At 61.8% G+C, this 55,846-nt stretch carries 57 protein-coding genes and 1 pseudogene (1 of these 58 cut by a window edge); 26 read left to right on the forward strand and 32 right to left on the reverse strand.

The features are described from left to right. Nucleotides 1-209: 209 nt before the first annotated feature. From ACYQ6W_RS19455 to ACYQ6W_RS19500, 10 genes are all read right to left on the reverse strand, one after another. On the reverse strand, nt 210-1,649 hold the full coding sequence (locus ACYQ6W_RS19455) for an APC family permease (protein WP_459677660.1): 1,440 nt from the start codon (nt 1,647-1,649) through the stop codon (nt 210-212). A gap of 93 nt (nt 1,650-1,742) precedes the next feature. Next, nucleotides 1,743-2,579 (reverse strand): MoaF C-terminal domain-containing protein, encoded by an 837-nt coding sequence (locus ACYQ6W_RS19460; RefSeq protein ID WP_459677661.1) that lies wholly within the window; start codon nt 2,577-2,579, stop codon nt 1,743-1,745. Nucleotides 2,580-2,682: 103 nt separating this feature from the next. After that, a complete protein-coding gene (locus ACYQ6W_RS19465; RefSeq protein ID WP_459677662.1) occupies nt 2,683-3,636 on the reverse strand; it encodes an MBL fold metallo-hydrolase in 954 nt (317 codons plus the stop codon). 5 nt (nt 3,637-3,641) lie between these two features. Beyond that, the gene (maiA, locus tag ACYQ6W_RS19470; protein WP_459677664.1) at nt 3,642-4,292 is read right to left on the reverse strand and encodes a maleylacetoacetate isomerase; all 651 of its coding nucleotides are present in this window, start codon (nt 4,290-4,292) and stop codon (nt 3,642-3,644) included. Further along, entirely contained in the window at nt 4,285-5,565 is a 1,281-nt protein-coding gene (gene fahA, locus ACYQ6W_RS19475) for a fumarylacetoacetase (RefSeq protein WP_459677665.1), read from the reverse strand. The genes maiA and fahA overlap by 8 nt, the downstream gene beginning before the upstream one ends. Next, a complete protein-coding gene (gene hmgA, locus ACYQ6W_RS19480) occupies nt 5,565-6,872 on the reverse strand; it encodes a homogentisate 1,2-dioxygenase (RefSeq protein ID WP_459677666.1) in 1,308 nt (435 codons plus the stop codon). Before hmgA ends, fahA begins: the two co-directional genes overlap by 1 nt. A 33-nt stretch (nt 6,873-6,905) precedes the next feature. After that, nucleotides 6,906-7,094, reverse strand: a complete 189-nt coding sequence (locus ACYQ6W_RS19485) for a DUF2783 domain-containing protein (RefSeq protein ID WP_459677667.1) — start codon at nt 7,092-7,094, stop codon at nt 6,906-6,908. Then, a complete protein-coding gene (locus ACYQ6W_RS19490) occupies nt 7,091-8,719 on the reverse strand; it encodes an FAD-dependent oxidoreductase (RefSeq protein ID WP_459677669.1) in 1,629 nt (542 codons plus the stop codon). The genes ACYQ6W_RS19485 and ACYQ6W_RS19490 overlap by 4 nt, the downstream gene beginning before the upstream one ends. Before the next feature lie 45 nt (nt 8,720-8,764). Beyond that, entirely contained in the window at nt 8,765-10,171 is a 1,407-nt protein-coding gene (locus tag ACYQ6W_RS19495; RefSeq protein ID WP_459677670.1) for an aldehyde dehydrogenase family protein, read from the reverse strand. Between the two features lie 111 nt (nt 10,172-10,282). Then, the gene (locus ACYQ6W_RS19500; RefSeq protein WP_459677671.1) at nt 10,283-11,236 is read right to left on the reverse strand and encodes a helix-turn-helix domain-containing protein; all 954 of its coding nucleotides are present in this window, start codon (nt 11,234-11,236) and stop codon (nt 10,283-10,285) included. Nucleotides 11,237-11,359: 123 nt separating this feature from the next. On the opposite strand from ACYQ6W_RS19500, the gene ACYQ6W_RS19505 reads away from it, so the two are divergent. Next, nucleotides 11,360-12,049 (forward strand): IS6 family transposase, encoded by a 690-nt coding sequence (locus ACYQ6W_RS19505; protein WP_459677672.1) that lies wholly within the window; start codon nt 11,360-11,362, stop codon nt 12,047-12,049. A 36-nt stretch (nt 12,050-12,085) separates the two neighbouring features. Here ACYQ6W_RS19505 and ACYQ6W_RS19510 read toward each other — a convergent pair. Then, nucleotides 12,086-12,316 (reverse strand): annotated as a pseudogene (locus ACYQ6W_RS19510) (DUF2867 domain-containing protein); the annotation flags it as partial. Between the two features lie 8 nt (nt 12,317-12,324). Here ACYQ6W_RS19510 and ACYQ6W_RS19515 point away from each other — a divergent pair. From ACYQ6W_RS19515 to ACYQ6W_RS19525, 3 genes are all read left to right on the forward strand, one after another. Then, entirely contained in the window at nt 12,325-12,540 is a 216-nt protein-coding gene (locus ACYQ6W_RS19515; protein WP_459677673.1) for a hypothetical protein, read from the forward strand. Continuing rightward, complete coding sequence (locus ACYQ6W_RS19520; protein WP_459677674.1) at nt 12,540-12,965, forward strand: hypothetical protein; 426 nt, start codon at nt 12,540-12,542, stop codon at nt 12,963-12,965. The genes ACYQ6W_RS19515 and ACYQ6W_RS19520 overlap by 1 nt, the downstream gene beginning before the upstream one ends. A gap of 407 nt (nt 12,966-13,372) precedes the next feature. After that, nucleotides 13,373-13,576: a hypothetical protein gene (locus tag ACYQ6W_RS19525; protein WP_459677675.1), complete on the forward strand. Its 204-nt coding sequence runs from the start codon at nt 13,373-13,375 to the stop codon at nt 13,574-13,576. Between the two features lie 506 nt (nt 13,577-14,082). Here the strand turns inward: ACYQ6W_RS19525 and ACYQ6W_RS19530 are convergent. Next, entirely contained in the window at nt 14,083-14,469 is a 387-nt protein-coding gene (locus tag ACYQ6W_RS19530; RefSeq protein WP_459677676.1) for a nuclear transport factor 2 family protein, read from the reverse strand. 28 nt (nt 14,470-14,497) lie between these two features. Between ACYQ6W_RS19530 and ACYQ6W_RS19535 the strand changes: the two genes are divergently transcribed. The 4 genes from ACYQ6W_RS19535 (at nt 14,498) to ACYQ6W_RS19550 (ending at nt 17,912) form a co-directional block, all read left to right on the forward strand. Then, on the forward strand, nt 14,498-15,211 hold the full coding sequence (locus ACYQ6W_RS19535; RefSeq protein ID WP_459677677.1) for a TetR/AcrR family transcriptional regulator: 714 nt from the start codon (nt 14,498-14,500) through the stop codon (nt 15,209-15,211). A 193-nt stretch (nt 15,212-15,404) separates the two neighbouring features. Further along, nucleotides 15,405-16,463 (forward strand): PDDEXK nuclease domain-containing protein, encoded by a 1,059-nt coding sequence (locus tag ACYQ6W_RS19540; protein WP_459677678.1) that lies wholly within the window; start codon nt 15,405-15,407, stop codon nt 16,461-16,463. A 42-nt stretch (nt 16,464-16,505) separates the two neighbouring features. Continuing rightward, entirely contained in the window at nt 16,506-17,108 is a 603-nt protein-coding gene (locus ACYQ6W_RS19545; RefSeq protein WP_459677680.1) for a DUF7713 domain-containing protein, read from the forward strand. 306 nt (nt 17,109-17,414) lie between these two features. Further along, complete coding sequence (locus ACYQ6W_RS19550) at nt 17,415-17,912, forward strand: Ros/MucR family transcriptional regulator (protein ID WP_459677681.1); 498 nt, start codon at nt 17,415-17,417, stop codon at nt 17,910-17,912. A gap of 129 nt (nt 17,913-18,041) precedes the next feature. Here the strand turns inward: ACYQ6W_RS19550 and recD2 are convergent, their stop codons facing one another. Together recD2 and ACYQ6W_RS19560 are read right to left on the reverse strand one after the other, a co-directional pair. After that, nucleotides 18,042-20,231, reverse strand: coding sequence for an SF1B family DNA helicase RecD2 (gene recD2 / locus ACYQ6W_RS19555; RefSeq protein WP_459677682.1), 2,190 nt, complete (start codon nt 20,229-20,231; stop codon nt 18,042-18,044). Nucleotides 20,232-20,399: 168 nt separating this feature from the next. Continuing rightward, nucleotides 20,400-21,095: an SOS response-associated peptidase gene (locus tag ACYQ6W_RS19560; RefSeq protein ID WP_459677684.1), complete on the reverse strand. Its 696-nt coding sequence runs from the start codon at nt 21,093-21,095 to the stop codon at nt 20,400-20,402. A gap of 245 nt (nt 21,096-21,340) precedes the next feature. Between ACYQ6W_RS19560 and ACYQ6W_RS19565 the strand changes: the two genes are divergently transcribed. The 5 genes from ACYQ6W_RS19565 to ACYQ6W_RS19585 all read left to right on the forward strand — a co-directional run bounded on the left by ACYQ6W_RS19565 (nt 21,341) and on the right by ACYQ6W_RS19585 (nt 27,800). Continuing rightward, nucleotides 21,341-21,574, forward strand: coding sequence for a hypothetical protein (locus ACYQ6W_RS19565; protein WP_459677685.1), 234 nt, complete (start codon nt 21,341-21,343; stop codon nt 21,572-21,574). An 11-nt stretch (nt 21,575-21,585) separates the two neighbouring features. Then, entirely contained in the window at nt 21,586-22,245 is a 660-nt protein-coding gene (locus tag ACYQ6W_RS19570) for an ImuA family protein (RefSeq protein WP_459677687.1), read from the forward strand. Further along, nucleotides 22,242-23,744 (forward strand): Y-family DNA polymerase, encoded by a 1,503-nt coding sequence (locus tag ACYQ6W_RS19575; RefSeq protein ID WP_459677688.1) that lies wholly within the window; start codon nt 22,242-22,244, stop codon nt 23,742-23,744. Before ACYQ6W_RS19570 ends, ACYQ6W_RS19575 begins: the two co-directional genes overlap by 4 nt. Continuing rightward, nucleotides 23,741-27,001 (forward strand): error-prone DNA polymerase, encoded by a 3,261-nt coding sequence (locus ACYQ6W_RS19580; protein WP_459677690.1) that lies wholly within the window; start codon nt 23,741-23,743, stop codon nt 26,999-27,001. Before ACYQ6W_RS19575 ends, ACYQ6W_RS19580 begins: the two co-directional genes overlap by 4 nt. Before the next feature lie 259 nt (nt 27,002-27,260). Further along, nucleotides 27,261-27,800: a GNAT family N-acetyltransferase gene (locus ACYQ6W_RS19585; RefSeq protein ID WP_459677691.1), complete on the forward strand. Its 540-nt coding sequence runs from the start codon at nt 27,261-27,263 to the stop codon at nt 27,798-27,800. Nucleotides 27,801-28,289: 489 nt separating this feature from the next. Here the strand turns inward: ACYQ6W_RS19585 and ACYQ6W_RS19590 are convergent, their stop codons facing one another. From ACYQ6W_RS19590 to ACYQ6W_RS19625, 8 genes are all read right to left on the reverse strand, one after another. Then, nucleotides 28,290-30,368, reverse strand: coding sequence for an ATP-dependent helicase (locus ACYQ6W_RS19590; protein ID WP_459677692.1), 2,079 nt, complete (start codon nt 30,366-30,368; stop codon nt 28,290-28,292). A gap of 122 nt (nt 30,369-30,490) precedes the next feature. Beyond that, entirely contained in the window at nt 30,491-31,264 is a 774-nt protein-coding gene (locus ACYQ6W_RS19595; RefSeq protein ID WP_459677693.1) for a DNA/RNA non-specific endonuclease, read from the reverse strand. 79 nt (nt 31,265-31,343) lie between these two features. Beyond that, a complete protein-coding gene (locus ACYQ6W_RS19600) occupies nt 31,344-31,727 on the reverse strand; it encodes a hypothetical protein (protein ID WP_459677694.1) in 384 nt (127 codons plus the stop codon). Continuing rightward, nucleotides 31,724-33,685 (reverse strand): hybrid sensor histidine kinase/response regulator, encoded by a 1,962-nt coding sequence (locus ACYQ6W_RS19605; protein WP_459677696.1) that lies wholly within the window; start codon nt 33,683-33,685, stop codon nt 31,724-31,726. Before ACYQ6W_RS19605 ends, ACYQ6W_RS19600 begins: the two co-directional genes overlap by 4 nt. A 199-nt stretch (nt 33,686-33,884) precedes the next feature. Continuing rightward, a complete protein-coding gene (locus ACYQ6W_RS19610) occupies nt 33,885-34,394 on the reverse strand; it encodes a putative pterin-binding protein (RefSeq protein ID WP_459677697.1) in 510 nt (169 codons plus the stop codon). A gap of 4 nt (nt 34,395-34,398) precedes the next feature. Next, on the reverse strand, nt 34,399-35,160 hold the full coding sequence (locus tag ACYQ6W_RS19615; protein ID WP_459677698.1) for a methyltransferase domain-containing protein: 762 nt from the start codon (nt 35,158-35,160) through the stop codon (nt 34,399-34,401). Continuing rightward, nucleotides 35,126-35,644 carry a helix-turn-helix domain-containing protein gene (locus ACYQ6W_RS19620; RefSeq protein ID WP_459677700.1) on the reverse strand — a complete coding sequence of 173 codons (519 nt, stop codon included), beginning with the start codon at nt 35,642-35,644 and terminating at the stop codon, nt 35,126-35,128. Before ACYQ6W_RS19620 ends, ACYQ6W_RS19615 begins: the two co-directional genes overlap by 35 nt. A 10-nt stretch (nt 35,645-35,654) precedes the next feature. Next, nucleotides 35,655-36,413: a response regulator gene (locus tag ACYQ6W_RS19625; RefSeq protein ID WP_459677702.1), complete on the reverse strand. Its 759-nt coding sequence runs from the start codon at nt 36,411-36,413 to the stop codon at nt 35,655-35,657. A 400-nt stretch (nt 36,414-36,813) separates the two neighbouring features. Between ACYQ6W_RS19625 and ACYQ6W_RS19630 the strand changes: the two genes are divergently transcribed. The 4 genes from ACYQ6W_RS19630 (at nt 36,814) to ACYQ6W_RS19645 (ending at nt 39,476) form a co-directional block, all read left to right on the forward strand. Beyond that, nucleotides 36,814-37,284, forward strand: a complete 471-nt coding sequence (locus tag ACYQ6W_RS19630; RefSeq protein ID WP_459677704.1) for a hypothetical protein — start codon at nt 36,814-36,816, stop codon at nt 37,282-37,284. 390 nt (nt 37,285-37,674) lie between these two features. Continuing rightward, nucleotides 37,675-38,442: a hypothetical protein gene (locus ACYQ6W_RS19635; protein WP_459677705.1), complete on the forward strand. Its 768-nt coding sequence runs from the start codon at nt 37,675-37,677 to the stop codon at nt 38,440-38,442. 3 nt (nt 38,443-38,445) lie between these two features. Beyond that, nucleotides 38,446-39,048 (forward strand): hypothetical protein, encoded by a 603-nt coding sequence (locus tag ACYQ6W_RS19640; protein WP_459677706.1) that lies wholly within the window; start codon nt 38,446-38,448, stop codon nt 39,046-39,048. Continuing rightward, entirely contained in the window at nt 39,042-39,476 is a 435-nt protein-coding gene (locus ACYQ6W_RS19645; RefSeq protein ID WP_459677707.1) for a hypothetical protein, read from the forward strand. Before ACYQ6W_RS19640 ends, ACYQ6W_RS19645 begins: the two co-directional genes overlap by 7 nt. 28 nt (nt 39,477-39,504) lie before the next feature. Here ACYQ6W_RS19645 and ACYQ6W_RS19650 read toward each other — a convergent pair whose 3' ends face one another. The 10 genes from ACYQ6W_RS19650 to ACYQ6W_RS19695 all read right to left on the reverse strand — a co-directional run bounded on the left by ACYQ6W_RS19650 (nt 39,505) and on the right by ACYQ6W_RS19695 (nt 48,012). Then, on the reverse strand, nt 39,505-39,876 hold the full coding sequence (locus tag ACYQ6W_RS19650) for a site-2 protease family protein (protein WP_459677708.1): 372 nt from the start codon (nt 39,874-39,876) through the stop codon (nt 39,505-39,507). After that, the gene (locus ACYQ6W_RS19655; RefSeq protein WP_459677710.1) at nt 39,873-40,574 is read right to left on the reverse strand and encodes a site-2 protease family protein; all 702 of its coding nucleotides are present in this window, start codon (nt 40,572-40,574) and stop codon (nt 39,873-39,875) included. The genes ACYQ6W_RS19650 and ACYQ6W_RS19655 overlap by 4 nt, the downstream gene beginning before the upstream one ends. Nucleotides 40,575-40,646: 72 nt before the next feature. Beyond that, the gene (locus tag ACYQ6W_RS19660; protein WP_459677711.1) at nt 40,647-40,955 is read right to left on the reverse strand and encodes a hypothetical protein; all 309 of its coding nucleotides are present in this window, start codon (nt 40,953-40,955) and stop codon (nt 40,647-40,649) included. A 53-nt stretch (nt 40,956-41,008) separates the two neighbouring features. Next, nucleotides 41,009-41,410, reverse strand: a complete 402-nt coding sequence (locus ACYQ6W_RS19665) for a hypothetical protein (RefSeq protein ID WP_459677712.1) — start codon at nt 41,408-41,410, stop codon at nt 41,009-41,011. Beyond that, entirely contained in the window at nt 41,403-43,817 is a 2,415-nt protein-coding gene (locus ACYQ6W_RS19670) for a DotA/TraY family protein (protein WP_459677714.1), read from the reverse strand. The genes ACYQ6W_RS19665 and ACYQ6W_RS19670 overlap by 8 nt, the downstream gene beginning before the upstream one ends. Nucleotides 43,818-43,878: 61 nt before the next feature. Then, the gene (locus ACYQ6W_RS19675) at nt 43,879-45,261 is read right to left on the reverse strand and encodes a hypothetical protein (RefSeq protein WP_459677715.1); all 1,383 of its coding nucleotides are present in this window, start codon (nt 45,259-45,261) and stop codon (nt 43,879-43,881) included. Nucleotides 45,262-45,273: 12 nt separating this feature from the next. Further along, nucleotides 45,274-46,500, reverse strand: coding sequence for a hypothetical protein (locus tag ACYQ6W_RS19680; RefSeq protein ID WP_459677716.1), 1,227 nt, complete (start codon nt 46,498-46,500; stop codon nt 45,274-45,276). A 3-nt stretch (nt 46,501-46,503) separates the two neighbouring features. Further along, nucleotides 46,504-47,058, reverse strand: coding sequence for a hypothetical protein (locus ACYQ6W_RS19685; RefSeq protein ID WP_459677717.1), 555 nt, complete (start codon nt 47,056-47,058; stop codon nt 46,504-46,506). Beyond that, complete coding sequence (locus ACYQ6W_RS19690; protein ID WP_459677718.1) at nt 47,055-47,525, reverse strand: hypothetical protein; 471 nt, start codon at nt 47,523-47,525, stop codon at nt 47,055-47,057. Before ACYQ6W_RS19690 ends, ACYQ6W_RS19685 begins: the two co-directional genes overlap by 4 nt. Before the next feature lie 55 nt (nt 47,526-47,580). Then, complete coding sequence (locus ACYQ6W_RS19695; protein WP_459677720.1) at nt 47,581-48,012, reverse strand: hypothetical protein; 432 nt, start codon at nt 48,010-48,012, stop codon at nt 47,581-47,583. A 179-nt stretch (nt 48,013-48,191) separates the two neighbouring features. Here ACYQ6W_RS19695 and ACYQ6W_RS19700 point away from each other — a divergent pair, with 179 nt between their 5' ends. From ACYQ6W_RS19700 to ACYQ6W_RS19740, 9 genes are all read left to right on the forward strand, one after another. Continuing rightward, entirely contained in the window at nt 48,192-48,641 is a 450-nt protein-coding gene (locus ACYQ6W_RS19700) for a helix-turn-helix domain-containing protein (protein WP_459677721.1), read from the forward strand. A 104-nt stretch (nt 48,642-48,745) separates the two neighbouring features. Continuing rightward, nucleotides 48,746-49,939, forward strand: coding sequence for a hypothetical protein (locus ACYQ6W_RS19705; RefSeq protein WP_459677722.1), 1,194 nt, complete (start codon nt 48,746-48,748; stop codon nt 49,937-49,939). Nucleotides 49,940-49,960: 21 nt separating this feature from the next. After that, nucleotides 49,961-50,590 carry a DotI/IcmL/TraM family protein gene (locus tag ACYQ6W_RS19710; RefSeq protein WP_459677724.1) on the forward strand — a complete coding sequence of 210 codons (630 nt, stop codon included), beginning with the start codon at nt 49,961-49,963 and terminating at the stop codon, nt 50,588-50,590. Nucleotides 50,591-50,612: 22 nt separating this feature from the next. After that, the gene (locus ACYQ6W_RS19715) at nt 50,613-51,593 is read left to right on the forward strand and encodes a DotH/IcmK family type IV secretion protein (protein WP_459677725.1); all 981 of its coding nucleotides are present in this window, start codon (nt 50,613-50,615) and stop codon (nt 51,591-51,593) included. Beyond that, the gene (locus ACYQ6W_RS19720; protein WP_459677727.1) at nt 51,593-52,903 is read left to right on the forward strand and encodes a DotG/IcmE/VirB10 family type IV secretion system protein; all 1,311 of its coding nucleotides are present in this window, start codon (nt 51,593-51,595) and stop codon (nt 52,901-52,903) included. Before ACYQ6W_RS19715 ends, ACYQ6W_RS19720 begins: the two co-directional genes overlap by 1 nt. 87 nt (nt 52,904-52,990) lie before the next feature. After that, nucleotides 52,991-54,568, forward strand: a complete 1,578-nt coding sequence (locus tag ACYQ6W_RS19725) for a hypothetical protein (RefSeq protein WP_459677728.1) — start codon at nt 52,991-52,993, stop codon at nt 54,566-54,568. 20 nt (nt 54,569-54,588) lie between these two features. Then, the gene (locus ACYQ6W_RS19730) at nt 54,589-55,140 is read left to right on the forward strand and encodes a hypothetical protein (protein ID WP_459677729.1); all 552 of its coding nucleotides are present in this window, start codon (nt 54,589-54,591) and stop codon (nt 55,138-55,140) included. An 88-nt stretch (nt 55,141-55,228) separates the two neighbouring features. Beyond that, the gene (locus ACYQ6W_RS19735; protein WP_459677730.1) at nt 55,229-55,735 is read left to right on the forward strand and encodes a hypothetical protein; all 507 of its coding nucleotides are present in this window, start codon (nt 55,229-55,231) and stop codon (nt 55,733-55,735) included. 79 nt (nt 55,736-55,814) lie between these two features. Then, nucleotides 55,815-55,846, forward strand: the beginning of a protein-coding gene (locus ACYQ6W_RS19740) for a hypothetical protein (RefSeq protein ID WP_459677731.1). Its footprint extends 292 nt past the window's final position; 32 of the gene's 324 nt are visible here — the first part of the coding sequence; its start codon is at nt 55,815-55,817; its stop codon lies off the right edge, out of view.

A 55,846-nucleotide genomic window follows, 5' to 3' on the forward strand; every position in this document is an offset into this window, starting at 1 on the left:
GAGGCCGAAGCACGCTACTATGCCAGCCTTGAGGCCATGTCCTTAGCCGCGTAACTTAAACCAAATGGCCTCCGGGAAACCCGGTGCGGTTCACTGCCCATGCTTCGTCCGACAACCAGAACAGCGCCATCCTGACACTCCCGTGACCCACAACCACCGTGAATCACGAAATCCACTACGTATCAATCTGTTTTGATTTAGTTTTGACCCTAGAACATCTGCGCCCCGTAATCGATCGACTTCTTTGCGGCCCCACGCGCCCACCCACCGAGCAAGAAGACGGGCACTGCGACCAGAAGCCAGGTCGCCGTCCCGCCCGATCCGCTGAGCAAGGTATAATTGCTGAGAGTCAGAAAGCCGACATAAACAAAGCCCACCACCGAAAGAACCGGAGCGATGACATTGGACCACCAACCATCGGGAACTCCAGCCTGTAGAAAGAACACCACGATCGAAATCGATGTGAGGATCAGGATCGAGATGAAGGACGCGGTGCCGAGCGCGGTAAACCAAGCAAAAACCACAGCGATCGGGTCGGCGCCTGCCAGAAGCCATGCCGCTACAATCAAGCCGGTGACCACTCCGTTCACGATGGCCGCGACCGAGGGCGCGCCCTTGGCAGAAACTGCTGCCAGTCGAGTCGAGAGAACGCCAGCCCGTCCGAGCGCGAAAAGGTACCGCGCAAACATATTAGCAAGGCCAAGCATCATTGCCACGAAGCTAGTGACGACCAGGACTTGCATGCTTAGAGCCAGCAGGTTCCCGGCATTTGTCTTCGCGAGGTCGAAAATGAAGTTCGCCGGATTTTTGGTGGCCGTCTCACGTATGGCGTCTATACCAACCGCGCCACCGATAACCCAGGTCGATATGCCATAGAAGGCGGCGACAAAAGCAATGGCTATGTAGAGCGCGCGCGGGATCGTCCGACGCGGGTCGCGGGCCTCCTCCGAGAAAACCACCGTCGCCTCGAAAGCGGTGAAGCATAGAAAGGCGAAGAGCAACGCCACACCGAGTCCCGATCCAAACAGGTTCTTGGCAGTGAAACCGGCGATACTGAACACACTGAGACCATGATGCGCCACGATCGCTACCAACAATATGGCGATGATCGCTGTTTCTAAGACAATCAACGCACCGAGCAGCTTCAGGCTTGCGTCTACACCTTGCGCTGTAAGGAGCGTCACAAAAACGATGAACAAAACAATCCAAAGCAGCGGCGGCGTGTTGGCCCCCCCCAGAGTCGCTATCAGTACCTGTGCAAAGACGCCGAACTGGGCCCATAAGCCAACCTGGAGTGCCAGATAGGTCAGGATGGCGAGGCCGGCGCCCGCAGTTGCCCACTTGTTGCCTATACCTTTTGCAATATAGGCAACAAAGCCGCCTGCATTGGTGATCTGTAGGCTCATTCGCAAGTAACCGACGGCGAAGAGCCCAATAAGGATGGCTGCCATGATATAGGTCAAGGGTGCGGCGGGTCCGACAGCCGAAAATATCACCGGGCTCGCTCCGATAACCGCGGCCATGGGAGCAGCCGCCGCAATTACAAAAAACGCGATCGCCAGAGCGCCCAGCTTGTTCTTGGCGAGATGCAACGTAACGGGTTCGTCAATAGGCAGGGGGTGTGCGTCGTTTCCACCTGTGTAGTGCATTGTTCAGCCTCCATAGCCTATGCGCGGGATGAAGATGGCAATTGACAAACTGCACCAGCTCTGACTAGCGATACTGGCACCGCATTCGTTCGATCAGCCAGGCGATGGTCGGACTTCGTCAACCCCCGGCACTCTGCCGAAGTCAACCGCATACGCACCCATCGTTATGTTAACGAGATTACCGGTCGCCTGGTCTAATCCAAATTGAATGCCTACCGTTCGCCGAGCCGCAAGATCGATGAGCACCATGCCTTCGACGCCCACATTCTTTTCGAGCCATGAGAAGAGATACGTCTGCTCGCGCAACTTCCAGTAGATGCTTGTGTCGGTGTCACCAACTCCCAATTCTGCACCACCCATGCAGATCCAAGTGAACAGGTTCTCGTTCAGGTAAACGTGGTCATATACATCGTCCCTACTGTATGCATATCGAATTCGGCGGCCGATAAGCTCGAGGGTCCGTTCATGTGAACTGGCACCGGCGTGACCGGTTCCGACGACATGCCCCTGGAACCAATCTTGACGCGCAAGATGAGGGCTAGGCCCAAGACCGAGTTTGCCGACGGCCCCGGTTACCTGACCCGTGACCATATCCAAGGCCATGGTGACGACTACGGGATGATCCTCCTCCGTACGCCGATAGTGCAGAAAGAAAAGTCCCTGCTGCATTTCGAAGAGCTCGTACGACGACACACCGCGTTTGACAGTCGAAGACTCCTCGGACGTCCACTCAACCGCTTCGTCACAAAACGAGTGTTTCAGCCGATGGGTGACGTCAGGATGGGAGACTGATCGGCAAGCGAGCTCGATCACCTGTCCCGACAGTTTTTTTGACAGTGGCGGCCGGTACTCATCAAAGCCTTCTGCCATTTCGCTTAAGCCGGCCCAATCATCCTTATTCCAGCTGAAGCTGTTGATTGTGTTTTGCATATTTCCTCCCTATTCATTCACCGTTCATGCGGCTGTCATGTGCGTCTGCGAGGCTCACCAGATGGTCAACCTTTGATCACGTCCCTCACTGGCCTGCCCAGACTTAAGCTTGAAGCGCGGCCCACATTTCGCGGTCGCGCTCGGCAGTCCAAATACGCGGAGTTTCAATCCCGAGCGCTTCGTCATAAGCGCGGGCGACATTGAAGGGCAGACAATGCTCGTAGATCGCGAATGAACCGAAACGCGCGTCACAAGCCGAGCGGCAAGCCGCCATCGCCTCTTTCAACGAACCACCGCGCGCGGCGACAGCAGCAACCGAGCGATAAGTGGCGGTAACGAAATCCCGGGTCGCATCTAGTGCGGCGGCCACCTGCTCAGCACCAACCAGCGCATCGCCGCGGCCAGGCGCGATTGCCGTCGGCTGGAAGCGGGCGATCGCGTCGAGCGTCGCCGGCCAGTCATTGTAATGGGCATCTCCGCAGTAGCAGGCGGAATGATATTCAACGATGTCACCCGTAAACATTACACCAGCATCGGGTACCCAAGCCACGATGTCGCCTGCCGTATGAGCGCGGCCAAGCTGCATCAGTTCCACCCGGCGGGCGCCAAGGTAGATCGACATGCGGCCACTGAAGGTCAACGTGGGCCAAGTGAGCCCCGGCACACTGTCAGCTGCCTGAAACAGGCGCGGGAAGCGACCGAGCTCGCTCGCCCAATCCTCCTGCCCCCGTTCATGAATCATGCCTCTGGTTTTCTCGGAAGCAACGATCTCTGAGGCAAGATACGCGGAAGCGCCCAAAACGCGCACTGCGTGATAGTGCGATAGCACGACGTACTTGATCGGCTTGTCGGTCACCGTTCGAATTTTCTCGATTACCCGTGCCGCCATCACCGGCGTCGCCTGAGCATCTATGATCATGACACTATCGTCGCCGATGATGACACCGGTGTTAGGGTCCCCTTCCGCCGTGAAAGCATAAAGGCCAACGCCAATCTCGGTGAACGAAACTTTTTTCTCTGCGAGATCACCGGTCGAGGCAAAGCGGGATGTCGACATGTTAATCATCTTTCTTCAAAATCAAGTTGCCGTTCGGGCGCAGCATCGGCGAAAGCTTGGAGCGCGAGAGCAGCGCTCTCTACTGCAACGAGACGCGGATAGGATGAGAGGTCGAGACCAAAGCGACGCGCATTGTAGAGCTGCGGTACAATACAGAGGTCGGCGAGGCTCGGCCGGTCGCCGATCGCGAAGCGCCCGGCCGTCTTGGCCAGTCCACTTTCGATGGCGGCGAAGCCCTTCGCCATCCAATGACGGTTCCAGGCAGCGCGCTGCTCGACACCGGCGCCGAAAGTCTCGCTCAGTTGATCGAGCACGCGGAGATTGCCAATGGGGTGGATGTCGCAGGCGATGGCGAGCGCGATCTCGCGTGCAGCGGCGCGGCCGACAGGTTCTGTCGGTAGTAGCGGCGGCTGTGGATAGGTTTCATCGAGATAAGCTACAATGGCCAGCGATTGGCCGCATGTGATCCCGTTACTATCTTGGAACCACGGGACAAGCCCGTAGGGGTTGATACGCTGGAAGGCCTGGTCACGCTGTTTCCCCCTGCGGAGGTGAACAGGCACCATGCGGACAGAGAGACCTTTGAGGTTAAGGGCGATCCGCACCCGGTAAGCAGCACTGGAGCGAAAATAGCCGTAAAGAACACGGTCAGTCATCGCGCCATTCCTGGCGAATCGGGAAGGGAGCAGGGTCGATCTGGCCGAGGCAACTGCCAAACCCTATGCGGTAGCCCTCACCTTGGGCGAAGCCAGTCAGCGTGAGAATGTCCCCATCCTCAATAAAGCGCCGCTCAATTCCACCGCCGAGGCTGATGGGCTCTCGCCCACCCCAAGTGAGTTCAAGGAGCGATCCGCGATTCTCCCGAGCGGGGCCGGAGATTGTGCCGGAGCCTAGCAAGTCTCCCACCTGCATTCGGCAGCCGCCAATCGCGTGGTGGGCCAACTGCTGAGCAGCCGAGTAGTACATTTCTCGGTAATTGGTACGTGCGATTACAGTATCGGCATCCTGCTCTGCCGCGCGCATCCGTACCTCGAGCGCAATGTCATAAAGCATTGGGCCTGGCTCGCGGAGATAGGGCAACAGCGGCCGCTCTCGCTGTGGACCCGACACACGGAACGGCTCCAGCGCCGCCCGCGTCACGATCCAGGGGCTAATGCTGGTAGCAAAAGCCTTCGACTGGAACGGCCCGAGCGGCTGGTACTCCCAGGCCTGGATATCGCGAGCCGACCAGTCATTCAGTAGAACATAGCCGAAGATCAAGGCGTCCGCCTCAGCCACGCTAACTGGCGAGCCAAGCTCCGTGCCTTGACCGACCACGGCGCCCAACTCGAGCTCGATGTCGAGCTGTCGGCTCGGTCCGAAACTTGGCAAGTCGGCTTCTGCAGCCTTGGTTTGACCAAGCGGACGGCGGATCGGCGTACCGCTGACAACCACAGTCGAGGCACGACCGTTATAGCCGATCGGAATACTCAGCCAATTTGGAGGCAGCGCGTTCGCGGATCCGCGAAACATGGTGCCGACGTTCTGTGCGTGGTGGCGTCCCGCATAGAAATCCGTGTAGCCGGCCACCGTGAAGGGCAGCCGCATACGAAGCTCCGCCTGCGGGATCAGTGCGGTGTCAGCAAGTGCGGCGTCCTCTCGCAGCGCGCTCTCGCCGCCTTCGGCTAACAGGCTGGTCAGCTTTGCCCTCACCTCAGCCCAGCAGGCCGGTCCCAGCGCCATAAAGGCATTGAGGGAAGGTTCGTGAAACACTTGTGTTCGAAGTAAACCTTTCCGTTCTAGCGCCATGAGATCAAGCGCCAGGTCACCAATGGCCACGATGCACCGCGCCGGCTCGTCTGCGCGACCGCCAACGCCAAATGGCAGGTTGTTGAGCGGAAACGCTCCTTCAGGTGCGTTTGCACTATAGATCCAGCTGCGTAGGAGCATCACTTTAGGCCCGGCGTGCCATCAAACTTGCGAGCCAGCCCCGCCCAACATTCCGGATAATCGGGTCGCAAGGTGCTGAGATCGGCCGCAAAGCGAGTCAAAAGTTGCGGCAGGCGCGTCTCAAACATGAAGGCCATGGTGTTGGAGAGCTTCTGTGGCTGCAGTTCCATGCTGCTGGCTTTTTCGAAGGCCTCGGCATCAGGTCCGTGCGGCAACATGCAGTTGTGCAGGCTCATTCCGCCTGGAATGAAACCGCTTTCCTTTGCGTCGTAACGGCCGTAAATCAGCCCCATGAATTCGGACATGATGTTGCGATGAAACCAGGGCGGCCGGAAGGAATGTTCGGCAACAAGCCACCTCTCGGGGAAGATCACGAAGTCAACATTTGCAGTTCCCGCTTCGCCGGAGGGGGCGGTCAGCACGGTGAAGATCGACGGGTCCGGGTGATCAAACAGGATAGCGCCAACAGGTGAAAAGGTGCGCAGTTCGTATTTATAGGGTGCGTAGTTGCCGTGCCAGGCGATGACGTCCAACGGGCTATGATCGATATCGGACGCATGGAATTCGCCACACCATTTCATCACCAAGCGGCACGGAGCATCTCGATCCTCGAAGGCAGCTGTAGGGGTTTTAAAGTCGCGCGGATTGGCAAGACAGTTGGCGCCGATCGGGCCGCGTTCCGGTAGGGTGAATTTGGCGCCGTAATTCTCGCAGATGTAACCGCGGGCGGTGCCGTTCAGCGGTTCCACCGAGAAGATGAGGCCGCGCGGCAAGATGACGATCTCGGAAGGCCCCGCCTCGATCTCGCCGAGCTCGGTCTTAAACAACAGACGTCCTGACTCTGGCACTACCAGGAGTTCGCCATCGGCGTTCGAGATGTATTCATCCTCCATTGCGGAGTTGATGAGATAGACATGGGCCGCCATCCCCATCTGGGAATAGACATCGCCCGCAGTAGTCATGGTGCGGAGTCCGGTGAGGAATGTTGTTGGCTCGGTCGGCATAGGTACCGGATCCCACCGCAGTTGTCCTAGCGGAAGATCATGCGATATGATGTGCGGTGCACTCTTCCACAGGGGCAGTTCAATACGGTGGAATCGGCCGACATGCCTCACCGATGGGCGGATGCGGTAGAGCCAAGAGCGTTCATTGGCGCCGCGCGGTGCGGTAAAGGGCGAACCCGAGAGCTGCTCGGCATAGAGTCCATAGTTGCAGCGCTGCGGAGAGTTCTGTCCCTGGGGCAGTGCGCCAGGTAGGGCCTCGGTTTCAAAGTCATTGCCGAAGCCGGAAAGATAGGTACGTGACATGGCAATATTTCCTGGAAGCTTGTTCATGTCGTGTCAGACGCTTGCGCGGGCAAGATGCAGCGCCTCGCGCAAGACCGCGCGGTCGCCTATGTGGTTGGCCAGCAGAAGCACGAGCTTGCAGTTCATCATTGCGGCCGCCGCTTCATCCATACCGCGTTGGCTATCGATGAGTTCACGATAGAATCCGTCAGGATCGAGGATGTTTAGCGTTTGGATATTCATTCTTCTTGCTCCCGGTCGACCGCGATGGCACGTGCGAGTGCGGCTTCGATCAGGCTACAGTCGAAGCAACGCCAACGGGCGGCAACATATTGGTCCGGCCTGATGAGATAGGTGGTTCCTGGCTCGCCGTCATAGCGGGTGGTAAGCAACCCCTCGGAGTCCGCGATATCTTTGCCGACTGTGATAATTGACGCGGTGACGCGTCCAACGCTCACCGCGCTTACCGTCGGCTGTCTGCCGAAGGTCAGGACTCGGAAGCCGCCGCCGAGCGTGCTCAACAGCCAACCGGCCTCACCAGCAATGGTGATAGGCGCATCGGGGCAATTGGTGCCGGGTTTGACACCGCCCGCGAAAATATCACGGTCGGAGGTCGTTAGAGATGAGTCATCATAGGGGGTAGGCATCGACAGCCGACCGCTATTGACAAGCCGGCGGGCGAAGGGGGCGGTATGTGCGAGCTCGAGCGTCGCGTCGCGAAAAAGGCGGCTCGCCGGTGTTTTGGGCGAGATGAAGTCAGTCGCTTGGGTCGAGTTACGGATGTTGTCATCCGCTGCGAAAGCGCGTTCCTCGTGATAGGTGTCGAGCAGCGCCTCTGGCGCGTCGCCTTGCACGACAAGCTTGAGCTTCCAAACTAGATTGTCGGCGTCCTGCATACCGCTGTTGGCACCCCGCGCGCCAAAGGGCGAGACTTGATGAGCGGAATCCCCCGCAAAAATTACCCGCCCATGCCGGAACTGATCGATCCTACGGCAAGCGAATTGGTAAACGGAGGCCCACTCCAGCGTGAAGGGCCGCTCATCGCCCAGCATCGCCCGCACGCGGGGGATAATGCGATCAGGCTTCTTTTCCGCTTCGGCATCAGCATCGGGGCCTAGCTGGAAGTCGATCCGCCAAAGATTATCCGGTTGACGATGCAGCAGAACCGATTGGTGCGGGTGGAAAGGGGGATCAAACCAGAACCAACGCTCGGGAGGGAATGCTGCTTCCATCACAATGTCGGCTATCAGAAAGCGGTCATGGAAGACCTCTCCCGCAAACCGCGCACCAACCATCGACCGTATCGAGCTGTTCGCCCCGTCGCAGGCAATGACCCAATCGGCCTCAAGCGTGAAGGCGCCGTCCGGCGTTTCGACCGTCAGCGAGACATAGCCGTCGTGCTGGTGTAGGGCAGTGACTCGATGCTTCCACCGTAGATCGACGCAATCCGAGTCTGCCAAGGCGTCTACGAGATAATGCTCAAGATAATATTGCTGCAAGTTGATCATCGCCGGCATTTTGTGCCCAGAATCCGGCAGCAGGTCGAACTGATAGGCAAGCTTATCCTTAAAGAAGACTTTGCCAACTTTCCATTCAACACCTTTGGCGACCAGCCTGTCGCCGCACCCCAAACGATCCCACACTTCAAGCGAGCGCTTGGCATAGCAGACGGCACGAGAGCCGACTGAAACGGTATCATTGTCGTCAAGCAGAAGGGCGGGCAAGTCCTGCCGAGCGCAATCAAGTGCGGCGGTAAGGCCCACCGGCCCAGCCCCAACGATGACGAGGGGAACACGGCGTATTGTTCTATCCCGCTGCTCAGCGGATTGGCGATAGGTGAACCGAGGCTGTGTATAGGTCGTTGTCATGGCGGAGGTAGCGGTTCCGAGGGTTAGGGCCTTGACTGCCACAGCTCAGACCAGGACGGTCTGAATCGTCGTCATTTCCTTCAACCCCTCAATGCCGAATTCGATGCCTAGACCGGACTGCTTGACACCGCCAAAGGGCGCATTGGGTTGCACGGCGCCATGCTTGTTGATCCAAACCGTGCCGCATTCGAGGTGCCGGGCAACCGCTTTCGCCTGTTCAACGTCTCGGGACCACACAGAGCCGCCGAGGCCAAATTCGCTGGCATTGGCACGCGCCAACGCTTCATCCAGATCACGGTAACGCACAAGTGGGAGCGCTGGCCCAAACTGCTCCTCGTCCACAAGTCGAATACCATTATCGACGTTTGTTACGATGGTTGGCGCATAGAAGAACCCCTGATCGCTGGTGCGCCTACCCCCGGCGACGACGCGACCGCCGTGACGGCGTGCATCCTCCACCAAATCCTCCACGAGGTCGCGCTGTTTGGCGTTCTGTAATGGCCCCAGAACGCTGTCTTCCTGCCGTCCATCACCGACCTTGATGCCTTCTGCGATCGCAACCAGAGCATCGGCAACATCTTTATATAGACTCTCATGAACATACAGGCGCTTCAGCGCCGCGCAGGTCTGGCCGTTGTTGATGAAAGCGCCCCAGAAAAGCCCCTCCGCGATTGCTGCGGGATCGGCATCGGGAAGAACGATGCCGGCGTCGTTCCCACCCAGTTCCAGCGTCAGCCGCTTTAGTGTCGGGGCGGCGGCGCCCATAACCGTGCGGCCAATTCGTGTGGAGCCGGTAAAGACGATCTTGTTGATATCCTCGTGCGCAGCCATCTGCCCACCGAGCTCGCCTGGGCCCGTTACGCAATTGACAACGCCCGGCGGCAGTACCGTGTTTATGATCTCGACGAGGCGCATGGTGGAAAGCGGCGTGAGGCTTGATGGCTTGATAACAAGCGTGTTGCCTGCGCGCAGCGCGGGCATTATGTGCCAGCACGCAATCATCACCGGCCAGTTCCATGGCGTAACAGAACCGACGATGCCGATCGGTTTGCGATGCAACTCGACCCGCCCATCAGGCGTGTCCTGAAGGACCTCGACCGGAAGATCAAACTCTGCGGTCGCCCGTGCCCAAGCTTGGGCGCCCCCGAGTTCGAACCGAGAGCCGAGGCCGTTCAGCGGCTTACCCTGCTCGAGGGTGAGCAGAAGTGCCAGCTCCTCAGAGTGGAGTGCGATCGCATCTGCAAGCCGGTCAATGATAGCCGCAAGCTCGCCGCTCGATTGCGCGGCCCAGCAAGGGAATGCCGCGCGGGCAGCGACCACGGCACGGTTCAATGCGTCTTGATTGCCAAGGGGCATTTGCCCGACGAGGCTTCCATCAGCCGGATTACGGATGTCTATGGATTCTGGAGCAACGACACGGCTGCCATCAATGACCATAGCATAATCGGACATGGCGCTTCTTCTCCCACTTGCTTTTGAGAGAGTTTAGCGGCGCAGCTAGGATAAGCGTCTTGGATTGAGGCGCGCCAATGATTGGACTCAGACGCGGCGCGCTTAGAATTTCTATCTCTGTCTTTGAACGAAAAGGGCGCCAGGAGGGCAGCCGAATTCGGCGCGAAAGCAGCGGTTGAAATAGGAGATGTCACTGAAGCCGCAGTCGAAGGCAATGGTGCTAATACTTAAACCTCTATCAGGGGCACTCGCGTGGGCAATGAGCCTCTCTCGCGCGAGGCGCAAGCGTCGCGCGCGGATTGTAAGCGCACAGGTCGTGGCAATCGCTTGAAAGTCTTCTTGAAGGCGCCTAAGCGAGACGCCCAAGCTTTCCGCTACAAAAGGTGGGGTAAGTCCTGAATCCGTGAGGTTACGGTCGATTAGCTCCAACGCTCGGTCGAGTCGGCTACGTGTTGCCGGATCAATCCACGCATGCTCGGTCGGTTGCGTGAAAGAGAGACGCACGCTGCTCAAAACGAGCTCGCGCAATGTCCGGGCTGCGGTGGCCGTTGTTTTGGTGTCATCGAGCAAAGTTTCTAGCAAGCCGCTTAGCACTCCCGACATCGCGTCCCGCCGTTCGAGCACCCTACCAATAGCCGGAACACTGCCCGACGACAGTAAGATCTGCCGTGGCAAGTGCAGCGAAAGCTGATCCGAAAGAGCGCCCGAAAAGCGGAAGTCGAGCGGTAGAGTAGAGTCGATAAGAACTACGTCCCCTCGGTTAAGTCTTACCAAGCTTCTACCAAGATCCATCTCGCAAGTTCCTGCCTTCTGCAGGATCAGGAAGAAGTATTCGTTTTGATCACGCCGGATGTCTTCCTGGCTGCGAGAGATACGAGGCGCGTTGTGGATGATCCGCGCGCAATCAAGCCCACCAGCCGATTTCCGGGTCGCTCTGCCACCGACACCTTCACTACCCGTTGCAACGGGCTCGAACCGGCCGCAGATAGACTGAAGTTCCGCACGCCAGTCATCAAGATCTAGGCGGCGAAGCTGTCTTGATCGGGATGCTACATGTGAATGCACGGGCCAGAAGCCTAGTGGCGTGAGCTTTTTGAAACTCTAGCATAACCTTGTCACGATTGCCATCCTAATTGGGCATTGTCACGGTAGCTGGCGGGCGGCCCGGTTCTGGGCAAGGATAGAGGAATGAAGAAGCCGCCCGACCCGCACTATCGCCATCGCTTTCCGGCCGAGCTGATCAGCCACGCGGTGTGGCTCCATCAGGTCTTCAGCCCGAGCTTTCGGGATGTCGAGCTGATCCTGGCCGAGCGTGGCGTGATCGTCTCCTACGAGAGCATTCGGCGGTGGTGCCTGAAGTTCGGCGCGGGCTTCGCGAACAGTCTGCGCCGGCGCCGACCCAGACCCGGTGACAAATGGCACCTGGATGAGGTCTTCATCCGAATCCAGGGCGAACTGCACTACTTGTGGCGCGCCGTCGATCAAGACGGCATCGTGCTCGATATCCTGGTGCAGCGCCGCCGCGACGCCGGGGCGGCGAAGCGCTTCTTCAGGCGGCTGCTGAAGTGTCTACGGTATGTAGCGCGTGTCCTGATCACCGATAGGCTGGGAAGCTATAGCGTGGCAAAGCGTGAGTTGCTGCCTGATGTCGAGCATCGGAAGAGCCGCTACCTCAACAATCGCGCGGAGAATTCCCACCGACCAACCCGCCGACGAGAGCGGCAGATGCAGAGGTTCAAGTCGCCATCGCAGGCGCAGTGCTTCCTGTCGGCGCATGCTTTCATCTATGGCCACTTCCATCCCCGACGTCACCGGAGCACCGCCAGGAACTACAGGGTCGCGCGTCTCGCCGTCCGCCGCAACCCTTACCAGGACTGAAGCCCTGAAATCGAGGTGCCGATCGTCTTCCCCCAGCACAAGCTCCCGCTCCGAACGCGACAGGACAGGAAAGAACGCCATGGTCGCGAGACCTTCGGATGCGGCATCCTTCCGTATCCGCCGGGAGGATTTTACGCCACCCACCGACACGACAGCGTCGCGAATGCCAAGCAACTCCCGAAACCAGGCCGGCGGATGTTCCAAAGCCTCGCGCGCCAGGTCTGGCCGCCCGGCTGTCCGAGCGGCTCGACGCGCTTCACGAGGCACGCGAGACGGTGCTGCGGGCCAAGGAAAGCCGCGGCACCGCTCTCGTCCTGGCCAAGCAGGCGACGGTTGCAGCCGCCTTCGCCGAGACGAAGATCAGGCTGCAGGCCCGTCAGAGCAGCGCGACCATCTTCGATCGGCGGGCTTTCGCGACTGGGCGACAGGCGGGAGATGGCATCAACCTCCGCCGGCCCCTCGAAGATGGGTCGTCGCTGCTGCTGCGGTGATGGCATTGGCACGGGACTATCAACGGAGCCGCGTCTATGCCTGGGAGCGAGCGGCGTTAGTGCCGCATGACCCGACGACCATCGCGCGGAGCCAGGCGCAAGCCATGGTCAACGCCATCTGGGCGGACCTCGGTCGTAGCTATCCGCCCAAGGTGCGTCCGCTGTCGTGGCACGCAGCGACGCTGCTTGGCCGTGCTGATCGGCTGACCATCGAGCTGCCACCGCGGTGCCCCTCATGGTGCCTGCTGCATGAATTGGCTCATACCATGACCTCGACCCTGGAGGACGACAGCGACGGCCACGGTCCCAACTTCATGGCCGCCTATATCACATTGCTCACCCGCTACCTGCGCCTTGATGCCGCGGCCCTCCGCAGGCGCGCGGCAGAGGCGGGTATCGACGTCGCTTCCTCGCCGGAAGCATAGGCCCTGCTGCCTCCCGCTGTCGTGGCTGCGGGAGCACACAATTGCTAACGCGGAAAAAGCCCGCACTCCACGGACGATGACCCAGAGCACGATGCCAGCGGGTAGGAAGGGCTATCGGTTGGCAAGAGCAAGGCGCAAGAGACAGTCTTCTAGCAGCTTCTAGCGGGAAAGCAGTTCGCGATCAGACGCGACGATTTCGGCAGGTCGACGCGGGAGAGCAGCGGCCATTGATGCCAGGAACGATGCAAAAGAGGCTCTAACGTTCGAGAGTTAAACAATTTATTCATGAATCGCATAAGTCGTATCCGTGTTCTAATCTTGAAAAGCTCCTCATATATTACCGTTCGACGGGTGATCATCACCCAGACGGACCGAAATCGGCCCTTCGAACTCTTAGGAGCTGAGCGATGAAAAGCATGTTTGTGGTGGGTGCGCTGACTATCGGTATGGCGAGCGCCGCTCTCGCCGGGCAGACTGCTTCGGCAAGCAGCCAGGGTGTCGTGATGCCGAACCAGCGGGCTTCCTATCTGGCTCACTACACGCTCGCGCAGAACGATGTGGTGATGCCAAACCAGCGGGCTTCCTACCTCAAGCACTATGATCTCGCCTAACGGCCTCCGCCTTAGGCAGGTTTTGCGGAAGCCCCCCCTTGCGGGGTCTTTTGCGTTGGAGGGCGCAGGGCTTTCAGCTGTAGGCGTGCGGCGAGGACAGGATACGCAGGCAACAATTCAGTGCCGGCTCGCCGACGTTCTAGTTCCGCAGTCATAACGGAGCACAGCGGCGCTGCCCCAGGTCAGCCACAGACCGGCACGTAGCTTGGGCGCATCTCACGGGCTCCATGGGCCCAGGAGGCACCCTGAGCATGTCGAGGCCAGTCTCACCCCATGGCCGGGGTAAAAGAGCCTGCAGCATCGCCGGAATTCGGGCGCACGCGGGAGGATGTCTACCTCATCGAGTGCCACGGAACGCGGGGCGAGGTGTATAGGCCTGTACCGGTGAGGGGAAAGACGAGGGATATTTCCATCAAGAGTTTACACCGTAAACCTCGCAGAAGAGTATTTATGTTAAATGGTTGAGGCGCGGGGCCGCCGATCGAATTCCATCGAGTGCCCAAAGTTTATTCGGCAACAATCGGGCTCATGTAGTCCCGAAAGCGCTTCACTTTGCCGCTGACATGCGTGATGAACCAGACATAGCCGAGATCGAAGGGTTCATCATCAGGTAAGCGGTGGTGGCTGCCACGGGCCTCGACGATCAGCTCATCACCAAGTTCGCGCACGGAAAGGATGCGCATTGTGCCGAACCGAATGAGTGTAGGTAGACGACCCATATAGGCCGCGATTTCGTCACGGCCTTGCAGACGCTGCGGTCTTCCTGCCGGCGCAAAGGGAAATTCATGGACGCCATCGGAGGCATAGATCGTCATGTAACTCTCGATGTCGCCGATCTTCAGCGCTTGCAGTGCATCGGCGAGCCAGGCGGGCAAGGTAGGGGTTGGCGACATGAGATGCTCCTGGTAAGAATTCCGGACTATGAGTCCGTCATTCTCCTCTTTATCGGACTTTGAGTCCGAAACTGTCAAGCCCCGCAAGGGACGGCCTGCGAACGCGCCGGATAGGCTGCTGTCCGCGGCTGATGTCGTGTTTGCTCGTTCGGACACACCATTCAGCGTCACCATGGACATGATCGCGACAGAGGCTGGCGTCGGGAAGGCCACTCTGTTCCGCGCTTTCGGTCATCGCGATGGGCTGCTTGATGCGCTCTGGGCGGCCAAGCTGGGACCTCTCGCCAAAGCGGTCGAGCACGGCCCACCTCCCCTTGGGCCACACACTGATCCTGCAACGCGCGCTATAGCCTTCCTTGAAGGGCTGCTGCGCTTCAAGCTTGCGAATCGCCATCTCATCAAGGCTCGCGAGATCGGACCAAACTTTCTCCAGTCAGAACGCTATCGATGGATGCATGGCCTGTTGACCGAGAGCTTGCACCAAGCGGCGCCGGAGGCTGGATCTCCGCGTTGTGGCCACGCGGCTCATACGCTGCTGGCCGGGCTGCATATCGATGTGCTGGACGAGAGCCTGGCTGGTGGAATGACCGTTCAAGAATTGGAACAGGCGCTTAGAGATCACGTACTTGCCATGCTCACAACGCTACGCCGAAAAACCTCGCCCAAGGCACGACAACCCTTCGAGCGGAGCCGGCGACCGACCGTGCCGAAGCGGTGGGAAACTGCTGACGCCAGCGAATGACCGAACACGTCCGACACCGCCCACCGATCCTGACAAGGGCTCCCGAAACGCGGAGATGCCGAATGGCGAGCATTGGGAACGACGTCATCCGTACCCCAAGATGCACGGGGATGACGGTCGTCTTGCGTGCACGCCCGGTGGGGACCGAAGGGTATATGTGCGTGGCCATGGCTGATCCGGAGGCGAGAGCGGCGTGACCGAGGTTTCCCCTTCTCTCAGCACACCCCCGGTCGGCTATACGGATTGGCTGGCCGAACTGAAGGGGCGCATCCATGCCGCGCAACAGCGCGCGGCACTCGCCGTTAACCGCGAGCTCGTGCTGCTTTACTGGCAGATCGGGCGCGATATTCTCGGCCGACAGGCGGAGCAAGGCTGGGGCGCCAAGGTCATTGACCGGCTGGCAGCGGATCTGCGTACGGCCTTCCCCGATATGAAGGGATTTTCCCCGCGCAACTTGAAGTATATGCGCGCGTTTGCCGAGGCTTGGCCAGACGAATTATTTGTGCAAGGGGTGCTTGCACGATTGCCCTGGTATCATCAGCTCGCACTGCTCGACAAATTACCTGGCCCCGAGACCAGGCGATGGTACGCCGCTCAAGCCATTGAACACAACTGGTCGCGCAATGTGCTCGTGATGCAGATCGAAAGCCGTCTGCTCGAGCGTAGCGGCGTTGCCATCACGAATTTCCCGGCCACGCTGCCTGCCCCACACTCCGACCTCGCTCGTGAATCGCTCAAAGACCCATACCGCTTCGATTTCCTTGGCCTGACTGACGAGGCACAGGAGCGCGACATTGAGCATGCGCTCGTCAGGCATGTAACGGAATTCTTGCTAGAGCTTGGCGCGGGGTTCGCCTTTGTCGGACGACAAGTCTTGCTGGATGTGGGCGGTGAAGAGTTCTTCATTGACTTGCTATTCTACCATCTCAAACTGCGCTGCTATGTCGTCGTTGAATTGAAGGCGGGCAAATTCAAGCCCGAGCATCTCGGGCAACTGAGCTTTTACCTCACGGCGGTCGATCGCCAGGTCAGAGACGAGCATGACAACCCGACCATCGGTCTGCTGCTTTGCAAGAGCAGGAACAAGGTGGTCGCCGAATACGCACTGGGGGATAAATCACAGCCTATGGGCGTCGTCGAATACAAGCTGGCCCAATCGCTTCCAGCCGAACTGCAAACCAGCCTGCCTAGCATCGAGCAGATCGAGCGCGAGCTCGCTGGAATGGATGCTGAAGGAAACTCCCGGGAGTAAGTGGCGAACGCTTGATGCGCTTCGGCGAAGGAAGGACGAGCCATGAGCGACAATCGTGGGCTGCCGGACACCATGGTTTGTGAAGCGTGCGGCACAACGGTGCCAGAATACGACGTCGTGAGCTATGGCTCGATTGAGTGCGGCTACCGTGCGCTTTGCACAAACTGCTTTAACGCCGAGGTTGCAGGCGCTTTGGGTCTGGAGCACTTCGAGCACACCCCGCTCGCCCCCGTGGTGATGACCGACTGCGCCGGGGACCAACATGAATTTCATTTCAGAACGAGACTTCTGGGGGAGATCATGGTTCTCGAGGCTTTTGAACTCGAGGCCGATGTGCCGGGTGGGTACCAATTCGAAATCGTGGGTGAACCAGCGGACGAACCATTGGTCCTGCTTGGCCGCCTGATCGAGCGGATGCGCCGCAGCCTGTCCGTCCGGTATCTTGAAAACGGCGAGCACGGCGTCCAAATCACTGATCGGACGGTCTGCGGCCGGATCGAATGGGACGCAGCCGAAGAAGGCCGGACGCCGCTGCTCGTAATCGACGGCCAGGAAATCTCCTGGGACGACTTCGGACGCTCACTGATGACTTTCGAAGGCTGGCAATTTCGCCTGGAAATCCGCGATCGGAGCGAGGCACCTTAACTGCCCCCGCGCGAGTGACTGACGTCCGCTATGTCGCGACGGGTCTGACGCCGCGCGACTATCGGCTTTCGGCGCTGGGAAGAAGGCTGATCGCCCCACGCAACCATGATACGCGCCAACTCAACTCCGTCGACCAGAAATCTCGATCCGCTTTGCCAATCTGGTCCTGCTACGCCCGCTGCGCGGGCGCGAAAACATTGCGAGTCACGTATATCCAACGTCCACGCTACAGATTTTCCAGCGCAGGGTGGCAATCTGCCGGCCTTGAGGTATTCTGCTCCTTCTTTCGTCGCCCAGGAGAATCGTGTGGCCCTTCCCGCCCCTGACACCGAACTCGGCCATCATGTGTCTGCCATCGTGTCATCCTATGCCGGGAACCACCAAATTGCCGTGCTTGAACTGCCGGCGCTCATTCAGTCAGTTTACGACACCTTGGCTCAGCTAGCGGCGGGCACGCCGGAGCCCGAGGCCCTTACCCAAGAGCCGGCTGTTCCCATTAGGAAGAGCGTTTTTTCCGACTACATCATCTGCTTGGAAGATGGCAAAAAGCTACTTATGCTGAAACGGCACTTGCGGGTGACGTACAATATGACCCCTGAGGACTATCGAGCCAAATGGGGTCTACCGGAAAGCTATCCTATGACCGCACCGCGTTATGCTGAGAAGCGCTCTGCTCTCGCTAAATCGATAGGTTTGGGGCAAAAAAAGGTGCCAGTGCCCGCTACCGTCTCGGCACCTGAAATTCAGAAAATTCCTCAGGGACGTCGAGGAACGCGGCGGCCGCGATCCACTAGCGAAGCATGAGGAATGGCCCGACTGCATCGGGCCTTTCTCACCAAGGAAACGCCTAGTTTCAAATTCGGTGTCTGAAGGGCGGAGCCCAACGAGATTGTAGGCCAGCTCTTGCTATCGAGGTGTCCTATAAGGTTGTGCTCAGCCGCCCCGCGACGGTGATGACAGCCATTCCCCAAGCTTGCTCCAGCGCCGGCGCGAGTTGCTGTTTTTGACGGCAATGGCCAAGGCCCGACGCTGTCCCACGAGGACGACGAGCTTCTTGCCGCGTGTTACCCCGGTGTAGATCAGGTTCCGGGCCAACATCGCATAGTGCTGGGTGAATACCGGGATGACGACGGCCGGATACTCGGAGCCCTGGCTCTTGTGGATCGTCGTCGCATAAGCCAGCACAAGCTCGTCAAGCTCGCCGAAACTGTAGGTCACTTCACGGCCGTCGAAGATCGCAACCAGTTCGCCCTCCTCCGTATCGATCTTTGACACGACGCCGAGATCACCGTTGTAGACCTCGCGCTCATAGTCGTTCGCGGTCTGCATCACCTTGTCGCCGGGGCAGAATGTCCAGCCGAACCGCTCCACCTTGATCTCGCCTGGTGGATTGAGCGCCTTCTGAAGCTCGATGTTCAAAGAACGGGCGCCCATTCCGCCCCGGTTCATCGGGCACAACACCTGGATGTCTCTGATCGAATCAAATCCGAAGCGGGCTGGCACCCGTCGCTGCACGATCGCGAGCAGCTTGTCGACACCATCGTCGGGATCGGCGGCGTCGACAAAGAAGAAGTCTGTCGCATCCTGCGGCTGTGGCTCGGGCATGAGTCCGCGATTGATCCGATGGGCATTGACGACGATCTGGCTTTCTGCGGCCTGCCGAAACACCTCGGTCAAGCGCACAACGGGGATGCTGCCGGAGTTGATGATGTCAGCCAGCACCTGACCGGGTCCGACGGAGGGAAGCTGGTCAACGTCACCGACCAGCAGCAGCGCCGCCGTATCAGGCAGCGCGCGGAGCAGGGCCCGCATGAGCGGTACGTCCACCATCGAGCTCTCGTCCACGACGAGAAGGTCGCAACTCAAGGGATTGTCCTCGTTGCGCTTGAAGCCACCGTTGCTCGGATCGGCTTCCAGCAGCCGATGGATGGTTCGCCCCTCCAGCTTCGTGGTTTCGCTAAGCCGCTTGGCAGCCCGTCCGGTGGGCGCACAGAGGGCGACATCGATCCTCTTGGCCCGAAGGACCCGTAGAATGGCATTCACGAGGGTGGTCTTGCCCACACCCGGGCCGCCCGTGATGACGGTTACCTTCGATGCGACGGCGAGTTTGAGCGCTTCTTGTTGGCTGGCGGCCAACGCCAAGCCGGTTCGACCCTCGACCCACGGGATCGCTTTCGCCGTATCGATCGCGGACCAGGGTGGCTGGCCCGTGGCGAGGGCTTCCAGCCTCGCGGCGATTGCCTGTTCCGCGCGATAGAGGCCGGCGAGGAAGATGCAGCGTTGCTCGCCGAGACTGTCTGCGATAAGATCGCCGCTTTCGAGTTCCAGCTGCATGGCGGTCATCACGAGAGGGGGCGTCACCTCCAGCAACTTGGCGGTCGCAGTGACTACCTCAGCCTCTGGGAGGCCGCAATGTCCTTCTCCTGTGGCCTCGGCCAGCGCGAAGGATATACCCGCCCTCACCCGGATCATGGCCGTCGGCTCGATCCCAAGCTTCTGCGCGACCTGGTCTGCGGTCCGGAAGCCGATTCCTCTGATATCGCGGGCGAGCCGATAGGGGTTTTCGGTGATCAGCTGCACCGCGTCGGCGCCGTAGGTCTTGTAGATCCGCACGGCGCGGGAGGTGCCGACCCCGTTCGTGTGGAGGAACAGCATGATCTCCCGGATGATCTTCTGTTCGGCCCATCCGGCGATGATGCTGGCCGCGCGTTTGGCGCCGATGCCCGTGACCTGGCGGAGCCGGTCAGGTTCATCCGTGATCACATCGAACACCGCCTCGCCGAAGGCCTGCACCAGCTTTTTCGCGTAGACGGGACCAATACCTCTGATCATGCCCGAGCCGAGATATTTCTCGATTCCTTCTCGGGTCGTCGGCTGAGTTGCTTTCAGGAAGTTGGCCTTGAACTGCAGGCCGTGGGTTCGGTCGTTGATCCAGGTGCCGGCCATCTGGATCCATTCGCCCGCGGAGATCGAGGCGGCGTGGCCGAGGACGGTTATGAGGTCCCGGTGGCCGCGGGCCTTCACCCGCAACACGCAGAAGCCATTGTCGGCATTGTGGAAGGTCACCCGCTCCACGGCGCCCGCCAGAGACTCAACGGGTGGGGACGAGGATGGACCCGTCATATAGGGGTGTCGCCAGAGAGGCGATGCCGGTGACGGGTGATAGGGAAATGCCGATCGGCGCTCCGCTCGAGGACGAGACGATCGCTGGTGTCAGAAGAGGGAGGAACAGGGTACGGCATCGCTCGCATGCGAACTCTCAGGCGAGGCGTCATTCGAGGCCGATATCCGTCACGGTGCAAGCGGCCGCAGGTTCGTGAAAAGCTCCATATCGCCCTGCTCGTCTTGCTTAGCGCCTCTCCCCACGATCCTTAGGCTTCCGTCCGGCAAGGGTCGCTGAAGCCTTAGCGCTTCGAGTGCCGGAGCAGACAGCCAATGGTCCACCTCGTCGGGCGTCCGGAGGATCACGGGCATGGCCTTGGGATGGATGGCGCCAACCTCCGCATTGGGCTCCGTCGTCAGGAAGCCGAAGATGTCGGCTGTGACCTCGCCCTCCTTGAGTTTTCGAACGGAGGTCCAGCGGGTCCAGATGCCGGCGAAGAAAGCCAGAGGCCGGCTCTCGTCGAACGCGAACCAGACGGGCGGCTTGGTTCCGTCAGGCAGGCGTTCATTCTCCGAGAAGCTGGTCCAAGGCACGACGCATCGGCTTTCGACACCAAGCCAGCGGCGCCAGTGCGGCGACTTCGTGTTGCGGATGTTGGTCACGCCGATGTCGGTCTTCCGGTTGCCGAGGAACTGCGGCGGTGTCGGCATGCCCCATCGTGCCAGCGCCAGTTCCCGTCCGCCCTCCGCGTTCCGGACGATCGGGGCGGCATAGTCTGGGAAGATGCCGGGCATGGGCGGGAGGTTGCCGGTCAGATCCGTGACAGCGCGCGTGAACTCTCGGATCGCTTGCTGGCCCTTGGTCTGCGAGTAGAGATTGCACATGCCCGTCTTCCTCCGGATGGCGTGCCATCAAGGTTGGCATGGCGAGCATCATGCCTGCTCCAGGGCCCGACGCGCTACTCGCCTTGTGATCCGCCGCCTCAATGAAAGCGGCGAGACAAGCGAGCCCTGCACGGCTTTGAGTCCGTTGAGAATCCGTGTCGAGCTGCAGAGCGGCCGCTTCAACGCGCTGCGCTCGCACGATTCTTGTTCTTGTTTTGTTCGAAGAGTCCGCATAGCTTCCGGCTATGGCCGACGACCCCCTTCCTCCTGTGCAGATCACGGACCTTGCGGCCGCCTCGCCCGACGAGATCGCCGAAGCCATCTCCTATGCGCTGCGCTTTGACGAGCGCGGTAAGCCCCGGAAAGGCGGGTGGGATTTCGCGGCAGGGCTCGCGGCGGAACGGCTGGCGGAACATCTCCGGCGCTCCGGCTTTATCCTGTTCAAGACCCGGCCGGGCCGGCCCCATTCGGCTGGCTGAGATCCTATGTCATGCCACAGGATCTCGATGCTCTGAGAGCCGCCGTCGCCCGCCTCGAGCGGCACGAGGCGACACAGCCCGCGCCAGGCATCGCGCTCGGCCCCGATCTTCCTCATCTCACCCTGCAGCGCGGCGCCTATCATGAGATCCTGGTGGCGGATCCCGGTGCAGCCCTCGGCTTCGCGGCCTGCGTCCAGGGGCAAGCACACGGAGAGTCTATCTGGATTTCCGGAAATCCAGATTTCTGGCCAGGCGGGCTCGCGGCCTTCGGCGTCGCATCCGGCCAGCTTGTCTTTGTCAAAGCGACGTCCTTGAAAGACGGGCTCTGGGCCTTCGAGGAATCCCTTCGTTCGCGCGGCATCGCCGGCGCGGTCCTCGTGGTCGACGGTCCCGCGCCCGATCTGGTCGCGGGGCGGCGCCTGCAGATCGCGGCCGAGACGGGGGGCGGGATCGGGCTGCTGCTCATGCCGGATACCGATCGCCTCTCGCCTTCCGCCGCTCGCAGCCGCTGGCGCCTCGGCGCCTTCCCCCGTGGATGGGACGTCACCTTGCTCCGTGGCGCCGGCGGCCGGTCCGGTCGCTGGCAGGTCGCCTGGGACCGAGAGTGCCGTGAGCTGCGTCCTCTTCAGCCGGCCCCGGATCGCCGGAATGCTGCCGGACACCGCGCGTGAGGGGGCGTCGGTATCTCGCCCTGCATTTCCCGCAGCTAGCGGCCGACCGCGTGCGGCGGCAGGAGCCGGCGCTTGCCGGGCGTCCACTCGCCACCTGGGCGATGCAGGGCAATCGCCGGCTGCTGACCTCTGTCGATGCGCCGGGAACCGCGCTTCGCGCCGGCCAGGCGCTGGCCGATGCGCAGGCAATTCATCCCGACCTGGTGCTGCGCGACGCGGACCCGGATGGAGATGCTGCCTTTCTGGAGCAGCTGGCGCTCTGGGCGCTCCGCTTCACGCCGATCGCCGCCGTCGACGCGCCGGATGGCCTGATCCTCGACGTCACCGGCTGCAGCCATCTCTTCGGCGGCGAGGCGGCTCTCCTCGACCGGATCTCCTTGAACCTCCGCCAGTCCGGGCTCACGCTCGCCGGCGTCATCGCCGATGGCGCAGAAGCGGCCGCCAGCCTCTCCCGCGCCGGGATGGATGGCCTGACTGTATCACCGGGTGGCGATGTCGCCGCCGTCAGCCCCCTCCCCCTCGCAGCGCTCCGCCTGCCGGCGGACTGCCTGGTCGCTCTGAACCGCCTCGGTCTCCATCGCGTCGGGGATCTGTTGCGCCAACCGCGGGCTCCCCTCGCGCGCCGTTTCGGGCGGAGCCTCATGGATGTGCTCGACGCACTGACCGGCGCGCGGCCGCGGCTCCTCGCCTCTATCCGGCAGCCCCCAGAATTCGTCGAGACGGTGGAGTTTCTGGAGCCGATCGTGACCCGTCTCGCGATTGACGTCGCGGTCGACGCGCTGCTCGACCCCCTGTGCCGTCAGCTGGCCGATGCCGGCCAAGGCGCGCGCCAGGTCACGCTGCGCGCCTTCCGGGTCGATCGGGTGGTGCAAGAGATCACCGTTGGCACGGGCCTGCCGACGCGCACGCCGGCGCATCTGCGCCGCCTCTTCGCGAACGAGCTCGAACGTCTCGAACCGGATCTCGGGTTCGAGCGGATGAGCCTCGAAGCGGGTTCCACGAATGACATGATCGCGGATCAGCGAGGCCTTGCCGAAGACGGGCTCGATTCAGCTGGGCGGGCCGAAGCGCTGGCACAGCTGATCGATCGTCTTGCGCAGCGGCTGCCTGTCTGGCGGCCGGCGCCCGTGGAAAGCCATTGGCCCGAACGCGGGGTGACATGGGCTTCACCCTTCGACGCCGTTCCCGATCTGCCGGCACGGTCGCCCCTTCCCGCGCCCGTGCGCCTCTTGCACCGGCCGGTGCCAATGATGGTCCTGGCTGAGATCCCGGCCGGCCCGCCGCTCCGGCTGCGCCTGAATGGGGCGGTGCATGACGTGGCCCATGCCGAAGGGCCCGAGCGCATCGAGCCGGAGTGGTGGAAGGACCCGGAGCGTCGCAGCGGCCGGGACTACTACCGCGTGGAACTTGCCTCCGGCACGCGTCTCTGGATCGGCAGGATCGCGGCCCTGCGGCCGGATCGGCCGCTGCGCTGGTTCCTGCACGGCTACCTCCCATGAGCATCGGCTTCGCCGAAGTCGGGGCGCGGACAAACTTCACCTTTTTGGATGGCGCCAGCCACCCGGCCGAGATAGTGGCGACCGCCGCGGCGCTCGGGCATGCGGGGATCGGCATCTGCGACACGAACAGCCTGGCGGGGGTTGTGCGCGGCCATGCCGCAGCGAAGGAGATTGGCCTCCCCTTCATTGTCGGCACCCGTCTCGTTCTGCAGGATGGCGCGGCCTATCTCGTCTGGCCCACCGACCGCGCGAGCTATGGGCGCTTGACGCGCCTGCTGTCCCTCGGACGGATGCGGGCGCCCAAAGGCACCTGCGAGATCACCCGCGCGGAGATGTTGGAGCACGCCCAGGGATGGGCGATGGCCGCGGTTTCCCCTGCAGCGCCGGATGCCCCCTTCGCCGCACGGCTGGCAGAGGATGCGGCCGATCTGCGAGACCGTCTGGCGCGGCCGCTCTTCTGCACGGCGCCGATCCTCCTCGATGGCGCGGATCAACGACGCCTCGCCATCCTCCAGCGAATGGCGACCGTCGCAGGCGGCGGGCTCCTGGCGACGACGGATCCGCGCTTTCATCATCCCGATCGGCGCCGGCTGGCCGACGTGCTGACGGCCATCCGTCTCGGGTGTCCGGTCGATCGCATCGGCTTTGCCGCCGAGCGCAACGGCGAGCGCTGCCTCAAAGGCATGGTCGAGATGAACCACCTGTTTCAGGATCATCCGGAAGCTCTTGCGAACACCCTTCGCGTGCTCGAAGCTGGGCGCGGCTTCTCGCTCGACGAGCTGCGCCATGAATATCCGGATGAGATCCTGGAGCCCGGGCGCCCACCCCTCGCGACGCTCACCGATCGCGTGCACGAGGCCGCCACCAGGCGTTGGCCGGAGGGTGTGCCGGCGGACATCCAAGCCCGCATCGATCATGAGCTGACGCTGATCGAACAACTCGACTACGCCGCGTACTTCCTGACCGTCGACGAGGTGGTGCGTTTCGCGCGGAGTAAGGGCATCCTATGCCAGGGGCGCGGCTCTGCCGCCAATTCGACGATCTGCTACGTGCTCGGGATTACCGCCGTCGATCCCTCCAAGCACGACCTGCTGTTCGAACGCTTCGTCTCGGCGTCGCGCAACGAGCCGCCTGACATCGACGTGGATTTCGAGCATGAGCGGCGCGAGGAGGTCATCCAGCACATCTACGATCGCTATGGCCGGGACCGAGCGGCAATCGTTGGCACCGTCATCCGCTATCGCGGCCGAAGCTCCATTCGCGAAGTGGGCAAAGCGCTGGGGCTATCGGAGGACGTGACGGGCCGGCTGGCCAAGGCGGGATGGGGCCCGGGCCGAGATGACAGCCTCGCCGATCTCGCGCAGCAGGAGGGGCTCGATCTCTCGGATCGTCGGCTGTCGATGACCCTGGAGCTTGCGGCCGAGATCCAGGACTTCCCACGCCACCTGGCCACCCATGTCGGCGGCTTCGTCATGAGCCGGGGACCACTGACGGAGATGGCCGTCATCGGCAACGCGGCGATGGCCGGTCGCACGGTACTCGAGTGGGATAAGGACGACGTCGACGCGCTGCAGCTGCTGAAAGTCGATATCCTCGCCCTCGGCATGCTATCCTGCCTGCGGCGGAGCTTCGAGCTAATGCGCCTGCATCATAGACGCGACCTGGATCTCGCCGGCGTGCCCCGTGATTGCCCCGAGACCTATGCCATGCTGCGGCGGGCGGATTCCGTCGGCGTCTTCCAGGTCGAGAGCCGGGCGCAGATGGCGATGCTGCCGCGCCTCCGGCCCGAGGTATTTTATGATTTGGTCGTACAGGTGGCGATCATCCGTCCCGGCCCGATCCAGGGTGACATGGTCCACCCGTATCTGCGCAGGCGATGGGGCCTGGAACAGCCCGTCTATCCCAAGCCGAGCCCCGAGCATGGGCCTGCGGATGAACTCAAGAACGTCCTCGGCCGCACGCTCGGCGTGCCACTCTTCCAAGAGCAGGCGATGCGGCTCGTCGTGGTCGCCGCAGGTTTCACGCCGGACGAGGCGGACAGACTGCGGCGCGCCATGGCAACCTTCAAGCATACCGGCGGGGTGAGCGCGTACCGGGAGAAAGTCATCGGCGGCATGGTCCGCCGCGGCTACGATCCAGAGCTTGCGGAGCGCGTCTTCAAGCAGATCGAGGGGTTCGGCTCCTATGGCTTTCCGGAAAGCCATGCGGCGAGCTTCGCCCATCTCGCCTATGCCTCCTCCTGGCTCAAATGCCATCACCCCGCGGTCTTCGCGGCGGCGATCCTGAACAGCCAGCCCATGGGCTTCTATGCCCCGGCGCAGCTCGTCGAGGATGCTCGGAAGCACGGCGTCGAGGTACGGCCGGTCGACATCAATGTGAGCGACTGGGATTCCACGCTGGAGCGCGAACCGACCAGCGCGGACGACCACGCTCTGCGCCTTGGCCTCCGCCTGGTGGCGGGGCTTCCGGAGGAGGATGGGCGCCTCATCGTCAAGGCCCGCCGGACGGGCAACGGCGTGCCCTATGGTTCGGTGGAGGATGTGTCGCGGCGAACGGGCGTCGGCCGCCGCGCGATCGAGGCACTGGCCGAAGCGGACGCCTTCGCGAGCCTAGGCCAAGGCCGGCGATCGGCCATGTGGGATGCGAAAGCGGTGGAGCGACACATCCCGCCGCTGCTGCGCCTGGTCGAGAACACCGTCAGCGACACCCCTCTGCTGCCGGAGCCTGCAGCGGATCTGCCCTCCGAAACCTCCGGCCAGGCGATCGTCACCGACTTTGCCGCGACGGGTCTCTCACTGCGGGCCCACCCGCTTTCGGTGCTGCGGCCGAAACTGGCCGCCCTCGGCTATCACGACACTCGCCGGCTCAACTCCGCCCGCCCCGGGACATCGATCCGCTTGCCCGGCCTTGTCCTGATGCGCCAGCGGCCCGGCACCGCGAAGGGCATCGTCTTCTTGACGCTGGAAGACGAGTTCGGGATCGCCAACCTGGTCGTCTACGCAAATATCGGCCAGCGCGATCGCGCCGCGCTGATCGGGGCAAAGCTCATGGTGGCAGAGGGCCGCATCGAGCAGGAGACGGAGCATTCCGAAGTGCCGATCACCCATCTGATCTGCCGCAAGCTGCTCGATCGCAGCGACCTGCTGACTCGTCTCAATCAGAGCGCGGATCGTGCCGCTGACCAGGGAGAATCAACCCAGCCACCCGTGCGCGGGGGACCCTCATACGCCTTCCCACGCAGTCGAGATTTTCACTGAGCGCGTTCATCTCCCCAGCTTCCGGCGAGGGCGACGCAGGCACCTCGGCAATGTCGAGGTTGGGGGGATTCCTGTCGGTCAGCTTGGGAGCAACCTGGCGGAAAAAGCGGACCTATCCCAAAGGCTAAGACTGTCGCATGAATCCTGACACTCGCGACAGACGAAATTGACCCAAAGCGGCCAATGGTCCTTGTGAAGCGACCGCACCAAAGCGGACGCACAATTGCCGCAGAATTTATCGGTTGATATGGTGAGGCCCATGCATCCTCCGACCTCATTCGAGACCGAACGTCTATATCTTCGTCCGGTAGAGCATGACGACGCGACACTGATCTTTGAGACTTACGCAGGCGAGGAGGAGCCAACTCGCTATATGGACTTCCCTCGACACCGGGAGTTAGCTGAGTCTGAGGCATTCACAGAACGCTGCGTTCGATGCTGGGCTTCCGGCGCCGCCTTTCCCTGGGCGATCTTTGCGAAGCAACCGATGAAGTTTATGGGGGTGATAGAACTTCGTCTCTCCCCGCCGAAGGCCGACTTTGGCTACATCATAGGAAAGTCTTTCTGGGGGCGGGGTTTCGCAACGGAAGCTGCGAAAGTGATCGCAGATTGGACGATGGAGCAACAATCTATTTATCGCTTATGGGCGACGTGCCACCCGGACAACGTTGCATCCGCCAGAGTGCTAGCGAAGGTGGGACTGATGGCGGAGGCGACGCTCGCTAATTGGGTTGCGCGGCCGCAACTCGGTGAAGTAGCCGGCCCGAGTGTTATGTTCGCTAGGTTGAAACAGGGATAGCTGATGGGCTGCTGCCAACGGGCGAGACAGAGGTTGTCGCGCTTGCTGTGAATTATGCGACATCCTCGTCGTTCAGAGGCCATATGATGTTCTCACGTCGCACATCATTGTCGCTGGATACGATCTCTTGCGACAGAGATGCGCGACGTCCAATAACAATGACAGCTTTCGGGTGCTGTCACCGCTAGAACGAGCGCCCGCAATGGGTCGATACCCGGCGTTCCGGTATCGTTGTGGACTGCGATTTACAATAGGACCGATTCTGGCTGGCCGTCAGAGGCTCCCCCAAATCATCATTTGAGGCCATCTCGTCTGACTACCAAAAAAGCGCTTTATACGCACCTTTCGTGCGCGGTTACCGTGACCGCTCGCAAATTCAGTGCTGTCAAAGGGCTGAAGCCGGCAGCCGCGCGTAATCCAAAAATTAGGGGGCGAAATCACCATCGTCGCAGCAGTGGGCGCGGTTCTGACCTGGATGAGCGCGTCTTGTCAGCGCCACATGCTGCGCATGCGCGCACCGATGTCGATCTTGACCTGGCTGAGGGCAGCCTGCCGTGCGACTTGGGTCGCAAGCACTGGCCAATTCATCTGCTCGAACAACGGTAGCAGGCTGGCGGGAATGAAGCGCGAGCGAGAGGCGTAAACGTGCCGGTCTCCGAGGGTCGGTTGGCCGTAGGTGAAGAAGCGATGCGGGGTGACCAGGTGCAGCGTGTCCTTGGCCCGCGTCATTGCGACATAGAGCAAACGGCGCTCCTCTTCGATCTCCGCTGTCGTGCCGGTGCCGAGATCCGACGGCATGCAGCCGTCAACTACGTTCAGCACGAAAACCGACTTCCATTCCTGGCCCTTGGCGGAGTGGATCGTCGAGAGGATCAAGTAATCCTCGTCCAGGAGCGGCACACCCGCCTGGTCGCTCGTGGCATCCGGCGGGTCAAGGGTCAGGTCGGTCAAAAAGCGTGCACGTGACGGATAGCCAGCGGCGATCTGCTCAAGCTGTAGCAAGTCAGCGTGCCGGACCTCCGCATCCTCATGCATGCGCTCGAGATGCGGCAGATACCAAAGGCGCGCCGCGCCTATCTCCGCCGGCCAGACTGGATTTGCCGAGCGCGACCGCAGGAGCAGTTGGACAAGGTCCGTCCACGCCTCTCCCGCTCGAGGAGGCGGCGCGATCGCGGCGAGCGAGCCGATCGGGTCCACCTGAGCAGCCATGGCGTCAAGGACGCGCTGCGCGGAGGCCGGCCCCACGCCGGGGAGCAGCTGGAGGACGCGGAAGCCGGCCACGCGGTCGCGCGGATTTTCGGCAAACCGGAGCAATGCCAGCAGATCCTTCACATGCGCCGCATCTAGAAACTGGAGGCCGCCGAACTTCACGAAGGGAATGTTGCGTCTCGTCAGTTCGATCTCGAGTGGGCCGCTGTGGCTGGAAGTGCGGAATAAGACCGCCTGCTGTTTCAGGTCCGTCCCACCCTCGCGATTATCCAGCACACGTTCCGCCACGAAGCGTGCCTGGTCTGCCTCATCCCGCACACTGACCAACATGGGCAGCTCAGCCGACTGCCGATCGGTCCAGAGGTTCTTCGTGAAGCGCTCGGCAGCCAGGCCAATGATCCCATTGGCCGCGGCTAGGATGGGTTGGGTGGAGCGATAATTCCGGTCCAGGGTGATGACGGTCGCTGGCGGGCTGAACTGTGCCGGGAAGTCGAGGATGTTCCGCACCGTCGCCGCGCGAAAGGCGTAAATCGACTGTGCGTCATCGCCCACAACCGTCAGGCCGGCGCCTCCAGGCTTCAACGCGAGCAGGATGCTCGACTGAAGCCGGTTGGTGTCCTGATACTCGTCCACCAACACATGATCGAACCGATCGCCGATATGCGCCGCCAGGGCGGGATCGCCGACCATCTGTGCCCAATAGAGGAGGAGGTCGTCGTAATCGAGTACCCCTTGGGCTTGCTTCGCTTCCACATAGGTCGCGAACAAATCCCGGAGCTGCGCCTCCCAGGCGCCGCACCAGGGGAAGTGCGCCTGCAGCACCGTAGCGAGCGGCATCTCAGCGTTGATGGCCCGGGAGTAGATGGACAAGCAGGTAGCCTTCGTCGAGAAGCGGCTCTCGGTCTGGGAGAAGCCCAGCTGATGGCGGAGCAGGTTCATCAGATCCGCCGAGTCTTCTCGGTCATGGATGGTGAAGTTGGGCTGCAATCCGATCTGCTCCGCGTATTCCCGCAGCAGCTTGGCGCCGATCGCGTGGAAGGTGCCCGCCCAGGTCAGCGCATCCGTCATCACCCCGGCCTTGGCGCCGAGCACCTTCCCGCAAATGCCTTCAACCCGGTGCGTCATCTCGGACGCAGCCCGACGAGAGAAGGTCATCAGCAGGATGCGGCGAGGATCAGCCCCATTGACGATCAGATGGGCGACGCGATGTGCCAGGGTGTTGGTCTTGCCGGACCCCGCGCCAGCGATCACGAGAAGTGGTCTTGCCGTCATGCCACTTGCCTCCCCCCCTGCCGGCACACCATGTTCGACGGCCTGACGCTGCTCTGGATTGAGTTTGGCGAGATAATCGAGGGGCATCTATGAGCAACCGGAGCAGAAGGGACCGCTAATCAAGCATGTTTCTTGTTTTGTTCACAAGGGCACTCGTCAGGCTAACGCGGTAGACGATGGGGCCGTCGGAGCCTCGGCTGGTGCCACCTTCAACGCGGCGGCCAGTAGCGGCTGGGCTCTGGCGTCGGTAGATCAGGAGGCACTGCGGCTTCCGTCGGCGACAATGCAGGGAAGGGATCAACGCCGACCAAGTGGCTAAGCGTGGCGATCGAGACGATACGGCAATCTGGCGACATGCTGTTGGTGCAAATCCAGGCACCCGATCGGCGTGTGCTCGGGTCATAGATGGCTTTCCAGGTCGCGCCCGGTATCTGCACCCGCCCATTCTGTGTCCACGCGTCGCCCGGACGGAGCCAGGGGCCAGTCACCATGTAAAGTTCACCGTCGCGCTCCGCGAGGCGGCGCACCGCGCTTTCAATCCCTTCCCAGATGCCGCGGTTCAAAGCGGGCGCTTGTGGCACGACATTCGCCATGGAGAAGGTCTCATCCTTGGCTCGTCGGCTCGCGACGTCGCCCGCCGGCGTCATGTGGCCTCTATCCCAGCCATGGTCATAGTCGCGCGGATATGCGCGATCCTCTGCGGAAAGCATTTGCTCGGGATGGAACGAGCCTGCCCGCGGCGTATGCGGCGCCCGCCGGGCATATCGGGCCGACAGGTGCTCGGCTGACCAAATGGGATCGCGCGCCACGCCCGAGACGAGGGCCGCGAAGGCGGTAAAGCAGATCTCTGTCCGCCGCCCCGGCTGCTGGGCGCTCGTGGTCGGTGGCTTTCCATCGAGAAAGAGCCGGGAGCAGTCACCTGCACTGGCCGTGGCTGGAAGCACGAGAAGTATCCAGACGACAACCAGTTGGAAGAGACGCATCACGCTACCTCACGCACCAGAGGCCTCGCGACGACACTGTCGAACCATGGGTGGCAGAAAGTTAGTCGGCTCGTCATCTTCAGCGTCGAGCCGTGTCATCGCGGACGCCGTGTGTTCTGCTTGTGCCGATTAGCTGAGCGGCTTTGTTACGAAACGCGTCCAACTCGCTCGGCCCCAGGCGGGCGACCTCTTGCACGGCGTCCCAGAAATTATCCGCGGTGCTATCGACAGTCGCAAGCTCGGCCACTCTTCGGGCACCTATGGAAAGCGAAGGGCTTCGCAAGCCATGAACGCAGAAGCGGGCGCGCTGACAATCGCGGGTGTCAAGCGCGTCGTTCAATTTAAAAAGCCAGTCCATCCCGCTGGTGACATACTCGTCGATGAGGGTCAGAAGACCGTCGTCATTGAACGCACGGCGGAGACGCTCAATGAGCTGGACGTCAAGCACCGAATCCGCGGTCATGGCATCGCTCGTTCCTTGCTCATCCAATGGCGGACGGCATCGAGCAAGTCCTCGCCACTAATTGGCCTGACAAGACGCGCAACAAAACCCACATCGAGGCAGCGGCCGAGGGTTTCTTCCGATGGATCCGCGGTGAGTGCAAGCAGCGGGATTCTCTGGTCTTCTGGCGTCGCTGCTCGATATGCCGCAGCAGCTTCAAGACCATTCATCTCGGGCATATTGATATCCAAGATGGCAAGGTCGAAATGAAGAGAGCTCAGCGCGTCTACGGCGGCTCGCCCCGTGTCCACGTCGGTCACCGCATGACCGCCCTGCTCCAGGAATTTGGTGATGACGGCTCTATTTATCGCGTTGTCGTCGGCCAAGAGGATATGGGACGGCTCTATCTCGTGGCCCCGCTCGCTCGGAGTGAAGCCGAATCTGACAGTGCGAGAGGAGATCAAGCGAACCATGCGCCGAACATCTTCGTCGTCTGCCGCTGGTGAAAGGGCGGAGAAGCACATCCGGTACGCAACGTCCGGCAGTTTCACTGAGTCGGCGACGATGACAATCGGTCGTGTGCGCGACAGCGCGTCCACAGTTTCGCTTTTGCTATCCTGGCAGTGTCTGAGGACCTGATCGTCGACAAGCAATGCATCCCATCGCTCTGCGACAAGGCTAGGGGAGATGGGAGCCTCGACGGCATCAAGCGTCGCCCCCGCGAGACGCAATTGCTGGCGAAGACCTGAAGTGAGCCATCTCTCCGGATCCACGGCGGCAAACCGCAAGCGTTTTTGGGGTTGATCGGAGGATTCTGCTCCTAACGGCAGGGGTAGACGGACCCAGAAGGTGCTACCCTGCCCGACCTCGCTCCTGACACCGATTTCTCCACCGTGGAGGCGGACTAGCGCTCTGCAGGTGGCAAGGCCGAGGCCCGCTCCACCGTATTTGTCAACAATCGTGGAGTCAGCCTGTGTGAAGGTGCCGAAGACCTTGTCGATCGCTTCTGGAGCGATGCCAATGCCGGTGTCGGCAACCTCGAACAGCAAGATGCTCTCGCCGGCAATGCTCACTTTCTCCTGCCCAACGGTCAAGCCGACGCTGCCGCCTGATGATGTAAATTTCACAGCGTTCGCGAGGAGATTGTTGATGATGATCGTCAGCCGTGCCTCGTCGCCGACGACCATCGGTGGAACTTCGCTTCCGACGAAGAGATTGAGACTTACCTGCTTTTCGTCATAGACCGTGCGGTTAATGGATACGATCTGCGTCAAAAGTCTCGGAAGATTGAAAGACGCGGATTTCAGAGTCAGTCCACCTGCCTCGATCTTTCCGAAGTCAAGCATGCCGTTCACGAGTGAAAGGAGATTGCGACCAGCTGCCGAAGCGGTAGCAAGCATCTCCTTCTGCTCCTGGTTAAGTGCGCTCCGTGCCAAAAGCTCGTTGACCCCAAGGAGAGACGTGAGAGGCGTGCGTATTTCATGACTGACGCCGGCGATCATCATTGTCTTGGATCTGTTGTCGGCGCTTAAAGCCTCGTTCGCCACCAATGCTTCTCGCGTGATTCGCTCATCGCGCCAAATGACCCAAAGAAGCCAAGCGAGCACCAAAAAAAAGGCGACGTTTACGAGGAAGGCGATCTCGAAGAGCTTTGTCAGCTCCACGAACGCTGCCTGCATATTCGTATCGACGGAGCTGTAGAAAAAGCTCGCATACCGCGTAACTTTATGTCTGAACTCTTCAAGAATGTCGATGATCTTGGCTGAGACGTTCGGCTCATAGACGTGCGGAATGAGTTGTCGAACAAGCTTACTCGCTGCAAACAGATCCTGGATCACCTTGATCTGAGCGGGATCAGACGCCGCGATTTGTGTGTACTGCGGACCCATCAGCTCCTTGGCGCGTCCCTCTAGGATTTGCGCCCATAGATTCAATTCTGCCAATGATCCACCCGGCAGATGAGCCACATGGAGTGCCACGATAGACTCGAGGCGGTAGACTTCGATTGCGGCCTGGCTTGCGTCTGCGCCGAGTTCGTATGCATTCGCTCGATGAACGGCGTGATATTGCCGTACGACGAGATACGACGATATGCCCGAACCCACTAGCAAAAGCGTTGCCGCTGTCGCGAGGGTCCAGCGAAGTCGGCTTCTGCGGCGCTTGCGGGTGGGGGAATCCTTAGGAGATGTCAAGACGCTGTAGCTGCCAAACGCTGCGGCCATAATAGAGGTTGTTGTTGAGGATCGGCCTGGAATCAAAGGGGTAAACGATCCAGAGAGGCCCGCGATCGACAACGTTGAGGTAGGAGCCGTCCCGCTTATAGGCGAGAAGCACGCCATACTGATGGAAATCAGAAACGGGAAGCTCGACAAAGTAGTCGTCAAGGCCGTAAGCGCGCACGTGCTGTCCGGTGCATACGACCTTTTGCATCAAGGCATCCATTGGCACGCCTTCGAACACACTTTTCCCAGCATCCCAAGGCGTGCCTGTCTTGAAGCTGGCGTCGCCAATCGCCTTCAGAGCCGCGAGGTCGAAGGACTGGGGCGAATGGGCGATCTTCCCAGTGATTTCAAGGATCGGTCCTGTCGGCGCGGTTACGGTGTCGGCATCGGCCGTGCGCGGAGCGAAGCCACGCGCGAGCGAGGCGGCCGCAACGAACGCGGACAAAAAACCCCGTCGAGCAAGCATGTTCCTATTGTCCCAAAAACTGCCCTTGTGCGACACGCTCCACGTGAGCGAGAGCGGCATTGGCGCCACGGGGAACACCCTTGAGCGTCACGTATCGATAGACCGGGCGGTTGTTCGAGACCCGGCGAACCAGGGCGACCCCGCTATGGTTTCCGTCGCACACCGCGTAGAAGCAGTGTTCGGGCTTTGCGCCCCAGGAGAGAGCAAGACGGTAGAGCGCGGCGGGAGGCCAAGGCCGAATATGCGTCGGGTCATCCCAGAAGCTGTTATAGCCCTGGCCTTCAACGTCCGGATCGCTTGAGAGTAGCAGTGTATCCTCACTCGGAGCTTCGACGTAGATCAGCCCTCCCGGCCGAACGGCTTCGACCCATGTGCCGAACACAGCCACTCCATCCGGACAGTGTTCCAGCACGTTGGAAGCGACGAGCAAATCCGCGCCGCGCAGTGGCAGCGACGCCGCCAAGCCCGCGAGCCGCATAAAACGCGCATTTTCTGGACGTCCCGGCGGTTCGCCGAATGGATCTACACCAACAATGTCCAGGTCCGTACGCCCGAGGGAGCTCGCAAGTGCCGCCACCGTCCAGTTGAAACACCCATAGTCGACGACGAAGGCACCATGGGGCAACTCCGCAATAGTCTGCGGCAGGAGGTCCGTCGGCTGCTGAAACCGCTCGAAGTTCGACAAGCGCTTTTCGCGAGGCAATGGGATCGCTCCGGCTATCGGAGCCATCTTAGCTTGGGTCATCAGGTTTCCCCTCTTCATCATCTGCGGCGCCTTGGAAGATAGGCAGCCTTTGCAGGAGGCGTCGGATAAGAGCCTTCTCCTTCGGGTCATCAATTCTGGCCGCAAGGCGACCAAGGGTTATGAGGTCCTCCAGTTCCGGCGGCACTGATTGTTCAGCGGCGGCTATCCCTGGTGGCTCAACCGGCTTCACCTGCGCGTCCGCGACCGTCGGGCTTGCGGACGGCTCGAGCTCGGTTTGGCTGCAGGGCGGGAGGTCCTGAAAGAAGTAGGCAATCGGGACGCCGAAGATGCTTGCAATCTCATACAGCCGCGCCGCGGGGATCCGATGTTTTCCATGCTCGTATTTGCTGATCTGCATGGAAGAAACGCCGAGGCGCTCGCTGAGCTGCACCCCGGTCCACTCGAGTTCCCGACGCTTCTTGCGCAGTCTGCTACCGACTGCGAGGTCGATCGCGGATGCCTCGCGGTCCGAGCTATTCAGGCTGCCCTTTTCCAAGTCAGTCATCACCGGGGTTCTAAGTCGTGATTTTACAGGCAACGGACTCTTCCAACGCACGGGTTAGCTGTTGAAGTTCATCTTCAAGGCAACGAAGGATGATGGGGCCGGTGGTCGAGAAATACCTCGGGTGAAAGTCATTCGCGATGTCATAGAACTCGCGAATGTTCACGCCGCCGAAGCTCAGGCTCGCGCTACTCAGACTGCGAAGCTGTTCGCGAAATGCTTGCGCATCTCCGCACTTGACGGCCTCGGTCATGTAACCAAGAGCACTGTCCACATCTGCCTTCCAAGCAGCGAGCAGTTCCTCATTGTCGACCATCCGCAGGATACTGCTGTGAGCATCGGGGAGCAGTCGGAGGCCTTTCTGGTCCGGATGGTTCTGCTTCTGCATGCGGATTAGATGTCGAACCGCCGCAGCAAGTGCGCCTTCCGGGAGCGGGTGCGTGAGAAAGGCATCGGCACCAACCTGATAAGCCTCGTCACGGAGGGATGGCGAGTCATCACCCGACATCAGAATCAGAGGCACGCGCGTGTGGCGCTGAGACTGGCTCTCTTCCTTGCGAATGAGGGAAACCGCATCCTGGCCGCCTATCCCAGGCATGAAGACGTCGATGACAGCGGCATCAAAGGGTTTACCCGACTGAAACCGTTCAACTACGTCCTCGCCCGACGACATCCTGACCGTGTCAAATCCTGCGACCGACAACGAGCGCTCAACGATCAATAGGTTGGTGCGATTGTCGTCAGCAACAATCACGGTTGGTCGAACATCCACACTTCTCTCCACTTCAGAGCCGGTGTCCTCGCCAATGAGTGGGTTTTCGCCCAGAGGCGTTTCACGATGCAACCTTTGCGAAGGAAATCTGCGCAGCTAGCTCCTCAAAAAGATGTGAACCCCATCGCGTTGCAGCGGCTAACCTCTCGGGTTAACAACTTGTCTTACGAAATCGGGGGCATTGATTGCATTTGTCAAGGTTTCGACCGATGTCGATGCAACAGGTTGATTTGCCTTTGTTCAGCACGCGATCCGCTTGGCGTCGCTTATGGCTGTGCATGAGGTGACGACGATCTCGGCTTCATGTTGCGGGAGAAGAGGAATCTATCCCTCACATCGGGGATAGCCGAGATGGGGCAAGGGGAGCGAGATGGGGAGCGTTGGCGAGAGCCTAAGCCGCATGGAGCGGATGGTGCCAGGCGATGAAAGGATCGTTGGGGCGCCATTTGAAAGGGGCGACGCTGCAGTGCTGAAGGCCGCACGCGCCGTTACCGCGGCGCAGATGCGGTGCATGGCGGCCTTCCTGGAAGACCGGACGGTAGACCCTGACTACGGACGCGCGGCGGCCGCCCGACTAGCTGCGTTACAGGCATTGGTTGCAGCACCTGCGGCGAGTGTCGCGGCGCTGGAAGTCAAACGGGACATTTTTGTGGAATTGGAAGGCTGGATTGGCCCTGAGGACTCCACGTTCTCGGGTTTGCTGATGCAGATCTTGCAAGAGGCGATTGGCCTTCTGAAAGCCGCTGAGAACCTCGATGAGACGACGACCGACGTGGAGAGAGCCACGCCCAGGAGCAATCCTGCGCGCTGGTTGATGGATGCTGCCGCAAGCGTGCCAGCCTACATAGTCGGCCGTCGCGACCTCGGCTGATCACGAAGCGCGCCATTCGCAAACTCTCCAGTCAGATTGGTCTCCTCACGAAGGAGCACTCTCATGCGCTGGACAGTAGGACTTTCCATCTTCCTCGCAACGCCCGCATTTGCCGCGGCGCCCGTCTGTGCAGTGCCGGGGCCCCAGCCTATGAGAAGCACGGCGGCGCCGACGACCTCGGAGCATGCCGCCATGGCGCCCGGCAGACCGGAAGCGCCGGGCACGAATCAACCTCCTTCTGCTACCACACCATCGGCAGCTGGCACGCTCCCGGCGTCATTGTCTCAGATACCCTTCGCGCGGCACGTCGCGGCCGCTGGCGCCGAAGTGCGAGATCTTGGTGCCATTCATGGGCTCCGTACCATCGCGGCGCGGAGCGGGTCGCAGTTCATGCTTTTCGAGGTGTCGCCGGATGGGGAAGCCGGGGTATCGGGCCTGCCCATCGATCTCTCGCTCGGTCAATTGCAAACGGTTGCTGCCGATAACATCACCGATGTCGGCCAATCGCATGGTTTGCGAGGCTACTTCGTCAGAAGCGGGGAGCAGTTTCAGGTTTTCTATGCCACCCCGGACGGCACTGGCTTGATCCCGGGCGTGATGTGGGATGCCTCGGGCAAGGACGTAACGCGCCAGCAGGTCGCTCAGATCCCAGGTGCAGTTCCAACAATCGAAGTCGGGACCGCGAATGGGCAGCCGGCGGGCGACGGTCAGGCACTTCAGCTTCTCCAGAAGGCAACCTACGGCACGATTGGGTCTTCCACTGCGCCAAAGGTGTTCATGTTGATGGACCCGCAGTGCATTTACTCGATCAGGGCCTATCAGGAACTTCAGCCCTACGTGCAGGCGGGCAAGCTCCAAATCGCGATCGTCCCGCTCGCCGTGCTGGACTACGAGGACCAGGGGCAGAGCACGCGCAGCGCGTTGGCGCTGCTGAGCGACCCGCCAGACCAGATTGCAGCGGCCTGGCAGGCAGGCGGTGAGACGAACGCCCCGGATCCTGCGGCCGGGGCACGGCTCGCCAACAACATGGCGATCGCCCATGCCTTGGGCCTCAAGGGGACCCCGATGTTTTGGTGGCAGAAATCCGATGGTTCCGCGGCCCACCTCGACGGGTTGCCGGCGAATGCCGCGAGCTTCGTCGCTTCTTTGGGGAGCTGAGGGATGAAGGATCAGGAACATCTCGACGTGAGACTGCGGGATAGCCGTGCAATCGGCGGCGACGCTTCGCCGCACGCCGGTACTGGTGCCACGCCGGGTCGGAAATCGCGCATCCGCAGGCTTGCCGGAGGTGTCGCGTGGCTATTCCAGTCACCTGCCGAGTGGCTCGGGTGGCGAGCAATTTCCGAAGGGGCTGGCGCGGTTCGGCGCCTTTACCGCGGCCCGCGTGAAGCCCAGAGGCGGGATCGCCGGTTCAAGACGCAGGAAAACCACCGGTTCGACCTGGCGGGAACGGCCTTCGCGTATGGAATATCAATCGGGGAGTTGGAGCGACGCCTGGCGGTTCGGCGGCGGCAGACCGCTTTGATGTCCTACGTGTTGTTCTCGATGGCCTGCGCTTTTGTGCTGGCATGGGTTTGGGTCGCACTGCGGACCGCAGGCGGCGGTGGACGAGTGGTTCTGCTTCTGCAGTTCCTCCCTTTTTGTGCCCTGTTTTACCTCATGTCGTTCTATCAGGCCTTACTGAACTTCCAGATCAGAACGGGGCGTGCCGCGAACTGGCGAGAGTATTTGGCAACGGAAACGGGGTTCTTGCCGCGATGGTGAACGCACTCATTCGGCTCTTCGTCTTGGGGACGGTGCTTGGGGTAGCCGGCTGCGAGCTGCCGCCTCCGAGCGGCCAGTCGGTGTCGGTCGTGTCGAGCCAGCAGGTATTGGGCCGGCTGGAGCCGGTCTACAATCCGCCGCCCGGAGCGCATTTCCGCTGCGTGAACACGCGCCGTTCGGTCGATATTTTCCGCATTCCGGGGGACGTCGATTCCGGGTTGCCCGCGGCCTTTGCGCCCGTCGCGACCTTGGGTTATCGGCGCGGGGATTGGCTAGAGGTGGTCTCCAAGACGGGCCTCATCGGCTGGATTTTTCTGCCTGTCGAACAGCCGATGTCTCAAAATGATTTCATCCGCTATTGCCACGTCTACCAGGACGCGCAGGGACGGATCGTCTTCGACTACAAATTCTGGAATACCCAGTTCTGAGCCGCGTTCCCGGCTCAGAGATGGCCGCTCAGAGCCGCGCTAGCCACTGAAGGACACCGAGGCCCGCGAGGTCGTGCAGGATGAAAAACGCGAAACATCCGGCGATCGTGGCGGCACCGGCGCAGGTCGCGAAATCCTGCACGGGGGCAGAGACCGGCCGACCCCGCGCCCATTCGATCAGGCAGAGAAGGAAGGCCCCTCCGTCGAGCACTGGGATCGGCAGCAGGTTCATCAGCGCCAGGTTGAGTGATAGGACCGCCGCCAGAGCGAGCAAGGCCGTCGTTCCAGAGGAAGCTGCCTCGCCGGCCATTTGAGTGACGCCGAGGACGCCGGTGAAGTCGCCGGCACCCTGGCCGGTTGTGAAGGCGGTCGCGATGCCGGTGACGGTGTCGGCCGTCACGCGCCAGGCTCGAGCGGTGCATAGAGGACGATCTGCCAGAAGTGTAGTGGCCGCTGGCCGAGGGCGTGGCTCTCGATGCCGAGGAAGCCGATGTTCTCTCCTCCGGCCGGCCGCGCCCCGAGGCGGGGGACCAGCTCGATTGTGCGTCCGTCCCGCCGGATCGTCAGCGCGACCCGCTGTCCTGGGCGCGTCCGCAGCTGAGGCAGAATCTCACTAAAAGTAGTGACCGGAACGTCGCCGACCGCGAGGATCTGGTCCCCCGGCTGAAGTCCGGCCGCAGCAGCGGGCGATCCGGGGAGGACGGTGCTCGCGACTGGCATAAGGATGGTTTCCCCACGGGCGGCCAGGATGCAGGAATAGAGGCCGATGGCCAGGCAGACGTTGGCGGCCGGCCCGGCGAGGATGACTGCCACGCGTGCGGGCGGTCGCAGGGCGGCGTAGCCGCCCGCCGGCGACCGATTGCCTCCGGCGTCGAAGGAGATGAAGCCGCCGATCGGCAAGACGGACAGGCTCCAGACGGTTCCCCGGCGATCCGTGAGGCGAAGCAAATTCGGCCCAACGCCGATGGTAAAGCGCTGCGCGGTCAAGCCGACAGCACGGGCGGCCAGATAGTGTCCGAGCTCATGACTGATGAGCAGCAGGTTGCCGATCATCAGGATAGCGGCGATCGAGACGATAACGCTGAAAAGCTGGGGCACAGGACCTCCAATCCGGAAGCCCACCGGCCTCCGCGGGGGTGGGACGGGTTAGAAAGGTGGAGCCGATTTGGGTCAGAAGGTTCCGGGCGGCGCGAACTGGGCGCCCCCACTGGCGCCGGTCGCCCAGGGCGCGGTCTCGTAGGAGGGCCGATCGTTCTCGGTTGACGGCTCGGAGGGTTTTACGATCGTGCCGTCGCGATCATAGACCGGCGGCGTCCAGGTGGCATTGGCGTCCCCGTAGCCGGCATAGGGGTCATACGTCGGGTTGTGCATTGGCGGAGGTGGGGGCGCTGAATAGTCCGACAACTTTTTGACGTTGCCGTGGGCGCAACCCACGAGGGCCAGGGCGAACAGGGGCAGAACGATGAGAGCGCGATGCATAACTAGGCTCCATGGTGTGTGGAGCCTATTGTCGCCAAATCACTTGCGAATGGTTAAGGCTGCTCGCCGGACTTCTGCCTCAACGCCCTGTTGTCTCGAAGCAGGATGTTGTAGTCCTCGACTAGGCGATTGTATTTCGTCCGGCTCTCTTCGGCTCGCCGTGTGGATGCCTCAGTGAGAGCATCGATTCTCGCCCGCAGCGCCGCAATTTCGTCCTGCTGCGCATTGATCTGCTCGCACCGCTGCGCATCGATCTTCTGCGCTTCCGCAAGAAGGGAGTTATGCTGCTGTTCGGCATAGCGGGCGTAATCGGCGAGCCGTTGGACGAGCGCCTGAAGGCGTGCGATCTCCACCGCATCGGTGTTACGAGAGCGCGCTTTCGCGAACAAATCACCAATCTGATAAGCATGCAACGTGTTGTTGATCATGCTGGCCGCTGCAAGAGCATCAGACATCGTTGTCTTCCCCTCCTCCGGTATCGGTGGTTGCTCTCAAGGTGGAGTCCATACCACCTTCATCAGTAGGCCCTTCGGGTCCAGCAATATACCTGGCGGAGTTCCCTGGCAACTTTGTCCTAGAACGTGAGTTATTCCCGTCGCGGATGCTTTTCAACGCAGAGAGAAGGCTTCCTTGCGCTCCGCTTGCCAGCTGGGCACCTGATCCCCAAGCTGCCTGATGATAGAAGGCCTCACCATCGACGCGGTTCGCCGGAGAAATGCCGATGAGACGAGGCAGGTGATGCGGCAGGAGCGTGACCATGCGGAAGCTCATCAGCGCCGCTGTGACATGCAGCATCACAAAAATGTTGAGAAGCACCACGAGCCCGATGAGGTTGGTGACAAACCATCCCCCGTCCAACACGAAACCCGATGCAATACCGAAGCTCTCGCGGATGAGCCACGACATACAGTCGTAGACGAAGTAGCCCAGGAAGAGACCTATCACCATCATCGTCGGTCGGAAGACGACATTGAAGAGAAGACCCCAGCCCTCGATGCCACGCCCATGGAGGCCGTCACCACCGAAGGTCATGTGCGCCAGCATCCAGAGCGGCACGGCGATCATTGCCTCGCAGACCAGAATGATCCAGCCGCAGACCCCCGCCATCCAGAGGACATAGGGGATCATGGGCAGGACATAGGCGATGATCACGCCCGGGACGAGGATGCCCGTGAGCAGCGTAAAGATCGGGATCGCCAGGAAGCTCACCAGTGTATGGCCGGCCACCGTTGCGGCGGCACCCCCCCATTGGAAGGTCAGCACCTGCCAGACTGTCACGCCGGTCGCAGCCGCTTTCGACGCGAGTAGGCCTGCTGCCACAAAGGCAACTAAGGCCGTGTTCATCAGGGTCTGCCCGAGGCTGACGAGGCTCCCGAATGGATCGGTCCAGGTTTGCGCAGGCGGTAGCAGGAAGTTGGCGATGTGGTTCAACGTCCACTGGGTCAAATGCAGGGAGTTGAAGATCTGCTCTAATACGCCGAGACCTTCCTGGGAGTTCTTGATCGAGGCGAGCGTGGTGGGCACCCCGGTCGGGGGTGCCGTTCCGTCAGCTGTTGTGGCAACGGTCCGCAGCGTGGACATGTAGGAACTTGCCGCACTCACCATCGGAGCAAGGTCGATCGACATCGCGTTTCCGACGCCTTCATAGGTGGGCGAGGTGATGTCCGGCGTGTTCTGCAGAAGCGACAGCGTGGCGGCGTTCAACCGCGCAATCTCCAGGTAGTAGGCGCCGGCTGAGGTCCAACCGAGTGTGGATTGCTGCACCTCGCTCGTCAGCAAGGCGGAATCTTTACCGCCCTGCTCCGCCGCCTGGGCGGTGAGAAGATCGAGATTACCCTGGCGGGCCGCTGTCGTATTGGCCTGAATGGCCTGGTTAATGTCTGATTCCTCGGTCGTCGCCGCCGTCGTCAGCTGTCTCGTGTAGTCACTGACAGCGTTCTGATAGACCGATTGCAGAGATGCGAGGGCAGAACTGTTCTTTGAAGTCCAGAGTGTGCTCGCTACTTGCTGGACCTGGTTGCGGATGTCGTTCCGAAGCACATCGTTGAGGACCGCTTGTTGGACGCCCGCCATATTGACGTTCAGGCCGGCAACGGTGCTCTGGTTTTGCTGTGGCTCCGTGATTGTGACCGAACCACAAACGGGGTTACCGGATTCATTCCCATCGGAAAGGCTATACCACCAGGAGACGAATGTTCCGTTCAACATGTCTTTGCCGGTGATCGGCTGCGGGGGCTTCACAAGCAACTGCCCTCCGGAATTTCCCGATCCGCCGGCGAGATTGACTAGGTCCATACAGAGCTCGCTGTCGATCAGTCCGGAGACGATGTCACCCGTGCCAGGAATTTGGGGCTGGGCGAGAACGATCGCATCCGGTCCGACGGCTTGCATGGCATTGGCATAGAGTACTTTCGCCATGCCGACACCCCAAAGCGCCCCCTGCTCCACTAGCTGTTGCCCCGCCGAAAAACCGCCGCCGAGCGGGAACATCATGATCGCGGCGAAGCCGACGCGGACCACGAAGATCCAGGACTGGCCGCTGCCGAGGATTTGGGAGCTCTCGGCCGCGCGATGGATCGTCATGAGGGTGTTGTAGACGACGAAGGCGCAGGCGATGGCGGCGACGAACCCGGTGAACTGACCGACAATCTGGCTGATGACTGTCGCTTCGTTGCCAGTGGTCGTAGTGGTGCCGGTCACACCATTGACGGGAAAAAGCTGCTGGACGACCTGCGCGGCCCAATCATTGCCAGGATTGAGCGCGCTCCAGCTCACATCATAGGGGTTGGTGGCTTGCGCGAAAGCAGGCGCGGCGATGACGGTTACAGCGAGCGTCAGGAGGATGAGCGAAAAAAAGCGCATGGCGACCTCGGGGTTTCCACCGAGGCTGCCACACGCGGATGCGAACGGCCTGTGCGAAGTGTCAGCTAGGAGATGGGCCGGGACCACTTGCAGCGGCACCGGGACGTGTGAAGACCGACTTGATGGCTTCCACGGCGTGCCGGATGATTTCGGCCGCCTGCTTCGAGATATCCTCGATCATGCTCTTGCCTTCGCGCCGTGAGGGCGTGCTCTCTGCCTTCTCGCCGATCTCGGCGTCCATCTGCTGGAACTTCGCGGTGAGATTGGCGGCGTCGGGGCGGCGGGCGATGATTTCCTCGACCCCACTGCGGGCTTCGCCGTATCGGGCGACAGATTCCGCCGCCTTGTCATAGGCGCGTGCAACGCCGGCCTCGTCATGCATGGCGTTGTTGAACTGCTGCCGTAGGTCCTGGTAGCGGCCGCCCTCGCGCATGCCGGAGAGGACCCCGGCTATCCCGTCAGGATCAGAACGCGCGGCCGACTGGATGCGGTTCATGATCGTGGCCCCCTCCCCTGTCCGGAATCCGTCGAGCGCTTCGATCGCTGCCCTCCCCGCCTTCTCGGCATGCTGCAGGCCGGCATCGTCGACGCCAGCTTGGATCCGAGATTTATACGCGGCCAGCCGATCGCCCAGGGGTTCAGGCTGGGCGTCCCATGGGGCAGGCTTAACGGCGGCAGAGACGCCCGCCCGCATCAGATCGAGGACCGAGTCTAGTGCGCTCCGCTGGTAGACCGCGGGATCGGCACGGCCATGTCCGCTTTGTGTCGAGGGCTGCAGGTCTGTGGGACGCGATGATCGCGGAGAGGTTGAGGTGGGCGCGCCGGTATCCAAGCGTTTGTTGTTTGCATCTGCTGCCCTCTCGGAGGGGGCGGAAGGAGCGGGTGGCGGTCCTGGGTCGGAGACGGGAGGCTTTACCGAGGCTGCCGGTTCAGGCACCCGATCGGCTTGCCGGACACGGTGTTCGAGCTGTTCGGCCTGGTTGCGAACCAATTCCGTGTTTTGGTCAGACTGCCGGCCGATCTCGGTTGCAGTGTGCCGGATTTGCTGGACAGTGTTGCGATCGGCGATACTGGCCGTTGAGTTTAGGAGGCTGAGAATACGGGCATTTTCGAGACCCGGAGCGGATCCTGCCAAGCGCTGCATCTCTTCGCGCGTCGGACCCGAGAGGGGCAGATGGTGGCCGAGCACCTTCTCAGTATCCTGCGCGGCGTAGGCGACCAGATGGTGCAGTTCGCGTTGATTGGCGCGGATCGGATCGCTGGCTTCCAACCTCAGTGACGCGATGTTCTGAGCAAGCTCGGGGTCGCGATCCTTGATCGTGCTGGCGTAACGGTTCATTGCCTCCAGCATCTCAGCGAGGGGGCCCCGCTGCGCTTCCTGCCCAGTGGCGGCAGGCGGTAATGGAGATGGCTTTTGACCACTGGTGTGTTCGGGCTCGGCCATAGATCGTCTTCCCTAGTTGTTGGCGACCGTCGGGGTGGGCATGGTGGAGGTCGGGAGGAAGTCATGCTCGGCGTCCACGGCGAGATGAGCGGCTTCCAGCGAGCCGCGCTGCAAGCTGGTTTTGTAGATCTGGAACTGGAGATAGTTGTTGAGCGCGAGCTCGGTGGCGATCTCGCGCTCCACGGAGGCCGGCGGCATGGCCTGGAGCTGGGCAGCCCAGTTGACGTCGGAGACGCGGCGTTCGGCCTCGATTTGGAGCACCTGCAGCCAGGAACCCTGCGTCTGCGCCGGCAGCCCAACATCCGAGAGATATTGTTGTTGTATCGTGGTGAGCGGCACGGTCTGTGACTGATAGCCGACGATGTTGTCGACGAAGGTTTGGGCTGCCGACATACGCGCGTTGTAGGCGCGACGCCGAACTTGGGCATCCTGACCGGCCAGCGAAGTAAGCTGGGAGCCTCGGAGAGGTGCAGGTGCCACGGGTTCGATCAGGTTCGTGGCGTAGTCCTTTGCTGCCGTCAGCGCCTGCTGGGTGGCGTAGGTACCGCTGCCGAAGAGCGTCGAGAAACTCTGGTCTATGTCGGCGGTGGCGGCACTCGCGGTGCAGGGGAGGCCAGCGGCCTGGTCGTTCGCGTCGCAATATCCGCCAACATGCTCCGCATTTGCAGCCGCATCGCCTTGGGCCTCACCGTAGTAAGACGGCATATTCGGCCAGCCTTCGTCGCGCTCGTCCTGCATGCGCGAAATGGTGGCGGCGACCTGGAAGGCGGAATGGGCGGCAGCCTGGGTGCTCACACCCCCGTCCAAGGCAGCACATTGGGAGGGGCTTGCGGTCTGCTGGTCGCGGATCTGGGCGTCCCGCATCTGCAGGTCGAATTGAGCCATCGATTCATTGGAGGCGTCGGCGATCTGCTCTTGGGCGCCGACGGCGGCTTTTGAATAGTTGGCGTTTTGGGTGAAACCTTCCCGCAGCAGGGTATTCGTGTCGCCGTAGGTGGTGCCACCGATGGCCGTGTTGATCTGCTGCATGGTTTTGGAGATGGTGTTCTGAACCTCGCTCATGAAATTGAGCACGTTCAGAATGCCCGTCTCCTGGACCAGTTGCTTGGCCTCCTCCGCGATCGAGGCGGGATCGATGACCGGCAGGTTGGCATAGGCTGGTGCGGCATTGAACAGAACCGCACCAAGGACGACGCCGACCGCCGCTGAGCCCCAGAGAGCGTATTTGTGCATGGCCATCTCCTAGAAGGTGCCGTTGATGTTCTGGAGCGCCGTGTATCCGGAGGGGAGCATGCCGTTCCCGGTGATGTAGAGCCCGGTGCCGGATCCGTTGGTGCCCGCGCCAAGACCGATTGTGCTGATGGGAGGTCCGCCACCGCCGAAGCTGAGCGAGGGGCAGGATAGTCCGCCGCCGATGCCGCCGAAGCCAAGATTGAAGCCGGTGACCGTTAGGCCGCATTGGACCTGACCGAGCCAGGAGTTCCACGTCTGCTGAACGGCGTTGCAGATCTGACCTTCCACCGACTGCAACAAGCTTCCCGGATTGAGGAGGTTCGTCACAACATTAAGCCCGACGCCGTTGAAGAAGTTTCCAAGGCAGCTAAGGCTCGTGACGCTTTTGGGTTGCTGGATCGTGTTCTGGTCGGCCGCCATACGCGCGGACATGCCGTTGGCGGCGGCCTGGGCCAGGACAGCGCAGCCGACGCTACCAGTGCTTGTCGTGCTGGATTGTGCGAGAGCCGGGCCGGCGCCGAGCGCCAGGAAGCCTACGAGGGTGCAGGCGAGAACCCCTTTCATGTGGTCTTCTCCGGTGTGGCTGCCTGAGCGGCTACCGCGAGTTCGGCGAGCCGTTCTTCCGACATCAGGCGCGCCAGGGTGGCCTGTCGGGTGACGGTCGTGATGCAAGATCGGATCGCTCGAGCGGCGCGGGTGTCGCCGCGCATGATCGCGTTGCCGGCCGCAACACCCTCGGGAAGCGCGATTTCGCGAAGCCAGTGCGTGATCCGCATGGTGCGCGCGGCGCCCAGCTGTGCGACGGTCTCTTGGAGGCTCAAGATCGCGACTTCGGAATGTAGCTGGGCGGCAAGACGTGCCGGAGCCCGATCGGCCGCATCGTCTAAAACGCGCCCAAGCTCTCCAAGCAACGTCTCTGCCTCAGCAGTCTGCTCCACGAGCCGAATGGACGGCGGCCAGAGCTGCGCCGTCTCCACGGGACGCACGAGCTCAAACCAATCCAGGACGGTGGGTGTTCGCAAGTCCGGCATTGCATAGGTCCCCCAGTAGATAGGACCAGCATGAGGGAGCCGGTTGCGAATGGGGTCACTTTCTGATTTCCACGGCCATGCGCGTCATCATCAGGCGCAAGCCGAGCGGGGCCACCGCGTCATAGAGCACGCGATTCCAGGTGTTGCCGCCCTTCCAGCTCACCAGCATGTCTGGACTGGCGCCCGGTCCGTAGGTCACGTGGACAGCCGGTGGCACGATCTGCCGACAGGCAAAACCGAGCGGCACCTGGTTGCCGAACCCATTGGCGATTTTCCAATGGAAAGTGGGAGATCCCTTACCCTGGGCCCGGCTACGGGCGGCAACACGATCCCCTGGATCGACGATAGGAGCCATAGCCACCGGAGCGGCAGCTGATGACTGGCTCGAGCTGCCGGTAACAACGAAATCAGCTTGGGCGGCTGGAGTCAGCGGGAAAAGAAGGCCCAGACCGGCGCATATCCATGCGGTATTACGAAGATTACCCATAATAGCGAATTCTCCCTCATCCTATCCCAAGGGATGACGGAAAGCTTTGCGAATGGGGATTGCGAAATGAGCCCACGCTGCGGGATAAGCGCACAGATCATGGGAAAGTGAGGCTCAGGCGCAGCTGGATCTTCGGCTGTTGAGTGATGAGCCTCTGACGAGGAAACGGTTCAGGCGGGATGGCTAAAGACGATAAACCGCAGGTCACCCCCGATGATGAAACCGATGAGATCATCAGGATCATAGCGCGGCGCTTTGCTGAGGCCCGAAAGAAGCGCGGCCTTACGCAAAAGGAGCTGGGACAATTAGCCGGCGTCGCACAGTCGCGGATCTTCGAGCTGGAACAGGGCACGGCGAATATCACCGTTCGAACTCTGATCAACATGGCGCGACTCTTAGAAGTCGACCCACGTTCGTTTTTTCCTGATGGCGCACCGGTTGAAGATGGACAAGCTGAAGAGGCGGCCGGTAGGATCAGGTTGTTTGCTAACGACCTCGTGCAGGTCATTCGTGCCCTTGAGGAGCGGTCGGAAGCGGATGGGAAGCTACGCGACGAGATTGACATGATTGTCAGGCTAGTGAGGCAGATTGCTGCGGGCAGAGTTGGAGCCTCGCGCGAAGAGTCCTAGCGCGCGAGCCGCTAAGAGCCATCTTCAAGGCTCTACATGCTAAAACTTATTGACGACATGTTTTAGCAGATTTAGAACGACCCGGTCCCTGACCGGAGGCGTTCGTGACATTCACCGGTGTCGACAGATTGCAGGAAGAGGACGAGGCGCCAGCGGCGCCGTCTTTCGGCCTGCATCGTCCACCGGCCCCTCTCACCTTCCCCTTCTTGGATCACCTGCTCGGCTGCATGATTGCGGCGGGCCAAGGTATCCAAGCGCTTTGTCTCTTTCTGCAGCTGACGCGCGATGCGCTCGATCTTCATATCGTGCGCCTTGGCCTCGCAACGCCGCATGACCGACCAGTCCGCAAAGCCGGCCCGAAAGCGTGGTCAACCGCCGACGTCATCCTTGCCATCCTGCTGAGATTGGCGGGGGTCCATCCAGAAAGTATCGGCGCCGCACTGTCTCAGCCACGGTCCGCCAATGCGGTTCGAACCAAGCTGCGACGCATGGGTATCCGCGGGCCCGGCCGCAAGGAGTTGTTCAAGGTCGATCCATCATCGCTGCGTCTTCCGCACGTCGGGATGATGACGGATCTGCTGCGCTCTCAAACCGATTTCTCAAGCACCACGCGAGAGCTTCGCCGCTTCGTCACCTCCGGTCGGACACAGTCGAGCCCGACCGGATCGCTGCAGTCGGAGCGCAACGCCCGCCCGAGCAACGCTTCGGGCGAAGTGCGGCAGCGCGAGTTGCCGCTGATGGGGCTGGTCGGTGGGCGGGACAAGGCCGCGAAGCTGAAGGCGGCTGCCGCGGCACGCAATCCCGTCCCGGTTTCCGAGGACGCTGTTAACTTCTCCGATCTGAGCTGGTTCAAGTCCCTGGTTGGGAAAAGCCCTTTGAAGAACCGGGTCGCAGTCTATGTCGTCGGGATGCTGGCTCTGGGTGGTCTGCATTACAAGGAAGCAGCGAAGCGGCTAGGCGTATCGGCGGCGTCCTATCGCACCTTCCGTACAAGAATGGACGTTCCCGTCGATCCGGACCGGAGCAAGGCGGGGGAGGTTTTCGACGAAGAGGCGGCGAAGGTTACTCTTGCTCGCTCCGGCTACGAGGTGCGCCTGTGCATGCGGTCGCAGCAGAATTGGTTCTGGGCGAAGAAGGCGGATAAAGGTTTGCGCGTCTCGCCGCCGCTCCGGAGCAAGGAACGGTTCATCGGAGAGCGCGGCAACCGGATTGAGATCCTGACGCGCGCGATGCTGGATGCAGAAAACAAGTTTCGGCGCATGCCATTCGCAAAATCCGAAGTCAGAGTATGCGCATGATGAAACCGAATAGGCTCGTCAATGCGCAATTCCTCCGCCGCCGTTTCCCGTCGCCTTTCTGATCCAGACTTCCAGGCTGTGCTCGTCAACCGTTGTCTCGGTTTGACAATGGTAATGGCAGCTGCTCTTGCGATCTCGATTGCCCATGATGCCTGGCAATGGACCCATCCGGTCGCTCCGCGATACTTCTTCACCGACGGAAAGGATGCACCGCGACCGGTCGTCGCCCTGGACAGTCCGATTGTCGATGACACGCAGCTTCTGCAATGGACGGTTCAGGCGATCCTTGCACCCTACAATGTCGACTACTACAACTATCCGGTAGAGCTGAACACAGCGAGCCGGAAGTTCACCCTCAGCGGCTGGAATACCTTCGCTCAATCCTTCATCAGTCGAGGCAATTTCGATGAGCTGAAGCGCGCTCGATTGCTCTGTCATGCACAGACTGAGCGTGCGGCACTCATTCATCAAACGAGCTACGTGCAGGGAGCGTTGGCCTATCAGATCCAGGTTCCCATTGTGCAAACCTGCGAGAACGTAAACCAGACCAGTAGCAACAAGCTCATGATCACAGCTGTCGTCATTCGCACGAATGCTGACGATCATCCCGATGGGCTGGCGATCGACCAACTCGTGGCAAGTCCGCAATAGCGCCGTGGTGGAGGACAATCGGATGATCGGCGGGTTTGAGAAGCACCTTTGGGCCGGCGCAATCGGCCTCTGTCTGGCAGCGGGCGGCGTCGCGTCTTCTGCCAAGGCGCAATCCAGCGACACCGGGCAGCCCGGCAATGCACAGCCACTTGCGAATGGCAATGCGGCCGAGCAGCAGGCCGTGCAAAATGCGATACCGCTGACCCCGGAGGCGATCCAGGAGCTCGCACGCCGCTACAACGCCTCCAAACAGGCCGAGGAAGAGGCGGTAACGCCGCTCGCGGCGCCGATGAGCCGGCAGGTCAATGTCAGCTTTTCTCCTGGGGCGGCCGTCAGCATCATCCAGAGTGTCAAAGGCTATCCCACAGCCGTTTCCTTTTTCGACAGCACCGGGCAGCCCTGGCCGATCGAATGGGACACGAACTCTGATCCCGCCGCGGTCTCCGGTGGCCCGAGCTGCAATTCGCCAAACACCCATGGCGGCCCGTCGGTGGTGGCGATCGGCTTCTTCGTCTGCACCCCGACCAAGGGAAGCAATGTCCTGGAGATAACGCCACTTTCTCTCGCTCCGCGAGGCGGCCTGGTGGTCTCTCTGCAGAACGCCCCGAAGCCCCTCACCTTCCTGCTGATGTCCGGTGGAGGGCGCTATGATGCCGATCTCTCGGTGCATGTCGGCGGCCGGGGGCCCAATGCTCAGGTTGCCATCATGACTGAGCCAGACGCGCCCGACACCGGGGCGGCCTATCTCACGGGCATGCTGGAAGGCGCACCGCCCGCCGATGCAACGCCCCTCTCGGTGGAAGGGGTCTCGCCGGACGCTCTGCGCGCCTGGCGCCTCGGCGGAAATGTCTATCTCCGGACGCCCTACACGCTCCTCTCGCCGGAATGGACGGCGTCTGAAGCCGAGGCCGGCACTACCGTCTATGCGGTGCCGAACACGCCGGTCGTCCTGCTCTCCGTCAATGGCCGCACGGTCTCGGCCGAACTGAAGGATTCCCCCTGATGTCCGACGCTGCACGCCCGTCCTGGCGGCCGAAGCTGCCTCATTTGAAAGGCACGACGTTTCTGACCGGCGCCGGCCGGGCGGGGCCCCGGCGCCTCTTGGTGATTGGCGCTGGGGGGCTAGTGCTGGTGGTCCTGATCGTCGCTGTCGTCACCAGTGGGCACCACGCGAAGCCTTTCTCTCAAGACGCGCGGATGAAGCAGGTCGATGCTCTGCCTGGTGGATTGCACAGCACCCCCGAGCAGGACGCTTTGGCAAAGCTCGCTGACACGCAGGAAGCCCAACGTGCCTTGGCCAGTGGTGCTTCCTATACGCCCCCCCTGGCCCCGAGCGCGGTCGTTGTGGCGCAGCCTTCTGAAGAAGCGCCGCCCGACGCACCGGCGGCGCCGCCACCGACACCTCGGTTCGTGCCGCACCCGGCGCCTACGCCCGTGGTCGCGGTAGACGATCCTGTATTCCCGCCGCAGACGATCGGGACGCCGGGAACAGCGTCGACGCCTGCACCCACGCCGATGCCGGCTCAGACCGTAACGCTGACCGCCAATCCCCAAGCGGTTGCGGCCTATTCCAAGGAAATCGGCGATCTCTTCAGCCAATGGGGTGGCCGCGCGCCGCAGACGGATGTCGTGATGCCGCCGCCGAGCAATCAGGACGGCGCTGATCCGGCCGGCGCCCAGGCAGGCGGCGCCGCAACCCAAGCGGCAGACCCCGCCCCGACCGCCAGGTCGATCGCTACCGCCGCGCAGACCGCTCCGACCGTTCTGATCCCAGCAGGCCGCGGTATTTATGCTCATCCCATCCTGGCGCTGAGCTCGGACCAAACGAGCCCCGTCATCATGCAGGCGGACAGTGGGCCGATCGCGGGCGACCGCATGATCGGCTCTTTCGAGCGCCAGGATGACCGGCTCGTGATCCACATCAACAGCATCGTCCACCAAGGGCAGACGCTCGGCTGTGATGCGGTCGTCGTCGCGCCGAATACGATGGAAGCCTCAGTCGCCACGGGCGTCGATGAGCATTACGTGTCGCGCATCATCTTGCCGGCGGCTGCGGCTTTCGTGCAGGGATTGGGTCAGGCGCTCGCCACGACCTCAAACTCCACTGCGGTGCTGAGCCCCTTTGGTGGCGCGACGACGTCGACGAACCTGAACTTCCAACAGCAGTTGGGCGTTGCCGCTGGCGCCGCTGCGGGACAGATCGGTAGCGTGCTCAATCAGGAAGCCCCGAAAGGTCCGACGGTGACGCTCGACGCCAATGTCGGTGTCGGCGTGATGTTTCTCTCGGACGTAAAGCTGCCAGCGAATCAGTAAGAGATTCGACTAGGGCAGGGAGTTCTCTCCATTCGCAATCGGGAAGGTGATGCTGAGGCATCGCCTTCTTTCGCAGGAGCAACCCGCATGGACACCCATGTCACGACAAGCCCGGTCTTCGATAATAGCCCGACGCTGCGGGCGCGGCTTCCCGGCGAACCCGATGAGGGGGTGAGCGCTGAGGAAGCGCATCCCGCTTTACACGCCGATCGGCGGGAGGCGCCGCCACCGGCCGGCAAGAACCGCAGGAGGCTACTGGCGGGCGTTGCTATCGTCGCGCTTGTCGCGATTGCGGGTGGGGGGTTCCTCGCGTCTCCTTACAACACAGTGGTTCCGGTGCCCCCGGCACTCAAGCTGACTGCCGGGCACGTGGAGATGCGGATCGCGTCGCTCTTTGGTCATCCTGCGGAGCCTCCGGCCCGCGAATCCGGCGCCCCAACCGCGAAGGTTGCCGAGGCTTCCAACTCCCACGCGTCGCCCGAGCCCGCGCCCGCGGCAAGTGGCACGCCGCCGGGGGTTGTGGCGCCCTCAGCTGCGCTGGCGCCCATTCATGCCGCGCCCCCACCCGCATCGGTCGTGCTGCCGCCCTACAAGCCATCGCCGCAGAACATCGAGATGGCCGAGCTCCTCGAGCTGCAGCATGGCGGCAGTCTCCCGGCCGCGTCCGCGTCTTCGTCGAGCCCACCACAGGCGGCGCCGGCGCTTCCGAAGGATCAGCGGCCCTCCACGACCCCCAGCCCGACCGCGGCGGGGCAGTCGGCAAAGAGTGCCACGGCCGCCGCCGAGCGCCCGGCTTCGGTCCAGGCGGGACCCGCACAAATCGATGCACCGCCGCCGGGCTATGTGGCGCGTGAGCCCGGCATGGGCCCCGTCGCCGGGTCCGCACCCCAGGACGCGCAGGCGCATGCTGGGCCGGCGGAGGTCGGGCATGTGGGCAGCGGTGCCGCTCTGCAAAGCGCTCAGGCGTCGTCGCCGAAGGCCAGCGCCGTGTCTCCCACGACGGGCACGCAACCTGCGTCATCCAGGGTGCACGCGCAGCCCATGCACCAAATCGTCGTCGGGCCGAACGATGTCCTCGCCATCTCACCCAAGCTCGAAGCGGCGCCCATGGCGCCCGCACAGCAGATCCAGGTCCTTGAGATGGTGACCCAACTTGCTACCCTGATCCGGGATCAGCGGACGGAGATCGCGAACCTGCAGGCCGACGTCGTGACGAACCAGAAGGCGACGGCGGCGAAGCTCGGCGACTTCGAGCGTCGACTTGCACTGGTGGAGGCCGGCTCCGCGCTGACCGCTGCATCGAATGCGCCCGCGCCCGCTGCCGCAGGCACACCGGTTCCCGGGGCGTCCTCCCCGACCGCGACGACCGTGGCACTCACCTCCGCCAAAGCTGCCCTCGCGGCAGCCAGTGCCCCTCAGGCGACGCCGCCGGGCAAGGCCACGGCCGCGCCCTCTGCCGCCAGCTCTGGCACGCCGGAGCAATACCGTGTGCAGGCAGCCTCTCCGGGTCTGGCCATGCTCGCCGAGGTCGATCACAGCGGTGGCGACGGGGCTCAGCAGGAAGTCCAGGTCGGCGATGTCTTGCCAGGCTACGGCCGGGTGCTCTCGGTCGCCCAGCAAGGCACAGCCTGGGTCGTCAAAACCGAGCACGGCACGATCCAGTAAGAGTCTGAGGGAGGCCGGATATGCAAGGCCGGGTCAACTTCGCGACGGCGATCGCTGATGGCATCGCCGTCGCGCTCCCCACCTTCTGCTATCTCGCGGCATGCAGTTGCTTCATGTATTTCGCCTGGACGCTCTGGAAGTGGTCCGAGCCGCATGCGCGTTATCACCATCATCGCATCGAGCGTCCCTGGGCCCCATTCATCTCGCTGGCGCTGAGTGGTGTCTTCGCGTCCTTTCCGACATTCCTCACGATGACGAATGTCAGCTTTGGTACCAATTTGGCAGTCGGCCTCACGGCCTACTCATCGACGACGGCACCAAATGCAAGCGGTGTGCTCGGAACGACACCTGACGCGACGGTCATCAACGTCGTGACGATGTTCCGGTATTTCTTCCAAGCCTTCGGTGCGGCCTGCGTCTTCTGGGCGATCATGCGGTGGCGCGGCATCATCAATGGACGTCTCAACGGGTCGCCCACCTCTTGCGGCATCCAGTTCCTCTTCGGCGTTCTTTGCATCAACGTCGTGACCGTCGCGACGGGCATCGAATCATTTTTTAATACAGGCGGGTGACACGCAGAACGCGGATGCCGTTCGCATCCCGAACGCGCAGGCTGCTCAACGAGGGGCGGTTCCCTCAGCAGTCAAACAGGAGCGTTTCGTGAAAGTCATTCACACACAGGCACGGACCGCCACGTTCAAGCGTGACGGGATCGTGCTGCAGCCCAAAGGGGGTCGGTTTTCCGTCAAGCGCGGCTTCGCCGTGCTGCGCGGGAAATTCGTTCCGGCCTTTCTTCTCGCGGCCAGTGCCGGCATGGCCTTCGCCGGTCATGCGATGGCCCAGGCGACGTCGCCGACCGGCGGCCTCGGTGCCCAGATCAACTCGATGTCGTCGGAAGGTCTCAACTCGGGGTCGGAGCTCTTCGGCGTCGGCTGCTACCTCGCCGCCGCGCTCTGCTTCGGCTTCGGCGTCTGGGCGCTCTGGCAGTCGCGGCAGCCGCAGAACCGCGAGAGCGGTCATGTCATGCGCGGCGTGGCCGGCCTGGTGCTCTGCGGTCTCTTCGCGACAGCTGGTGTCTGGATCAACAAGGCGTCCGTCTCCGCCTCGGGCGGCAGCGCGACCATCAACACGACGCCCCAGATGGTCCAGTTCGGCACCGGCGGCTGAAGAAGGGGCTGGCCTGTCATCGCGGGCCTCGGGCGCGTGATGGCAGGCCGACCGTTTTCGAAGGTGAGGAGGTCTTAACTTGAACGTCTCGAAGCTGCCTCAACCCTTGGC

It is taken from the genome of Acidisoma sp. 7E03, from assembly GCF_054665075.1.

What these genes read in the sequence shown, in the direction of transcription:
- ACYQ6W_RS19455 (WP_459677660.1), bottom strand. Translation starts at nt 1,649, where the DNA reads ATGCACTACACAGGTGGAAACGACGCACACCCCCTGCCTATTGACGAA.
- ACYQ6W_RS19460 (WP_459677661.1), bottom strand. Translation starts at nt 2,579, where the DNA reads ATGCAAAACACAATCAACAGCTTCAGCTGGAATAAGGATGATTGGGCC.
- ACYQ6W_RS19465 (WP_459677662.1), bottom strand. Translation starts at nt 3,636, where the DNA reads ATGTCGACATCCCGCTTTGCCTCGACCGGTGATCTCGCAGAGAAAAAA.
- maiA (WP_459677664.1), bottom strand. Translation starts at nt 4,292, where the DNA reads ATGACTGACCGTGTTCTTTACGGCTATTTTCGCTCCAGTGCTGCTTAC.
- fahA (WP_459677665.1), bottom strand. Translation starts at nt 5,565, where the DNA reads ATGCTCCTACGCAGCTGGATCTATAGTGCAAACGCACCTGAAGGAGCG.
- hmgA (WP_459677666.1), bottom strand. Translation starts at nt 6,872, where the DNA reads ATGTCACGTACCTATCTTTCCGGCTTCGGCAATGACTTTGAAACCGAG.
- ACYQ6W_RS19485 (WP_459677667.1), bottom strand. Translation starts at nt 7,094, where the DNA reads ATGAATATCCAAACGCTAAACATCCTCGATCCTGACGGATTCTATCGT.
- ACYQ6W_RS19490 (WP_459677669.1), bottom strand. Translation starts at nt 8,719, where the DNA reads ATGACAACGACCTATACACAGCCTCGGTTCACCTATCGCCAATCCGCT.
- ACYQ6W_RS19495 (WP_459677670.1), bottom strand. Translation starts at nt 10,171, where the DNA reads ATGTCCGATTATGCTATGGTCATTGATGGCAGCCGTGTCGTTGCTCCA.
- ACYQ6W_RS19505 (WP_459677672.1), top strand. Translation starts at nt 11,360, where the DNA reads ATGAAGAAGCCGCCCGACCCGCACTATCGCCATCGCTTTCCGGCCGAG.
- ACYQ6W_RS19520 (WP_459677674.1), top strand. Translation starts at nt 12,540, where the DNA reads ATGGCATTGGCACGGGACTATCAACGGAGCCGCGTCTATGCCTGGGAG.
- ACYQ6W_RS19525 (WP_459677675.1), top strand. Translation starts at nt 13,373, where the DNA reads ATGAAAAGCATGTTTGTGGTGGGTGCGCTGACTATCGGTATGGCGAGC.
- ACYQ6W_RS19530 (WP_459677676.1), bottom strand. Translation starts at nt 14,469, where the DNA reads ATGTCGCCAACCCCTACCTTGCCCGCCTGGCTCGCCGATGCACTGCAA.
- ACYQ6W_RS19535 (WP_459677677.1), top strand. Translation starts at nt 14,498, where the DNA reads ATGAGTCCGTCATTCTCCTCTTTATCGGACTTTGAGTCCGAAACTGTC.
- ACYQ6W_RS19545 (WP_459677680.1), top strand. Translation starts at nt 16,506, where the DNA reads ATGAGCGACAATCGTGGGCTGCCGGACACCATGGTTTGTGAAGCGTGC.
- recD2 (WP_459677682.1), bottom strand. Translation starts at nt 20,231, where the DNA reads ATGACGGGTCCATCCTCGTCCCCACCCGTTGAGTCTCTGGCGGGCGCC.
- ACYQ6W_RS19560 (WP_459677684.1), bottom strand. Translation starts at nt 21,095, where the DNA reads ATGTGCAATCTCTACTCGCAGACCAAGGGCCAGCAAGCGATCCGAGAG.
- ACYQ6W_RS19565 (WP_459677685.1), top strand. Translation starts at nt 21,341, where the DNA reads ATGGCCGACGACCCCCTTCCTCCTGTGCAGATCACGGACCTTGCGGCC.
- ACYQ6W_RS19570 (WP_459677687.1), top strand. Translation starts at nt 21,586, where the DNA reads ATGCCACAGGATCTCGATGCTCTGAGAGCCGCCGTCGCCCGCCTCGAG.
- ACYQ6W_RS19580 (WP_459677690.1), top strand. Translation starts at nt 23,741, where the DNA reads ATGAGCATCGGCTTCGCCGAAGTCGGGGCGCGGACAAACTTCACCTTT.
- ACYQ6W_RS19585 (WP_459677691.1), top strand. Translation starts at nt 27,261, where the DNA reads ATGCATCCTCCGACCTCATTCGAGACCGAACGTCTATATCTTCGTCCG.
- ACYQ6W_RS19590 (WP_459677692.1), bottom strand. Translation starts at nt 30,368, where the DNA reads ATGCCCCTCGATTATCTCGCCAAACTCAATCCAGAGCAGCGTCAGGCC.
- ACYQ6W_RS19595 (WP_459677693.1), bottom strand. Translation starts at nt 31,264, where the DNA reads ATGCGTCTCTTCCAACTGGTTGTCGTCTGGATACTTCTCGTGCTTCCA.
- ACYQ6W_RS19600 (WP_459677694.1), bottom strand. Translation starts at nt 31,727, where the DNA reads ATGACCGCGGATTCGGTGCTTGACGTCCAGCTCATTGAGCGTCTCCGC.
- ACYQ6W_RS19610 (WP_459677697.1), bottom strand. Translation starts at nt 34,394, where the DNA reads ATGCTTGCTCGACGGGGTTTTTTGTCCGCGTTCGTTGCGGCCGCCTCG.
- ACYQ6W_RS19615 (WP_459677698.1), bottom strand. Translation starts at nt 35,160, where the DNA reads ATGATGAAGAGGGGAAACCTGATGACCCAAGCTAAGATGGCTCCGATA.
- ACYQ6W_RS19620 (WP_459677700.1), bottom strand. Translation starts at nt 35,644, where the DNA reads ATGACTGACTTGGAAAAGGGCAGCCTGAATAGCTCGGACCGCGAGGCA.
- ACYQ6W_RS19630 (WP_459677704.1), top strand. Translation starts at nt 36,814, where the DNA reads ATGGAGCGGATGGTGCCAGGCGATGAAAGGATCGTTGGGGCGCCATTT.
- ACYQ6W_RS19635 (WP_459677705.1), top strand. Translation starts at nt 37,675, where the DNA reads ATGCTTTTCGAGGTGTCGCCGGATGGGGAAGCCGGGGTATCGGGCCTG.
- ACYQ6W_RS19640 (WP_459677706.1), top strand. Translation starts at nt 38,446, where the DNA reads ATGAAGGATCAGGAACATCTCGACGTGAGACTGCGGGATAGCCGTGCA.
- ACYQ6W_RS19645 (WP_459677707.1), top strand. Translation starts at nt 39,042, where the DNA reads ATGGTGAACGCACTCATTCGGCTCTTCGTCTTGGGGACGGTGCTTGGG.
- ACYQ6W_RS19660 (WP_459677711.1), bottom strand. Translation starts at nt 40,955, where the DNA reads ATGCATCGCGCTCTCATCGTTCTGCCCCTGTTCGCCCTGGCCCTCGTG.
- ACYQ6W_RS19665 (WP_459677712.1), bottom strand. Translation starts at nt 41,410, where the DNA reads ATGTCTGATGCTCTTGCAGCGGCCAGCATGATCAACAACACGTTGCAT.
- ACYQ6W_RS19670 (WP_459677714.1), bottom strand. Translation starts at nt 43,817, where the DNA reads ATGCGCTTTTTTTCGCTCATCCTCCTGACGCTCGCTGTAACCGTCATC.
- ACYQ6W_RS19675 (WP_459677715.1), bottom strand. Translation starts at nt 45,261, where the DNA reads ATGGCCGAGCCCGAACACACCAGTGGTCAAAAGCCATCTCCATTACCG.
- ACYQ6W_RS19680 (WP_459677716.1), bottom strand. Translation starts at nt 46,500, where the DNA reads ATGGCCATGCACAAATACGCTCTCTGGGGCTCAGCGGCGGTCGGCGTC.
- ACYQ6W_RS19685 (WP_459677717.1), bottom strand. Translation starts at nt 47,058, where the DNA reads ATGAAAGGGGTTCTCGCCTGCACCCTCGTAGGCTTCCTGGCGCTCGGC.
- ACYQ6W_RS19690 (WP_459677718.1), bottom strand. Translation starts at nt 47,525, where the DNA reads ATGCCGGACTTGCGAACACCCACCGTCCTGGATTGGTTTGAGCTCGTG.
- ACYQ6W_RS19695 (WP_459677720.1), bottom strand. Translation starts at nt 48,012, where the DNA reads ATGGGTAATCTTCGTAATACCGCATGGATATGCGCCGGTCTGGGCCTT.
- ACYQ6W_RS19700 (WP_459677721.1), top strand. Translation starts at nt 48,192, where the DNA reads ATGGCTAAAGACGATAAACCGCAGGTCACCCCCGATGATGAAACCGAT.
- ACYQ6W_RS19710 (WP_459677724.1), top strand. Translation starts at nt 49,961, where the DNA reads ATGCGCAATTCCTCCGCCGCCGTTTCCCGTCGCCTTTCTGATCCAGAC.
- ACYQ6W_RS19715 (WP_459677725.1), top strand. Translation starts at nt 50,613, where the DNA reads ATGATCGGCGGGTTTGAGAAGCACCTTTGGGCCGGCGCAATCGGCCTC.
- ACYQ6W_RS19720 (WP_459677727.1), top strand. Translation starts at nt 51,593, where the DNA reads ATGTCCGACGCTGCACGCCCGTCCTGGCGGCCGAAGCTGCCTCATTTG.
- ACYQ6W_RS19725 (WP_459677728.1), top strand. Translation starts at nt 52,991, where the DNA reads ATGGACACCCATGTCACGACAAGCCCGGTCTTCGATAATAGCCCGACG.
- ACYQ6W_RS19730 (WP_459677729.1), top strand. Translation starts at nt 54,589, where the DNA reads ATGCAAGGCCGGGTCAACTTCGCGACGGCGATCGCTGATGGCATCGCC.